45 protein-coding genes and 2 other RNA genes (2 of these 47 running past the window's edge) are annotated in these 57,671 nt (G+C 34.3%); 27 read left to right on the forward strand and 20 right to left on the reverse strand.

The features are described from left to right. Nucleotides 1–1,294: the 5' portion of an ATP-dependent RecD-like DNA helicase gene (locus AP058_RS07330; protein ID WP_066308593.1), read on the reverse strand. 131 nt of this gene lie to the left of the window's left edge; 1,294 of the gene's 1,425 nt are visible here — the first part of the coding sequence; it begins with the start codon at nucleotides 1,292–1,294; the stop codon falls past the left edge of the window. A 300-nt stretch (nucleotides 1,295–1,594) separates the two neighbouring features. Here AP058_RS07330 and AP058_RS07335 point away from each other — a divergent pair, with 300 nt between their 5' ends. From AP058_RS07335 to AP058_RS07350, 4 genes are all read left to right on the forward strand, one after another. After that, a complete protein-coding gene (locus AP058_RS07335) occupies nucleotides 1,595–2,416 on the forward strand; it encodes a DUF3822 family protein (RefSeq protein ID WP_066308595.1) in 822 nt (273 codons plus the stop codon). Further along, the gene (locus tag AP058_RS07340) at nucleotides 2,413–3,018 is read left to right on the forward strand and encodes an RsmD family RNA methyltransferase (protein WP_066308597.1); all 606 of its coding nucleotides are present in this window, start codon (nucleotides 2,413–2,415) and stop codon (nucleotides 3,016–3,018) included. Before AP058_RS07335 ends, AP058_RS07340 begins: the two co-directional genes overlap by 4 nt. Before the next feature lie 306 nt (nucleotides 3,019–3,324). Continuing rightward, nucleotides 3,325–3,840, forward strand: a complete 516-nt coding sequence (locus AP058_RS07345; RefSeq protein ID WP_066308598.1) for a thermonuclease family protein — start codon at nucleotides 3,325–3,327, stop codon at nucleotides 3,838–3,840. A 424-nt stretch (nucleotides 3,841–4,264) separates the two neighbouring features. Beyond that, complete coding sequence (locus AP058_RS07350) at nucleotides 4,265–6,511, forward strand: inorganic phosphate transporter (RefSeq protein WP_066308600.1); 2,247 nt, start codon at nucleotides 4,265–4,267, stop codon at nucleotides 6,509–6,511. A gap of 187 nt (nucleotides 6,512–6,698) precedes the next feature. Here AP058_RS07350 and AP058_RS07355 read toward each other — a convergent pair whose 3' ends face one another. Together AP058_RS07355 and AP058_RS07360 are read right to left on the reverse strand one after the other, a co-directional pair. Next, a complete protein-coding gene (locus AP058_RS07355; RefSeq protein WP_066308603.1) occupies nucleotides 6,699–7,955 on the reverse strand; it encodes a BamA/TamA family outer membrane protein in 1,257 nt (418 codons plus the stop codon). A 210-nt stretch (nucleotides 7,956–8,165) separates the two neighbouring features. Further along, complete coding sequence (locus AP058_RS07360) at nucleotides 8,166–8,714, reverse strand: hypothetical protein (protein ID WP_066308605.1); 549 nt, start codon at nucleotides 8,712–8,714, stop codon at nucleotides 8,166–8,168. Nucleotides 8,715–8,899: 185 nt separating this feature from the next. Here AP058_RS07360 and AP058_RS07365 point away from each other — a divergent pair, with 185 nt between their 5' ends. Beyond that, nucleotides 8,900–9,094: a hypothetical protein gene (locus AP058_RS07365; protein WP_066308607.1), complete on the forward strand. Its 195-nt coding sequence runs from the start codon at nucleotides 8,900–8,902 to the stop codon at nucleotides 9,092–9,094. Between the two features lie 25 nt (nucleotides 9,095–9,119). Here the strand turns inward: AP058_RS07365 and rnpB are convergent. Further along, nucleotides 9,120–9,441, reverse strand: an RNA gene (gene rnpB / locus AP058_RS07370) — RNase P RNA component class A. A 124-nt stretch (nucleotides 9,442–9,565) separates the two neighbouring features. On the opposite strand from rnpB, the gene AP058_RS07375 reads away from it, so the two are divergent. Together AP058_RS07375 and AP058_RS16985 are read left to right on the forward strand one after the other, a co-directional pair. Beyond that, entirely contained in the window at nucleotides 9,566–9,859 is a 294-nt protein-coding gene (locus AP058_RS07375) for a hypothetical protein (RefSeq protein ID WP_066308610.1), read from the forward strand. 274 nt (nucleotides 9,860–10,133) lie between these two features. Further along, nucleotides 10,134–10,310 carry a hypothetical protein gene (locus AP058_RS16985; protein WP_197413388.1) on the forward strand — a complete coding sequence of 59 codons (177 nt, stop codon included), beginning with the start codon at nucleotides 10,134–10,136 and terminating at the stop codon, nucleotides 10,308–10,310. 81 nt (nucleotides 10,311–10,391) lie between these two features. Here the strand turns inward: AP058_RS16985 and AP058_RS07380 are convergent, their stop codons facing one another. The 6 genes from AP058_RS07380 to AP058_RS07405 form a co-directional block, all read right to left on the reverse strand. Continuing rightward, a complete protein-coding gene (locus AP058_RS07380) occupies nucleotides 10,392–12,008 on the reverse strand; it encodes an ABC-F family ATP-binding cassette domain-containing protein (protein ID WP_066308613.1) in 1,617 nt (538 codons plus the stop codon). A 175-nt stretch (nucleotides 12,009–12,183) separates the two neighbouring features. Continuing rightward, on the reverse strand, nucleotides 12,184–12,603 hold the full coding sequence (locus AP058_RS07385) for a lipocalin family protein (RefSeq protein WP_066308616.1): 420 nt from the start codon (nucleotides 12,601–12,603) through the stop codon (nucleotides 12,184–12,186). A gap of 327 nt (nucleotides 12,604–12,930) precedes the next feature. Continuing rightward, a complete protein-coding gene (locus tag AP058_RS07390; RefSeq protein WP_066308619.1) occupies nucleotides 12,931–14,994 on the reverse strand; it encodes a beta-N-acetylhexosaminidase in 2,064 nt (687 codons plus the stop codon). A 134-nt stretch (nucleotides 14,995–15,128) separates the two neighbouring features. Next, nucleotides 15,129–17,066, reverse strand: coding sequence for a glucosamine-6-phosphate deaminase (gene nagB, locus AP058_RS07395; RefSeq protein WP_066308622.1), 1,938 nt, complete (start codon nucleotides 17,064–17,066; stop codon nucleotides 15,129–15,131). Between the two features lie 101 nt (nucleotides 17,067–17,167). Further along, nucleotides 17,168–18,742: a RagB/SusD family nutrient uptake outer membrane protein gene (locus AP058_RS07400; protein ID WP_066308625.1), complete on the reverse strand. Its 1,575-nt coding sequence runs from the start codon at nucleotides 18,740–18,742 to the stop codon at nucleotides 17,168–17,170. 10 nt (nucleotides 18,743–18,752) lie between these two features. Further along, on the reverse strand, nucleotides 18,753–21,785 hold the full coding sequence (locus AP058_RS07405; RefSeq protein WP_066308628.1) for a SusC/RagA family TonB-linked outer membrane protein: 3,033 nt from the start codon (nucleotides 21,783–21,785) through the stop codon (nucleotides 18,753–18,755). 749 nt (nucleotides 21,786–22,534) lie between these two features. Here AP058_RS07405 and AP058_RS07410 point away from each other — a divergent pair. The 3 genes from AP058_RS07410 (at nucleotide 22,535) to AP058_RS07420 (ending at nucleotide 25,916) form a co-directional block, all read left to right on the forward strand. Then, the gene (locus AP058_RS07410) at nucleotides 22,535–23,587 is read left to right on the forward strand and encodes a sensor histidine kinase (protein ID WP_066308631.1); all 1,053 of its coding nucleotides are present in this window, start codon (nucleotides 22,535–22,537) and stop codon (nucleotides 23,585–23,587) included. Continuing rightward, complete coding sequence (locus AP058_RS07415; RefSeq protein WP_066308632.1) at nucleotides 23,577–24,278, forward strand: LytTR family DNA-binding domain-containing protein; 702 nt, start codon at nucleotides 23,577–23,579, stop codon at nucleotides 24,276–24,278. Before AP058_RS07410 ends, AP058_RS07415 begins: the two co-directional genes overlap by 11 nt. Nucleotides 24,279–24,446: 168 nt before the next feature. Further along, nucleotides 24,447–25,916 (forward strand): MFS transporter, encoded by a 1,470-nt coding sequence (locus tag AP058_RS07420; protein ID WP_066308633.1) that lies wholly within the window; start codon nucleotides 24,447–24,449, stop codon nucleotides 25,914–25,916. Nucleotides 25,917–26,126: 210 nt separating this feature from the next. On the opposite strand, the gene fsa is transcribed toward AP058_RS07420, so the two are convergent. The 3 genes from fsa to ffs form a co-directional block, all read right to left on the reverse strand. After that, complete coding sequence (gene fsa / locus AP058_RS07425) at nucleotides 26,127–26,783, reverse strand: fructose-6-phosphate aldolase (protein WP_066308634.1); 657 nt, start codon at nucleotides 26,781–26,783, stop codon at nucleotides 26,127–26,129. A 157-nt stretch (nucleotides 26,784–26,940) separates the two neighbouring features. Next, nucleotides 26,941–27,744 (reverse strand): SDR family oxidoreductase, encoded by an 804-nt coding sequence (locus AP058_RS07430; protein ID WP_066308638.1) that lies wholly within the window; start codon nucleotides 27,742–27,744, stop codon nucleotides 26,941–26,943. A 213-nt stretch (nucleotides 27,745–27,957) separates the two neighbouring features. Next, nucleotides 27,958–28,055: signal recognition particle sRNA small type (ffs, locus tag AP058_RS07435), an RNA gene on the reverse strand. An 88-nt stretch (nucleotides 28,056–28,143) separates the two neighbouring features. Here ffs and AP058_RS07440 point away from each other — a divergent pair. Continuing rightward, on the forward strand, nucleotides 28,144–29,193 hold the full coding sequence (locus AP058_RS07440) for a glutaminyl-peptide cyclotransferase (RefSeq protein WP_066308642.1): 1,050 nt from the start codon (nucleotides 28,144–28,146) through the stop codon (nucleotides 29,191–29,193). A gap of 9 nt (nucleotides 29,194–29,202) precedes the next feature. Then, nucleotides 29,203–30,438, forward strand: coding sequence for an imidazolonepropionase (hutI, locus tag AP058_RS07445; RefSeq protein ID WP_066308645.1), 1,236 nt, complete (start codon nucleotides 29,203–29,205; stop codon nucleotides 30,436–30,438). A 312-nt stretch (nucleotides 30,439–30,750) separates the two neighbouring features. Here hutI and AP058_RS07450 read toward each other — a convergent pair whose 3' ends face one another. Further along, on the reverse strand, nucleotides 30,751–31,440 hold the full coding sequence (locus AP058_RS07450) for an SIMPL domain-containing protein (protein WP_066308648.1): 690 nt from the start codon (nucleotides 31,438–31,440) through the stop codon (nucleotides 30,751–30,753). A 50-nt stretch (nucleotides 31,441–31,490) separates the two neighbouring features. Further along, nucleotides 31,491–32,129, reverse strand: a complete 639-nt coding sequence (locus AP058_RS07455) for a rhomboid family intramembrane serine protease (RefSeq protein ID WP_066308652.1) — start codon at nucleotides 32,127–32,129, stop codon at nucleotides 31,491–31,493. A 111-nt stretch (nucleotides 32,130–32,240) separates the two neighbouring features. Between AP058_RS07455 and AP058_RS07460 the strand changes: the two genes are divergently transcribed. After that, nucleotides 32,241–33,113, forward strand: coding sequence for a lysophospholipid acyltransferase family protein (locus tag AP058_RS07460; protein ID WP_066308654.1), 873 nt, complete (start codon nucleotides 32,241–32,243; stop codon nucleotides 33,111–33,113). 167 nt (nucleotides 33,114–33,280) lie between these two features. Further along, a complete protein-coding gene (locus AP058_RS07465; RefSeq protein ID WP_066308662.1) occupies nucleotides 33,281–34,042 on the forward strand; it encodes a phosphatase PAP2 family protein in 762 nt (253 codons plus the stop codon). Here the strand turns inward: AP058_RS07465 and AP058_RS07470 are convergent, their stop codons facing one another. Beyond that, nucleotides 34,043–34,819: a LexA family transcriptional regulator gene (locus tag AP058_RS07470; RefSeq protein WP_066308665.1), complete on the reverse strand. Its 777-nt coding sequence runs from the start codon at nucleotides 34,817–34,819 to the stop codon at nucleotides 34,043–34,045. An 86-nt stretch (nucleotides 34,820–34,905) separates the two neighbouring features. Between AP058_RS07470 and dinB the strand changes: the two genes are divergently transcribed. The 9 genes from dinB to AP058_RS07515 all read left to right on the forward strand — a co-directional run bounded on the left by dinB (nucleotide 34,906) and on the right by AP058_RS07515 (nucleotide 48,656). Beyond that, nucleotides 34,906–36,087, forward strand: coding sequence for a DNA polymerase IV (dinB, locus tag AP058_RS07475; protein ID WP_066308668.1), 1,182 nt, complete (start codon nucleotides 34,906–34,908; stop codon nucleotides 36,085–36,087). 15 nt (nucleotides 36,088–36,102) lie between these two features. Then, on the forward strand, nucleotides 36,103–39,159 hold the full coding sequence (locus AP058_RS07480; RefSeq protein WP_066308674.1) for a DNA polymerase III subunit alpha: 3,057 nt from the start codon (nucleotides 36,103–36,105) through the stop codon (nucleotides 39,157–39,159). Between the two features lie 71 nt (nucleotides 39,160–39,230). Further along, complete coding sequence (locus tag AP058_RS07485) at nucleotides 39,231–39,902, forward strand: alpha-ketoglutarate-dependent dioxygenase AlkB (RefSeq protein WP_066308676.1); 672 nt, start codon at nucleotides 39,231–39,233, stop codon at nucleotides 39,900–39,902. A 283-nt stretch (nucleotides 39,903–40,185) separates the two neighbouring features. Next, nucleotides 40,186–40,653, forward strand: a complete 468-nt coding sequence (locus AP058_RS07490; protein ID WP_066308678.1) for a DUF1810 domain-containing protein — start codon at nucleotides 40,186–40,188, stop codon at nucleotides 40,651–40,653. 93 nt (nucleotides 40,654–40,746) lie between these two features. Continuing rightward, complete coding sequence (locus AP058_RS07495; protein WP_066308682.1) at nucleotides 40,747–41,577, forward strand: DUF3347 domain-containing protein; 831 nt, start codon at nucleotides 40,747–40,749, stop codon at nucleotides 41,575–41,577. Between the two features lie 135 nt (nucleotides 41,578–41,712). Continuing rightward, entirely contained in the window at nucleotides 41,713–42,273 is a 561-nt protein-coding gene (locus tag AP058_RS07500; protein ID WP_066308684.1) for an AraC family transcriptional regulator, read from the forward strand. A 196-nt stretch (nucleotides 42,274–42,469) separates the two neighbouring features. Continuing rightward, complete coding sequence (locus AP058_RS07505; RefSeq protein WP_066308688.1) at nucleotides 42,470–44,977, forward strand: heavy metal translocating P-type ATPase; 2,508 nt, start codon at nucleotides 42,470–42,472, stop codon at nucleotides 44,975–44,977. 6 nt (nucleotides 44,978–44,983) lie between these two features. Then, entirely contained in the window at nucleotides 44,984–47,404 is a 2,421-nt protein-coding gene (locus AP058_RS07510; protein WP_066308693.1) for a multicopper oxidase domain-containing protein, read from the forward strand. A gap of 274 nt (nucleotides 47,405–47,678) precedes the next feature. Beyond that, nucleotides 47,679–48,656: a DUF438 domain-containing protein gene (locus AP058_RS07515; protein ID WP_082706610.1), complete on the forward strand. Its 978-nt coding sequence runs from the start codon at nucleotides 47,679–47,681 to the stop codon at nucleotides 48,654–48,656. A 222-nt stretch (nucleotides 48,657–48,878) separates the two neighbouring features. On the opposite strand, the gene AP058_RS07520 is transcribed toward AP058_RS07515, so the two are convergent. Both AP058_RS07520 and AP058_RS07525 read right to left on the reverse strand, forming a co-directional pair. Next, nucleotides 48,879–49,934 (reverse strand): AMP-binding protein, encoded by a 1,056-nt coding sequence (locus AP058_RS07520; protein ID WP_066308695.1) that lies wholly within the window; start codon nucleotides 49,932–49,934, stop codon nucleotides 48,879–48,881. A gap of 25 nt (nucleotides 49,935–49,959) precedes the next feature. Next, nucleotides 49,960–50,877: a CPBP family intramembrane glutamic endopeptidase gene (locus AP058_RS07525; RefSeq protein WP_066308697.1), complete on the reverse strand. Its 918-nt coding sequence runs from the start codon at nucleotides 50,875–50,877 to the stop codon at nucleotides 49,960–49,962. A 358-nt stretch (nucleotides 50,878–51,235) separates the two neighbouring features. Here AP058_RS07525 and AP058_RS07530 point away from each other — a divergent pair, with 358 nt between their 5' ends. Beyond that, complete coding sequence (locus AP058_RS07530) at nucleotides 51,236–51,580, forward strand: ArsC/Spx/MgsR family protein (protein ID WP_066308700.1); 345 nt, start codon at nucleotides 51,236–51,238, stop codon at nucleotides 51,578–51,580. A gap of 94 nt (nucleotides 51,581–51,674) precedes the next feature. Beyond that, nucleotides 51,675–54,161 (forward strand): outer membrane beta-barrel family protein, encoded by a 2,487-nt coding sequence (locus tag AP058_RS07535; RefSeq protein ID WP_066308702.1) that lies wholly within the window; start codon nucleotides 51,675–51,677, stop codon nucleotides 54,159–54,161. A 70-nt stretch (nucleotides 54,162–54,231) separates the two neighbouring features. Here the strand turns inward: AP058_RS07535 and AP058_RS16860 are convergent, their stop codons facing one another. Then, nucleotides 54,232–54,405 carry a hypothetical protein gene (locus tag AP058_RS16860; RefSeq protein ID WP_157492641.1) on the reverse strand — a complete coding sequence of 58 codons (174 nt, stop codon included), beginning with the start codon at nucleotides 54,403–54,405 and terminating at the stop codon, nucleotides 54,232–54,234. Nucleotides 54,406–54,661: 256 nt separating this feature from the next. Here AP058_RS16860 and fumC point away from each other — a divergent pair, with 256 nt between their 5' ends. Continuing rightward, complete coding sequence (gene fumC / locus AP058_RS07540) at nucleotides 54,662–56,047, forward strand: class II fumarate hydratase (RefSeq protein ID WP_066308705.1); 1,386 nt, start codon at nucleotides 54,662–54,664, stop codon at nucleotides 56,045–56,047. A 403-nt stretch (nucleotides 56,048–56,450) separates the two neighbouring features. Here the strand turns inward: fumC and AP058_RS07545 are convergent, their stop codons facing one another. After that, entirely contained in the window at nucleotides 56,451–57,482 is a 1,032-nt protein-coding gene (locus tag AP058_RS07545; protein ID WP_066308708.1) for a LacI family DNA-binding transcriptional regulator, read from the reverse strand. Nucleotides 57,483–57,660: 178 nt separating this feature from the next. Between AP058_RS07545 and AP058_RS07550 the strand changes: the two genes are divergently transcribed. After that, on the forward strand, nucleotides 57,661–57,671 hold the 5' portion of the coding sequence (locus AP058_RS07550; RefSeq protein ID WP_066308711.1) for a sugar kinase. The gene runs 1,012 nt beyond the window's last position; only the first 11 of its 1,023 coding nucleotides appear in the window; it begins with the start codon at nucleotides 57,661–57,663; its stop codon lies beyond the right edge, outside the window.

Below are 57,671 nucleotides of genomic sequence, written 5' to 3' on the forward strand. Positions count from 1 at the left end.
CAGTATTCCACTGTCCACCCTGCGACTTGTGACAGGTAATGGCATAAGAGAATTTAACTTGAAGTCCGTTAAAATATTCGTTGGCTTTTACTTTCTGAAATTTCTTGTATTTCGTGGTTTCTCCCTCGTAATCTTTCATTACTTCTTCGTATAAACGATTGGATTCTTCGTACGTTAATGAAGGAGATTCGCTTTTTATCGTATCTAATAATAATACGGTTTCAAATGGTTTTTGATTGGGATAATCGACCATTCGTATTTTTACTTTGGCAAATTTGAATCCGTACAATTCTTGAATATTAAAAATTTCCAACACTTCGATAATATCACCGTTGGCAATAAATCCTGCTTCGTCGGAATCTTTGAGCCAGAAATAATTATTTTTAACCACCATCAAAAAATCCCCGGTAGAAAGTTCACTTTCTTTATCTAAGATTCGAGTACGAATTTGCTCATTGTATTGATTGGCTCTTTTGTTAGAGCGTACAATAAATGCAGTGTCTTCAATACTATAATTACTATAAGCCTGATTAATAGCATCCTGAATATCATAACCATCTGACAAACGGACAATGTCTTTAAACTTCTTGACATTAAATTTAAAATCAGTAATAAAACTATCTTTTAAAAGTTCTCGCAATTCGGTCGCATTGTACAAAATTCCCGAGTTTTCTTCCTGACGCATTACTTCGTCTAACTCTATGTACTCTACTTCTTTGTTGTAATTAACCGCCAAAGTATGTGTATCTAAAGCCGGACTAATGTCTAAATTTACTGGCGGAAGCTGTGCAGTATCTCCCAATAAAATCATCTTGCAATTGGTTCCTGAATATACGTACGAAATCAAATCATCTAATAAAGAGCCGTTTTCGTACAACTTAGAATCCGAATTGGTGTCTGAAATCATAGAAGCTTCATCCACAATAAAAACGGTGTTTTTGTGTTTGTTTTGCTGCATCGTAAAAGACACGCCACCGCCCGATGCTTTTTTAGGAAAGTATATCTTTTTATGTATGGTAAAAGCTGGCTTCTCTGAATAACTTGCTATTACTTTTGCCGCCCGACCAGTTGGTGCCAGCAAAACATATTTTTTATCAATTTCTATTAAGTTATTTACAATGGTTGAAATAACAGTGGTTTTTCCAGTTCCTGCATATCCTTTTAAAACGAAAATAGTATCATTTGAAGAATCTGTCAAAAAAATAGCAATCTTCTGAAAAAATATATCTTGCTTAAGCGTTGGGGCAAAAGGAAATTTTTTCTGTAAAAGACTGTAAAACAAAGAAGAACTCATAACTTAAAATTTAACTACAAAGTAAGGCCTTTTTTGATGAAAAATAGTTAGAAATGAAGTACAATGGTAAGAAATGAATGTAATAATAAATTTAAGATGACAGCAACTTTTTACCAAAAAAAATAGTAACAGTCAATAAAAATTTATATTTCAGTTTTGAATTATAGTGCAATCAATCTTGTTTTTTACATTTTAAATTGCTCTTCAAGTTTGTCTTTATTATTGAAATGGATTTTGTAAGTTTGTGATCGCATTTTGTGCGCACTTGCCCCAAACAAGTAACGAATTGTAAATTCAACTATGTCAGTACCCAACACTAATATTACATCCAAAAAATACAAAAAATTAGTCATTCAAGTTTCATTGAACGGACTGTCTTTTTGCTGTTTTGATACCTTAAACAATACCATAAATGCTTTAAGCGACGTCCATTTTGATCAGTTTTCTAAAGAAACTAAGATTGAGGATTTATTTGCCGACGCTTTTAGTAAGCACTCTGAGTTAAAAGAATCGTACGATGAAATTGTGGTAATTCACAATAATAACTTATCTACTTTTGTACCCACAGCACTTTTTGACGAACGCTTTTTAGGAAGTTATTTGCAGTACAATACCAAAGTTTTTAAAACTGATTTTTTTGCCTATGACCAAATTGAAAAATATCAAATGAATGCGGTTTACATTCCTTATGTCAATATCAATAATTTTTTTATTGATCAATTTGGTGCTTTTGAATACAAGCACGCCAATAGCATTTTAATCGAAAAGTTACTGGATGCATCCAAAAATAACGATCAAAAAAAGATGATCGTACATTTTAACCAGCGTCATTTTGAAATCATTGTCGTTCAAAATCAACAATTATTGTTATTCAATTCTTTTGATTATCAAACACCAGAAGATTTTATTTATTATTTACTGTTTACAGCAGAACAGTTACAAATGAATCCGGAAACTTTGAATCTCGAATTATTGGGAACAATTGCAAAAGACGACGCCTACTTTACAATCGCTTATAAATACATTCGAAATGTTTCTCTCTTTAACGTCTCTAACCTGAAAAAGAACAATCATTTTACCACTGCTCAAAATCAACAACATTTTATTTTATTTCAATCATGAGAATCATTTCAGGCAAACATAAGGGAAGACGCATTTCGCCACCAAAAAATCTTCCGGTAAGACCGACAACCGACATGAGCAAAGAAGCATTATTTAATGTTTTGAATAATCATTTTAATTTTGAAGGTTTAAAGGTTTTGGACTTATTTTCGGGAACCGGAAACATAAGTTTTGAATTCGCTTCGCGCGGAAGTTCGCCAATTACTTCGGTTGATGGTGATTTTGGTTGTGTAAAATTTATCAAGCAAACAGCAACAGAATATGATTTTAATATTGCTGCAACTAAAAGTGATGTCTTTAAATATTTAGAAAATTGCAAAACGTCTTACGATATCATTTTCGCTGATCCTCCGTACGGAATGGATCAAGCTTCTTTTGAAAAAATTGTATTAACTATTTTTGAAAGAGAACTGCTGCACGAAGACGGCATGATGATAATCGAACACTCTAAATATTCTAAATTAGAGCATTTAATTAATTTCTCTTTTCAGAAAAATTACGGCGGCTCCTTTTTTAGTTTTTTCGAATTTGATAAAGAGCACGAGCAAGATTTAAAAAACTCAGATACTAATTTGCGAATTGTTGACGAAGAAGAGGATTAATATCTTGTATAATAAAAACAGCAAAAGCCTTCGAACAATCGGGGCTTTTGCTGTTTTTACAAACTTTTGTTTTGGTTCTGTATCCAAAATGACTTTATTTAATTTTATGTACAAGTAAGGATTATTTCAACAGTTGTCGTCTTTGCGGTATCGATCTAAGGTTTTGAACAGTATAAATTTTTATATTTCCTAAGGATCACATTGCTGAAGAACAATTATTTCGCGCCTAACAATTATTTTTCTTTAAAAATTTGTTTATTCCAAATATTTAGTCGAAGTTTAATCTATATTCAAATACACCTTATTATGAAACATTTTTACATATTATTCGGTACACTTTCTCTATTTTTCACACTGTCTGTAAGCGCGCAGTCAGCGAAAGTAATTAGAGTTGAAGATGGAAATACAATAGTTGTTCAGGATAAAAACAATAGTTTAATTACATTAACATTGGCTGAGGTGCTTTGCCCAGATGCTACCAAGGCATTTGGTAAAAAAGCTAAAAAATACACCGATGCCGAAGTACTTAATAAAGTAATTGAATACAATATTATTAATGTAGATAGTCAAAAGAGAAATATTGCTATTGTCTTTTATGATAATAAATATTTGTCTGAAGAAATTATTAAAAACGGCTACGGATGGCATTTCAAAGAAGAGTCCATTTATAATTTCAAAATTTTAAATGATTTGGAAAATTACGCAAAGAATAACAAAATTGGACTTTGGAACGATTCAACTATTATCATTCCGTGGGAAATAGCAGATAAAGTAACTGGAAACCGCTCTCAGTTAAGTGAGACACGCGATCCTAGACGCTAATATTTTACTGGAAAAGAAATTTCGACTTCATTAATGGTACCTGTTCACTATTAGCGTAAATTTCCACAAAAATGAACTACTATATAATTACAAAGTGTATAGATAGTTTAAAACATAACCGCCTTAAAAACAAATTTTTAATTGAAAGCTGTGTAAACTTATCAAAAGTTTCGCAGCTTTTAATTTTTTACAACAACGCTTCCAACAACGGCTTCTTTTAATAAATTTAAAGACGATAGCCTCACAAAAAAAAAATCAATTAAAATAATTAACATCAACGCAAATCAGCTTTCAAAGTCTTGAAGCTAAATTAGGGCGCTAGAGCACTTTTTTGAAATTTAATAATTGCTGTTTTAATAACATTAAGATAACATAAACCTCGAATTGTTATAGGACTTTTGTACAAAATTAAACCCAACTAAAAATGGAGCAGATTTATGTTATAATGTTGATTGCGTTAGGAGTTTTGGCAATCATAGATTTAATGGTTGGCGTGAGTAATGACGCGGTAAATTTTTTGAATTCCGCAATTGGATCTAAAGCAATTTCCTTTAAAACTACCATGATCGTGGCGAGTGCGGGAGTATTAATTGGTGCCATGTTTTCCAGCGGTATGATGGAAATTGCCCGAAGCGGAATTTTTGTACCAAGCATGTTTAGTTTTAACGATGTGATGATTATTTTTCTGGCGGTAATGATTTCAGACATCCTCCTATTGGATGTTTTTAACTCTCTAGGTCTTCCTACATCGACTACCGTTTCTATTATTTTTGAGCTTTTAGGGGCTGCGGTTTGTCTTGCTTTATATAAAATTTACACTGCAGATGATTCTTTAGACACTTTGGGAATGTATATTAATACTGAAAAAGCGTCGGCAATTGTTTACAGCATCTTGCTCTCTGTTCTTTTATCCTTTGCGGTGGGTAGTTTGGTACAATATATTTCGAGGTTAATTTTTACATTTCACTACGAGAAAAAATTAAAATATTTTGGTGCTATTTTCGGTGGAATTGCTATTTCGGCAATTACATTTTTTATTTTAATTAAAGGATTAAAAGGAGTTTCATTTATTTCTACACAGCAATTTGCTTGGATCGATAAGCATCAGTTTTTGATTTTGGGAGTTAATTTTGCGTTTTTTACCTTACTTTCTCAAGTGCTGATAAGCTATTTTAAAATCAATATTCTGCGGGTTATCATCATCATCGGAACTTTTGCTTTGGCACTTGCTTTTGCAGGAAATGACTTGGTGAATTTTATAGGTGTGCCAATTGCGGCATTCAATTCGTACGAAATCTTTAATGCTAGCGGAGTTTCGGGCGATGCTTTGATGATGGGAGCTCTTGCAAATGATGATATTGTTGCTCCGTTTTACTTCTTGTTACTGGCAGGAATTGTAATGGTAATTACGCTTTGGACGTCTAAAAAAGCAAAGGCGGTAATAGAAACTGGGGTAAATTTATCTCGCCAAGGTGACGGCGTGGAAAAGTTTTCTCCAAATGCAGCTTCGCGAGGGATCGTGAGATTGGGTGTTTATATTGGAGAAGGAATCAACTTCTTCTTACCTAAATCATTGCAAATCAAAATTGACAATCGTTTTATAAGCGTCAAAAAATCAAGCAAAAAATCTGACGACGAACCTGCATTTGATATGGTTAGAGCATCGGTAAATTTAATGGTTGCGAGTATTCTGATTGCCATAGGAACATCGATGAAATTGCCGTTATCAACTACGTACGTAACCTTTATGGTTGCCATGGGTACTTCTTTTGCCGACCGAGCTTGGGATAGAGAAAGTGCCGTTTATAGAATAGCTGGAGTTTTTAAAGTTATCGGAGGTTGGTTTTTTACGGCATTCGTTGCTTTTGCGTTAGCACTTATCATTGCATATATTTTAAAAATTGGTGAGGTTTTTGCATTTGTAGGATTGCTTTTGATGCTTGCCATCATGCTGTACCGAAGCTCTAGAAAATACAAAGAAAAGGTTGCTGTTGAAGAAGAAATCAAGAGCTTGAACAAAGAAGATATTGGTACTGTTACCGAAATGATTGCCGAAAGTTCTGCCCAAATTTCGAAGGTTTTCCGCAAGACTTCTGCCTTGTATTCAAATGTAATTGATAATTTAAGTTTGCATGATTTAGCCAAACTGAAATTGAACAAGAAAGACCAAAAGAAACTTGAAAAAGAAATTGATGAGCTAAAAAGTAACGTATTTTATTTCATCAAAAACTTAGACGACAATTCAGTTGAAGCTAGTAAATTCTACATTTTGATCTTAGGTTACCTGCAAGATATGGTTCAGTCTATAGACTTCATTACTGCTACTAGTTATTCGCACGTGAACAATAATCATAAGCCTTTAAAGTTTAATCAGATTCGTGATCTTAAAACAATTGACCGACAGGTGCAGTATTTACTGCAGCTTCTTGAAGACAGTTTTAAATCTGAAGATTTCTATAAAATTGATTTAATTTTAAAAGACAAGCAAGTGTTATTGGATACTGTTTCTAATCTTATTTCGAAGCAAATTAACCGAATTAGAACTACCGAGACGAGTCCGAAGAACAGCAAATTATACTTCGCTTTGTTATTAGAAACTAATGATTTGGTAAAATCAATTATGAATTTATTAGAGTTGTTTAAAGAGTTCAATACACATCAAAAGAGATAATTATTAGTACAAAAACATGATCAAAAAATAGATCGTGGTTCATAGCCCTGATCGAAACGGCATCCTTTGTGTGCGCCGCAGCGCGCACAAAGATAAAGTGCAGAGCAGGAAGTTTGTTGCTATAAAATGCCAAACATGATGCTCCAAAATTAAATCTTAAAATCAATTATCCGATGGCCGTTAAATACTAAAAGCTTTCGCCTGTGTTGACATAAAAGCTTTTGGAATGGTTTCCTACTGCGTACGAAGCCACCACATTTGTCTTGGTTTTCTTGTCTATTAAAAGTCGAAGTCCAACGCCAAAGGCCGGTTGTATGTACTCTAAAACCTGAATGTTTCTGTCTCGGTCGCTGGCTGAGGTAAAATTACCAAATACGGTTCCACTCAACAATTGGTTGCACAAAATAGGAAAACGATATTCAGTTTCAAAATAAACCAAATCTTGTCCGCGCAACAGTCCTTGTGTGTACCCTCGCCCGCCTCTACTTTGCTGGTCAAATCCTACGGCTGGTAAATTTAAATAAGGTAAATTTCCTTTGGTTAAAAACTGACCGTAACTCCAGAAAGCTAACACGTGCTGATCGTTTGTTTTGCTCAACGGAATATAATATTTGAGCTCGGTAAACAGAACCATGCTAGCTGCTCCATTTTTTTCGACGGGCAAATTGGTTCTGTAATTTACGTTAGCAAATAGGCCGTGATTAGGATTGACTAAGTTGTCGCGCGAATCATAAACTAAATTGGCACTGATTCCTTTTACAGCATATTTGTCGGTACGAAAACCATGCAAGGTGTTGTAGTCATTGTGATAAGTTGTTTCATTATTGGCCAGATCCAAAGGTTCGTCCACAATGTTCATGTAAACATCATAGTGAACGCCGCCGCCCATGTATAAATTATCTGCTACGAGAGCGGATGCAGTTTGATGAAATTTAATAAAATCATATTTCATGGGTTGCGCAATGGACTCGATTTCGAAATCGGTTTTGGGTGGCGGAATAATATCTGCTCCTAGTCCGTAATTATCTTGTGAAAATTTATAATAACGCCAATCACCACCCAAATACAATTTGTTGTGATTGAGTAGCAAGTTACTTTTTACATCAATCAATATTTGTTTTTTGGTAGTATAGGTTGCCATTAAGTAGGCAGTCGAATATTTATCTTCGGGCAATTTACCTTTAAAAGTATATTGTGTTATAGCTCCATAAATCAAACCATTGGCTGGCTGAACGAAAACTACCGGCAAGATGAGTAAGAAATTGTCTTTTGTGGGTTTAATTACCGCTAAAGAATCTTTCTTTTTAAACAGCTCTGGCAAATCTTTAACTGGACACTCTCTTGAATCGTTATCGTCGTTCTGCGCAAATGAGAATTGAGAAAAAAGCAATAGAATGGGTAGTGCCACAACGGTTACCCATTTACTTTTAGTGTTTTTAGACATGTAGAATTAGTTTTATGTATAAAGGAACAACATTTACTAAAAGAAAAATTCTTTTTAATCAATTATTTTATACCGACAAAAGTATAAATGTCCACGTTAAAAGAAATGCAGGCAACATCAATTGCATTTGAAATTATTAAAAGTACAAACTGTTTAGAGCTCACTTTCAGTACAAATTCTAATACGATAAAATCACTAATAGATAATTAATTATTTCCCGATAACCCAACCCAAACTAAAATTTGCAACAATTGATAAATCTGTATTATACCGATCAAAATTTACTCCAGCTCCAAAGTTTAAATTTAGATTGAATTTTCGTCTATAAGTCCGTTGCAAACCCCACACTGGCGCAATGGTCAATGATGGTACATATTCTCCAAAGTTTTTGTTAGTAGAGATCGATTGAAAGTTATAAATAGCAGTTACTGCCATGAAATTTCCAGAATTAAAAGCCGTTTTTTTGCCTTTAGCTGCTCTTTTCTCTAAGTTATAATAATGTCGAAACTGTTCTTGAATAAAGGGCATAAAGTAAAAGGTTGACTCATTGTTAAAATCACTAGATCTATAACCAAATCCTGAAGTAAGTTCAGAGTAAAGCGTGTTTTTATCAGAGAAAGCATGTTCATAAACAAAACCCGGTAATAATACATTAATTTTAAATTGACTTTTAGCAACAGTCACTACTGCTTCCTCTTGCGCTTGAACTCCCGTAAATAGTAATAATGATGCAATTAAAAGAAAGTATTTTTTTGACATTTTGATTTATTTTTTTTTAAAACAAAACAAAAGTAGTACTTAATAAGATAATCAAAGTAAAAACTTACATCTTTATTATTCGATTAGTAGTTGCAACCTTCAATATTATAACTAACATAAAAAATTATATAATAATAATTGCAGCGCTCGGTCCTAAATTTGGGTATAATTATAAAACAAACATCATGAATTTAAAAAGATTTTTCGGAGCATTACTTACCATTTTAGGAATCGGTGGATTGATTTATACTGCTGTCATATTTGCAGGTACAGGTGGAGAGACTAGAGATATTAAGACGCTGGTAATTTATGGAATACTTGGAATCGTGTTCTTTTCTGCTGGTATTAGTCTGGTTAGAACTACTAAGGACGAATCTTAATTTCTAAAGGTGAAGGAGAAAATTAAAAAAATGCAGACCTGTAAGCCGGATTCTGTTCTTGTTACAAGTAACAATACCTTATCATTTATCTAGATCACGTATTACTACGGGACTCGAGCTACCTACCCTTCAACAACGAACGAGACGCTCTTAAATGCTGATATACTTGGTATTTCACCGCATAGAGTTTACCTGTTTTCACTACAGCATTACCTGTACATACTTTCTGTTGCACTTGTCCTGATTCTGATTGCTCAGAACCGACGGGTGTTACCCGCTATGCTTCTCTGTGGTGTCCGGACTTTCCTCCCCCCGCCAAGGCGGGAGGCGATAAGGCGGTCTGCGGGTGCAAATTTAGTTTTTTATTATAGTCATATCCTAATTAATCTCATTTTACTTTACCAGTAGTTTTCTGAAACCTTTTACGCATAAATTGTCTATATTTAAAGTTCAACTTTTAAATCTTGAATCATGGTAAAAATGTACCACTACAGCACGGTCGCTAAAGCCCTAGATCAATTACATGAAAAGGGATTTACGTTTGACTACAATGTAAACGAGGCCATTATTGTAAAAAATCCGGAGAAATTCGAAATTGTTCACATTTATCGTTACGAAGGAAATTCAGATCCTGGTGATGAAGCCGTAGTTTACGGAATTAAATCATCATCCGGTAAAAAAGGAGTTTTTGTGGCTGGTTTTTCGGCAAATAGTCAAACTGAAGCGTGCAAAGTCTTAATTGATTTGAGCATCAAAGGCAGATAAGATAATTTGATACAAAGTGCATTTACTCTATTATTAATTTTGTTACTTACCTTATGTAAAATACCTACGAGTTTTTGTAAATGACAATTGATCTAAATTGAAATGATGCAAAAACTTCTGTTAATTCTATAAATTGAAAACGAAGTAATCTCTTAATTTTGAAAAAAATAAACGTAATCAAAACTTGCAAAATACAGTATGTAAATTGATCTTTTACTCAAATTATCTTCTGTATTTAGCATAATACCATTAAAAAATAATAAATATTTAAATTATGAAAAACATAATAAACAGAATTTTAGTATTAAGCATAATACTTTTTTCATTTACGAGTTGTGAAGTTATTGGTGGAATTTTTAAAGCCGGAATGGGTGTAGGTATATTTATAGTGATTGCAATTATAGCTGTTATCATTTTTGCATTCAGCAAACTTTTTGGAGGTAAAAAATAAAATACGTACTTTTTAATTCCAAAAAAAACTCCCGTACTATAAACAGTATGGGAGTTTTTTAATTTTATAACGCTATTAAAATTAAGAATACATCTTCTTTCTTAATTCTTGTACTTTTTCGTCATCTAGATAGTCATCAAACGTCATATAACGATCAATCACTCCATTTGGTGTTAGCTCTACTACTCTATTACCAACAGTTTGTGCAAACTCGTGGTCATGAGTGGTAAATATTATCGAACCTTTAAAGTTTTTAAGCGAGTTGTTAAAGGCTGTAATCGACTCTAAGTCCAAGTGATTGGTTGGTTCGTCTAACATTAAAATATTAGCGCGCTCCATCATCATACGAGACAACATACAACGTACTTTTTCGCCTCCCGACAAAACTCTACTTGTTTTTAATGCTTCTTCTCCCGAGAAAATCATTTTTCCTAGAAATCCACGAATGTGCACTTCATCACGTTCTTCTTCTGTTTTTGTCCATTGACGCAACCAGTCTACCAAACTTAAATCATTTTCAAAATATTCGTGATTTTCAGCAGGTAAATACGCTTGATTAGTTGTTATCCCCCAGTCGTAGGTTCCTCCATCTGCTTGTTGCTTTCCGTTTAAAATTTCATAAAAAGCAGTTGTAGCGCGTGAATCTTTAGAGAAAAGTACAATTTTATCACCTTTCGCCATATTCAAATCAATTCCTTTAAACAAAACATCTCCTTCCACAGAAGCGCTTAGTTGTTGGATATTTAAAATTTGATCTCCCGCCTCACGCTCTTGATCAAAAATAATTGCAGGATAGCGGCGGCTCGAAGGCTTGATTTCAGAAATATTCAACTTCGAAATCATTTTTTTACGTGAAGTTGCTTGTTTAGACTTGGCAACGTTGGCACTAAAACGACGAATAAATTCTTCTAACTCCTGCTTTTTTTCTTCTGCTTTCTTATTTTGTTGTGCACGTTGCTTTGCCGCTAATTGGCTAGACTCATACCAGAAGGTGTAATTTCCTGAATAATGATTAATTTTAGAAAAATCAATATCTGAAATGTGTGTACAAACTGCATCAAGAAAGTGACGGTCGTGCGATACTACAATAACAGTGTTTTCATAATTTGCTAAGAAGTTCTCTAACCAAGCGATGGTTTCAAAATCCAAGTCGTTAGTAGGCTCATCCATAATAAGCAAATCTGGATTTCCAAAAAGAGCTTGTGCCAAAAGTACACGTACTTTAATTTTTCCTTCTAGATCACCCATTAAAGTGTAATGGTGTTCTTCGCTTATTCCTAAATTAGATAGCATTGATGCTGCATCAGAATCAGCATTCCAACCGTTCATTTCTTCAAACTGCACCTGCAGCTCTCCTATTCGGTCTGCATTTTTATCATTATAGTCTAAATAAAGTTCATCCATTTCTTTTTTAACGGCATACAAAACTTTGTTCCCCATTAAAACGGTTTCCAAAACAGTATGTTCATCAAACATATTGTGGTTTTGATTTAAAACCGACATACGTTTACCTGGTTCCAAATGAACGTGCCCAGCAGTAGGGTCCATTTCGCCTGAAATAATTTTTAAGAAAGTAGATTTTCCAGCTCCATTGGCTCCAATAACTCCATAAATATTACCGTGTGTGAAAGTGGTATTTACTTCGTCAAACAAGATTCGTTTGCCAAATTGAACTGATAAATTATTGACTGTTAACATGAATTTCTATTTAATTAATTTTGTGCAAAAGTACAAAAATTAACCATATAAGCGCTAATTACTACCAAGACGATTAATCAAACGCTACTTTATAATTTATAAATTTTATAAAAAACAAAAAGAGCTTCATTTTTCAATGAAACTCTTTTATTAACGTACTGATTTAAGCTACTACTTATCTCTTATATACCGTAATAATACCTAAGGCATCTTTTACTTTAAGCTCATTAACAGTTAAGTTAACTATATCACGCTTAATAGAAATTCCGTCAACTGTGGTGGTTAAATCATTATGAGATCTGCTATAAGTACCTTCGCTGGTAGATTCAACACATTCTCCTCCTACTTTGTTAAACTTACCAAAAACTACCTTACTACTTACTCTTAAATCCATAAAGTTTCTGTCACAACCTTCCACATTTTCTAAAGCATCGATAAGTTCCTCTTTACCGTTAATTACCAAACCAGTTTGCGAAACCAACCATTTTCCTTGAATAGGTGCAAGCGTTTCTCCTTCATTGTCATCGCTACTGCATGAGATTGCAAAAATTCCGATAAATGCGATAAGTGCTAATACTAAACTTCTCTTTTTCATTGTATTTGTTTTTTTTGTGATTATTAACAGCAAAAGTATCGAGAAGCAGCACTATTATTATTACAGAATTTCGGTAATAATTTACATTACTAAAGCTTAAATTTATACGAATACGCAAGATTTTCATATAAGATATAAAACAAAAAACCCGATCAAAAGATCGGGTTCTTACCATTAGCTTCTTTAAACAAACCAAATAACAAATTAAAAAGAAACTAATGTACATTCAAAATATAAAAATCAGATTAAAACATAAATAACCAAACTCAATTTTAACCACTCTAATTTTTAATCTTTTGAACTAACTATAACACTTACTAATACAAACTAAATTAATTTTTTAAGACTTGAATAAACTGCCAACTCTACATCAGCATGTTCTTTTGTGTTGCATTTTTCAACTAATTCTAATAGCGATTTTCCATCTACCTTCTTACCATCCAACAGTAAGACAATTTGCTTTGAGGCATCACTTAAATTCTGCACTAGTGGCAAAAGAGGCTGAACTAGTGGCGCATTAGCAGCCAAATTGTTCAGTTGATTATTTAGGACAATCCATTTATTTAAAAATCCAATAACTATCGCCTTATTATCCTTATCTTTTTTAAGTAAGTACGCATCAACTACTTTTGCAAAAGCCATAGCATCTGGAGCATCTGGAACACATAGATCAGCAAAAAGAGTTAGTGGAGAATACATTTGATATTCTGTTCCACCTTTATTTCGAGTATATCCTTTTAAAGGTTCGCAAACATTCGAAAACGCTCTTAAAGCTTCGACGTTTTGATTGTTGCTTATATTTCTAAGCAAAACTTCCTTATTTTTCAAATGCGTAATTCCTAATTCTTCTAATTGTACAGATACTTTCGCTAATCGCTTGTGCATGCTTTCTAAATCTGTAATGTCTTCAGCAGACCATAAACGTTCTGCAATTGCAATAGTTCTTGGCCATATTCTCGAATCAATAGTTGCAGGTGAGGCTAATTCTGTCCACATAGTGGCTTCTCCTCCTAATATTCTAGCTTTTTCAACATCTGAAAAATTAGCGTTTTTAGGCATTGGATCATTTAAATAATGCGTATCAACGCTAAGCAATAAATCAATATAAAATCCATTCGACAACACAGTTTTGTAACCGTTTTTTGCTGCCTTAACTAAGGATTCGCCTGGTTGCATGCCTTCATGTGCACCTCTCCAAGAATGAATAATAGCATCTTTAGACATGTCTTTGGTCATGATTTCTTCCCAACCCATTAATTGCTTGCCATGTTTTTTAAGCATCGGAACCAATTTCATTGTAAAATAAGTTTGCAAATCATGGTTGGTTTCTAACTTATTTTTCTTTTTAAATGCTTGAATTTTAGCATTTGCATCCCAATCTTTACCTTCATTTTCATCGCCACCAATATGAAAATAGTCACCTGGAAACAAAGGACAAACTTCATCAAAAATTTCACTCAATAATTGATACGTTTTTGGATTTGTCGGATCTAAAGTTGGCGAAAAAATACCTGCATTACGCTCTAAAGTATACGTTTGAAAACCACTTGCTTGTGCGTTCTTTTCAACAGTTCCTCCAGCAATAGAAATTACTTTACTTCCAACTTCTGGATATGCTGTTAAAATCGCAGTACCGTGTCCTGGCACATCAATTTCGGGTACTACTAAAATACCGCGCTCATCTGCATATTTTACAATTCCTTTAATTTCTTCTTGTGTATAAAACAATCCATCAGAAGCTACTTCGGTTAATTTTGGATGTTTTTTCATTTCAATTCTCCATCCTTGATCATCTACTAAATGCCAGTGAAAAACATTCATCTTAACCGCTGCCATAGCATCAATATTTCTTTTTACAACATCAATTGGTTGAAAGTGTCTTGAAACATCTAGCATTAAACCTCTCCAAGCAAACCTCGGAAAATCCGAAATTGTACTATTAGGAAAATAAAAACTAGTCGCATTATTTTGCATCAATTGCAATAAAGTCTCCAAAGCATGAATGGCTCCCAAATCACTCGTAGCATTAATTGTAATTTTATCAGATTCAATGTCTAAATGATAACTTTCATCTTCATACAAACCAATTTTACCACTTTTAGTACAATTAATTTGCAATTGCGCTGTTGGTTCTTGGTTTAATTTTGTAATAAAACCTTGTGTAAAAAACAAGCCTGTTCTACCATCTAATCTACGCAAAAATCTGGTCGCTGCGCCATAAACTCTACTGTTAGGAGCACCAGTAATATTTATTTTAAAATCTTTATTTAAAGAAAAATTACCTTCGTTTAAAGAGATGTTCTGAGGCCAAGGCATTACGTTTAACTCCTCTTTTTTAACTTGAGCAGTAACCATTACACCAACGAAAAGTAGAGCAAAAATATATTTCATTTTAATTGGAATTGAAAACTATCAGCACTGATAGTTACAGTAAATATTTTTAAAAAATTCGGAGTGATTCTATTTGAACCTCACTTTCGCAAAATCCATCTGAATTTATTAATCTGACATTATGAGATTATTATTTAATAATCAAAGCGTTTAAAAGCTTCTATAGCTTCGTATTCGGCCAAACCTAGATCATCATAAAGAATAGCAGTATTTTTGTTTCTGTCCTCTGCTCTAACCCAAAATTCTCTAGAGTCATTTCCTTGAAACATTACCCTATCTTTTTGTGATTGATGGTATAAAATAGCGTGACGCTTAAGTAGAACTTCTGATGGACTTAATGGAACAGCCATATCGATTTCATGGATATCCCATTCATGCCATGCTCCTCGGTACAACCACAACCAACAATCATTCATAAATAATTGCGATTTTAAAGCGCCCATTGCGGCAAAAATAGCATTCAAACAAACTTCATGAGTTCCATGTGGATCTGCTAAATCTCCAGCAGCAAAAACCTGATGCGGTTTAATTTTAGTAATGATGTCTTTAACAATTTCAACGTCAACTTGTCCTAATGGATTCTTTTTAACTTGACCCGTTTCATAAAATGGCAAATCTAAAAAGTGTACGTTTTCATCTTTTAAGCCAATGTATCGTACTGCTGCGTAAGATTCTCTTCTTCGTATTAATCCTTTTAATTTTCTAACTTCAAGGGAATCAATTTGATTTTCAGACTTATTGTTTAAAAATGCAATTACTTCTTTGAAATTAATATCAGTACCGTCAGTACCGATAAAATCACTACAAACTTCAGCGAACTTAAGTGCTTCGTCATCTGTAACGGCTATATTTCCAGAGGTTTGATATACCACATGTATATCGTGACCTTGTTTTATCAATTTTGAAAAAGTCCCTCCCATAGAGATCACATCATCATCAGGATGTGGACTAAAAAGAATAATTCTTTTTATGGCTGGATTGGCTCTTTCTGGTCGAAATGAGTCATCCGTATTTGGTTTACCACCTGGCCATCCAGTTATAGTATGCTGTAAAACATTGAACATGTTAATATTCATGTCGTAAGCAGAACCTTCTTGCGCTAGTAAATCAGACATTCCGTTATTGTTGTAATCACGGTCTGTTAATTTTAAAATAGATTGTTTTGTTTTTTGACACAACCAAACAATCGCTTTACTTTTTAATTCTTGAGTCCATATGCACTCTCCAACTAACCAAGGCGTTTTAAAACGCGTTAATTCAGATGCAGCCGATTGATCTAAAACAAAAGTAGCATTGCAATGATTCTGTAAAAATGTTGCTGGTATGATAGAACTAATTTCTCCTTGAATTGTTCTCTTTATAATATCAGCTTTGTTTTGTCCCCAAGCCATCAGTACAATTCTTTTTGAACGTAGAATTGTAGATACTCCCATTGTAATCGCTCTTTTAGGAACGTTATCGATACCATTAAAATCTGATGAAGCATCAATTCTAGTGATATGATCTAAGGTAATAATGCGTGTTCCAGAATTAATATGTGAACCTGGCTCATTGAAACCAACGTGACCGGTGCGTCCAATTCCTAATAATTGAAAATCTAATCCACCTGCATTTTTAATATTCATTTCGTAATCGATGCAATATTGGTTTATTTCATCAATGGTTACGGTTCCATCAGGAATATTGATATTTTCAGGTTTAATATCAATGTGATTGAACAAATGTTCATGCATAAAATGAAAGTAACTTTTATTGCTTTCCCTTGACATTGGATAATATTCATCCAAATTAAAAGTGATAACATTGCTAAAGCTTAGACCTTCTTCTCTGTGCATTCTAACTAATTCTTCGTACACCTTCACAGGAGAAGAACCAGTTGCTAAACCAAGTACACAAGATTGATTGTTTTCTTGTTTGGATCTAATTAATTGAGCAATTTCTTGCGCAACTACCTTTGAAGCTTCTACTGAATTTTTGAATATTTCGTTATGAATTTTCTCAAAACGAGTTTCTTCAAATTTACCAGCACTTTTATAGCTAATGTCAGATTTGATTTCTAAAGCACTTTTCATTGTATGTTTTTTATGTATAACTATAAAGATCTTTCTGTTTTAATAAATGGTGCAAGTAACATGCGTTACTCACACCATATATTTCTTAGTGTAATTAAACGCTAGAAGTTTGCTTTATCAGCATCCCACCACAATCTAGTTGCTCCATTATCAGGACCACCTAACGCAGCTTTACCAGATTCTACTCCTTTAGGGTTATTAGCAATCTCAGATGCAGCAAATGGCAAACGTCTAACTCCAAACTCAGTACTAATTACACCATCACTTTGATTATTTGTGATTCTAAACAATTTAGGATAGCCTGTTCTTCTATATTCAGACCAAGCTTCTTGACCATCAGGATAAGTAGCAATCCATTTTTGCGTAATAATTTTTTGTAATTTAACTTCGTTAGAAGCTGCTTCATTCCATGCTACAGTTATATTATTTACTGCAGGAGCATTGAATTCTGAATTTACTAAATCTACATAGTCTTTAGCAATTTTTACGTTATCTGAGATGTATCCATCTGCACCAGCTAAACCATTTTGCTCAAAAGAAGCTCTAATACCAGACTCGTACAAATCTTTTGCAGTACCACCCATGTTCCAACCACGCAAAGCACCTTCAGCTCTTAAGAAGTAAACTTCTGCAGTCGTCATCCAAGTAACTTCACCAGTTTTAGTACGAGCACCTGTTTGTGAAAACTTGCTATAAGTTTGCGGAGTAGGATAAACTATACCTGTTCTTACACCTTTATATTTACCAGGTGCAATAGCTGATGTATTCCAGTAATAAGCCATACGAGGGTCATCGTATCCACCTAAAATAGACTCCATATCTGCACCCATAAATAATCCACCCCAAGCGTGACTCATCACGTCAATAACATTTAAATCAACCGGTGATTTAATTTTTAGGACATCACCATTAGTAGTGAAAACGCCAATAGCATTATTAACTGACTTCTCCGCTTCTGACTTTGCCATTGCTGGATCAACCTTAGAAATACGTACGGCCATTCTTAAACGCAATGAATTAGCATACTTAACCCATAATGCGTAGCTTCCTTTGTATGATGACAAATCTGTATCTGCGAAAGTTGATGCTTCATCTGCTGCAATTCTAGATTGCAAATCATTAACGGCGAAATCTAAATCTTTAAATATCTGCGTATAAATGTCTTTTTGTGAATCATATAAGGCATCACCTTCTGTTCCAAATGAAGACATTACTGCTGGTCCGTACATATCGGTCATACGTTGCAAAGTTGCACCCTTAATAATAAGAGACCACGCATAGAAATTATCGTATTTACCTTTTGAAAGTTGCTCAACCTTATACATATTTGCAATAATTGCAGTATATGCATCATCCCAAGCATAACCATTCCATCCTGGATTTAATAAGTAGTTGTGGTTACTTATTCCTCCAAAAGCATTAGGTGTAGTCATGTAACCAGACCATCCATCTGCTTGCAAACTTTGTTGAATCTGATACATCCAAGTAACATCGCTTATGAACAATCTATTGAAAGCAGGCTTAAATGGAGCTTTAATAGTATTATAATCCTGAGCTAGTTGATCATCTGATGCTCCAACTTTATTTGTATTAACCTCATTAAAATTGTCAGTACAACTAACTGCCGCAAGTAAAGAGAAACAAAACGCTGTTCTTTTTATTTTATTTATTATCATAATTTGTAAATTAGAAAGTTAAGTTTAAATTAAGACCGACACTTCTTGTCGATGGCATTCCAAAAATTTCAACACCTTGTAAACCTTCTCCAGTACTCAATGCTACGTTCGGATCGAATGGAGCGTCTTTGTAAATAAAGAATAAATTTCTTGCGATTAACGAAACACTTAAAGAGTTTACAAACGGTAAAGTCTGCTTGTTAAATGTGTACCCTATCGAAACTTCTCTTACACTGATATTAGTTGCGTCGTAAACATATTCAGCAGTTGCACCTTGTCTACCACCAACTGAATCATAATAATCATAAGCAGTAATTGAAGTTATTGCTGTTCCATCAACAGAACTAACACCATTAATTGCCATATCGCCATTATTTCTAGCATCACCAGTAACCTTAGAAACACCTTTTTTATCCATAATAGCTTGAGTCAAACTAAGAACCTCTCCTCCAAAACGACCATCTAAAAGTACGTTAGCAGAGAAACTCCCTATTCTAAAAGTGTTTGACCAACCCAACATAAAGTCAGGATTCGCATTTCCAACTTCCACAAAATCTACTTCTTTTGTGATTTTTCCTTTATCGTCAATAATAATCCTTCCTTGATCATCTCTATTCATTCTTTTTCCTTCAATCACTCCAAAAGGTCTTCCTTCAGTAAGTGAATAACGATAATTAGTTGATCCCTCTGGAGTAAGAATAATTTTTCCTCCAAGATTCTCAGCAGGAATACTGTTTACCATACTTTTGTTGCTAGAGTAGTTTACCTTAGTTTCCCAATTAAACTTTTCAGACTTAATTATATCTGCGAATAAAACTAACTCTATACCTTTGTTAGAAATACTACCAGCATTAATAGCATAATTAGTATATCCAAATTTATTTGTTGATGGTGCCGGAACTTGTAAATACTGATTCTTTGTTTCTGAATCATAATAAGATAATTCAAAACCTAATCTATTATTGAACATTCTCCATTCTGTACCAACTTCAAACTCTGATTTCAACTCTGGCTTCAAAGTAGTTCCAGGCTTTGGACCTACTGGTGGATTAACGATAGAACCAGCAACAATTGTAGATGTTGGAGATGTAATAAAACCAGCAATATCATTACCAACTTGAGCATAAGTACCACGAATTTTACCAAAATTAATAAAATCAGGCATTTTAACCATATCACTTAATACAGCTGTCAAACCTACTGAAGGATAAAAGAAGCTTGAATTTTCAGTGTTAACCAAAGTAGAAGACCAGTCATTTCTAGCAGCGACGTCTAAAAATAAATAGTTGTTTAATCCAAAAGTTGTTGTTCCAAAAACAGACTGAACCTCTCTTTCTCCACCTGTTTCAAAATTTCCATTGTTAGATTGGAAGTTACCTACAGTAAAGACATTTGCATAAAACAAACCTCCACCAATTCCTGAATCCAAATTAACACCCAATTGCTGAGAATTATTGATACTTGTTCCAAACGCACCTGTAAATGAAATTTTATCAGATAAATCAGCATCAATTAAACCAATTAAATCGGCGTAATTTTGTATTCCAGTTAATGATGAATTAATATATCTACCATTTGCTTGTGCAAGTGAAGTAGTTGTAGTAGCGTGCATTCTTTTTTGATAGTTGTCTTCACTTCTATTATAACTGTAACGAGAAGTTAAGTTAAACCAACTATTCAATTTATAATCTAAAGCAATCGATCCATTAAAGAAATTATTAGTATCAACAGACTTTTGTCTATTAATTATCCAATATGGATTTTCATCACTATCACCAATTTTTAGTCCCTTGTAATCCTGAACCATCATATTTCTATCAGCATCAAACTGCTCATAATTTTTCAATTCATTCAAACTCACTCCTCTTGGATGTAAATAAACATTATTTACAGGATTGAAATAAAAACCATTAATTGGTCTGTTGTCTATATTCTGAGTTGTATAATTCCCAGAAACGGCAACATTTAATTTATCTTCAAAGAATTTTGCAGTTTGGCGTACACCAAAATTGTTTTTCTTTAAATGATTACCAGGTATAATACCAGAAGCATCAGTATTTGCATATGTCAAACTCGTTGAAGCACCTTCTGTTGCTTTTGAAAAAGACATAGATGTAATCTGAGTAACACCTGTGTTAAAAAAATCTTTAACGTTATCCTCAACTTTTTGTTTTGCGCCCCAAGTAAACAAATCGTCAGGAGCTGAAGTATAATCTGTTTGAAATTCTGGCAAATATGCAGCAGATTCAAAATTTGTAACCGAGTTTACATTAAATGTTTCAGTTCCAGCTTTAGCTTTTTTAGAACTTAACAATATAACCCCGTTAGCACCTTGACTACCGTATAATACAGAAGCTGCAGCACCTTTAAGAATTGTCATTCCATCATAATCGTCAGGATTGATTAAAGACACAACATCTCCACCGTCGCGATTACCACCATCTTTACTTCCAAAACTTTCATTTGGCTGAGCTGCTCCACCATTATACAAAGGAATACCATCAATTACATATAACGGTTGGTTATTTGTAAACGAAGAGTTACCACGTATAACAACTTTTGTAGATCCACCCGTACCAGATGAACTTTTTGTAATAGCTACACCAGCAATTTTACCAGCAACTGTATTTACAATATTCGCATCTTTTACACGAGTTAACTCTTCTCCCTTTAATTCTTGAGTAGAATATGTTAAAGCTTTCTTTTGTTTTTTAATACCTAAAGAAGTTACAACAACTTCGTTTAGTGCATTAGAAGCTCCTTGTTGCAATTGTACATTTACTGTATTAGCATCTGCAATAACAACTGTCTTTGTTTCCAAACCTACGTAAGAAAAAATTAAAGACTGTCCTTTTGATACTTCAATAGTAAAAGTACCATCAAAATCGGTAGAAGTACCATTACCTCCCCCTTGTACAGCAATAGACGCCCCTGGCAACGGCATTCCATCAGAATCTGTAACCACACCTTTGATACTCTTTACCTGCGCAAAAGAAACTTGCGCCGTAAAAACAATCATAAAGATTAAGAAAATTTTTTTCATGTTTAATTATTTTGTTAGTTATGGTGTAAATTTATTGTTAACGTATTCTTAAAAAAAATAAATTATACAAACTACCATACTTTTTCAACGAACGACATCAATCATTCAATAATGCGCTTTACGAAAACGTTTTCAAGTCTAAATTTACAGCAGTATTTATGAGTTTTTTTATGGAAAGAGGAAATAATAGTTATTAATTAATCGAAAAGCATAAAAAATAATTAACTCCATATTTTCAAAATAAAATTGAAAGCAGTAGTTGCACATGCTCAACCTACAGGAAATTACAAGTTTTTGATATCCTTTAACTATTTATGTCAAATGTTGCTAGATCTGTACTATTCATACAATACAATTACTACAAAATAGTCACTAAAAGGGTGGTGCATTCTAAAAGCCTAATATAAATCATGTCTTAGGAAAGTTCAGCTTTCAATTGTAATATGATTTATTACTGAAGAACCTTTTATTATAAAATAATGAAAATTAGCACAAATACCCAAATAAAAATAACCCACTATTGGGTATTCTATCAATCAGATGATTCAACTTAAGAGCCTTAGTAACGAAACAAACGACATAAAAACAACTACCAACATCATTATTCGACCTGTAAGCGTAGGAAAATATAGATAAAAAAATTCAAACTAATTTTAAATGCATTAAATTAAAAAAAACGTTTATAAAATGATTCAAATTCATTATTGTTGCAGTTGCAAAAGCAATATTAATTTTTTTAAAAGAGTAGATTGAGAAAAATAAAAGAAATGAAATTTGATATTAAGGTTCAGAATCACCTGTGGTTTTGGGGCGTTTATTTTTTACTTAATTTTTTGCGTTGGGGAGCTTACTTTAATGATTATCACTATTCTTTCAAGTCAAATTTGATAGAATTTTCACTACACGTTCCGCTTGTTTATTTTAATCTATTAATTCTTGTCCCAAAATATGTATTAAAATCAAAATACGCACAATATACAGTATGGTTGCTAGTTAGCTTGTTCGCTGTTTACTTACTAAAAACTGCACTTACTTACTATTTAATATCAGAAGACATTTGGCCAGAAGCTAACATCGAATACCATCCGTTTGAAATCAATCACATTGTGGCAGTTTGCATTGGAGAATTGTATGTTTTAGCGATGGCTTCTTCCGTATACCTCACCTTGACTTGGTTAAGGGAACGAGAACGCAATAGAGAATTGAGAGAAAATCAACTGAAAATAAAATTAAAATACCTTAAAAATCAGATACAGCCACATTTCTTTTTTAACACGCTTAATAACTTATACGCCTTATCATTAGAATCTTCTAAAAAAGTTCCAGATGTAATTTTAAAACTTTCGAAACTAATGGAATACGTTCTATATGATATAGAAAACACCAAATTTGTTCCACTTATCAAAGAAATTGACTATATTCAGAATTATATCGAAATAGAAAAATTACGTTTTAATAATGTAGATGTTTATTTCAATGTAGAATCTGATATAGATGAAGTTATGGTGCCGCCGCTAGTGTATATTTCTCTAATAGAGAATGCTTTTAAACATGGTGGTATAAAAAATGAAAATTTGATTATTAAAATAAATTGCAAAATTACAGCAGACAATTTACTTGATTTTGAAATCATTAATAATTTTGTAATTTCACATACTGAAAAGGAAAAAAAAGGAATTGGCTTAAAAAATACTAAGAAAAGATTACGCCTTTTATTTAGAGACAATTACACTTTAGAACATCAAATAAAGTTTAATTTTTTTATAATACGCGTGCAAATACCTATCTATAATGAAAATTAAGTGCGTCCTGGTAGACGATGAACCATTAGCTATCAAGGTTTTACAGACCTACTTTAATAATTTTGCTGACTTCGAAGTTATCGGCACTTTTAACAACGCCCTAGAAGCTCTCGATTTTATCAATTCAAATGCAGTTGATGCCGTATTCTTGGACATCAACATGCCTATGATGACTGGTTTTGAACTTATTAGCTTATTAGAAAATAAAACAAAAGTCATTATTACAACAGCTTTTAGAGAATTTGCGGCAGAAAGTTACGATTTGGAAGTCTTAGACTACTTAGTAAAACCTATTCCATTACCTCGTTTTATAAAATGTATTAATAAAATTACAGTAGAGTATAATTTAAAAAACAACATAAAAGTTGAGAATCGCCGCGCTGAACCTCACATTTTTATCAAAGTGGATAAAAAAATGATCAAGGTGAATATCGACGAAATTTTATTTGTAGAAGGAATGAAAGAATACATAAAGGTCATTACCAAAGACAAAACTTACATTACACATAAGTCTTTAACAGCACTCTCAGACGAATTGCCTGTCGATCGTTTCATGCGCATTCACAAATCTTATCTTATAGCTACGGACAAAGTGAAATCTATAGAAGGAAACCGCATTCAAATTCTCACTTATACCCTGCCAATTGGCCGAAATTACAGTAAAGAGGTTAAAAGTAAAATTTTGGACTAAGATTTATTTTTTCTAATATCTTAAAAAATAACACATTGTTGAAAAAATCGTGTCGTTGGTTTAAATTTAACATTATTTATGCCTTTTAATTTTTTTTTGAGACCGTTAACAAATATATTTACGGCCTACAAAAAACTATTTAAAATTACAATTTAACCTAATTACACTATGAATTCAGAAAATGTTCAGACCAAATGGGGGCAATTTATTTCTTTAATAATTGTCTTTTTCTTTTGGGGTTTTGTTGGTTCTGCCAATGACATCCTGATTCCAGTCTTCAAAAAAGTTTTTACACTGTCACAAGTTCAGTCACAATTAGTAGCTTGGGCTTTTTATGCGGCTTATTTTGTGGGTTCAATCATTTTCTTTTTAGTTTCAGTTAAAGTAGACGTTCTACAAAAATTTGGTTACAAAAAGACACTTTCTGCAGGATTACTTGTGTCTGCATTTGGTTCATTTTTATTCGTTCCCGCTGCTACAATGGAAAGTTTTGGTTTCTTTTTAACTGCTCTTTTTATCGTTGGATTAGGATTTTCAATACAACAAATTGTAGCCAATCCATTAGCCATTAAGATGGGTAGCCCTTCAACAGGAGCACACAGATTGACTTTAGCAGGAGGTATAAACTCCTTTGGAACAACAGTTGGAGCGATTTTATTAGGAATTGCATTGTTTGGAATGGGAGATAATAAAACTACAACACTTTCTTTAGAAGACATCAAATTGCCTTTCATTATTTTAGGAATTGCTTTTATCGTTGTGGCTATTTTTATGAACTTTTCTAAAATCGAAAACCCACCTAAAATTGAAGTTTCTAAAATTGAAGTAACACACGAAAAATTCAGTGTTTTCGATTATCCACAGTTATATTTAGGAATGTTAGCCATCTTCATTTATGTCGGTACAGAGGTGACAATCATTAGTAATTTACCCGCTTTATTACATACAAATGAATTCGGAAATATATTAGAAGACTCTATTTCTCCGTTTATTGCCCTGTATTGGGGAAGTTTAATGATCGGTCGTTGGAATGGTGGAGTAAATGTTTTCAATACTTCCAATTTAATTAATACAGCTCTTAAATTTATTGTACCAGCTTTGGCATTCGGTGTAATTATCGGAGCTAATATTTTTGCCGGTCATGATGTTTCTGCTTTTTATATTTACCCACTTTGGATTTTATTATTTATTGGTGTGAGTTTCGTAGGTGGTAAAAACGCAGGTAAAACCCTAATGCTTTTTGGAATATCAGGTTTAACTATGATGTTTGCAGGTTTAGTTTGTCCAGATCCATCAATTGCGAAATTTTTCTTTATATCAGGTGGTTTATTCTGTTCAATCATGTGGCCAGCTATTTTCGATTTAGCTATTGCTGGATTAGGAAAAAATACGGGAAAAGCATCTTCTTTCCTAATTATGATGATTCTTGGAGGTGGAGTTATTCCATTGGTACAAGGAGTTATTTGTGATTTAGATTTAACAAATCCAGAAGGAATATTAGGTATTACATATACACACTTCTCTTATATTGTACCTCTTCTTGGTTTTGCTTACTTAGCTTTTTATGGCTTCTATTGCCCTAAAATATTAAAAAGTCAAGGTGTAAGTCACGTTGAAGCTGAAACCGTAGGACACTAATACAGTCAAAAAAATTATAAAAAGTCCCGTTTATCTAAAAACGGGACTTTTTTTTTGCTTTCTCCACATCGCTGAGAATCGCGTATAAAATTTTTAATCGACCTAAGATTCAAATATCGCAAAAAAACGCCCTTATAGAATTTGACTTTAAAACATAAAAAAACCTCAATCTTACTTGAGGTTTTTTAAATTTAGATAAAATCTAAAATCTTATTTATTTCCTTTTTCAAAATCAGCAATAAATTGTGCCAATCCGATATCTGTTAATGGATGTTTTAACAAACCATAAATTGCAGAAAGAGGACCAGTCATAACATCAGCACCAATTTTTGCGCAATTTACAATGTGCATCGTATGACGTACAGAAGCAGCCAAAATCTGAGTTTCGTAACCGTAGTTATCGTATACTTCTCTAATTTCTTGAATCAAGTTCAAACCATCTGTAGAAACATCATCTAAACGACCAATAAATGGAGAAACATAAGTTGCACCCGCTTTAGCAGCCAATAATGCTTGCCCAACAGAAAATACCAAAGTTACATTTGTTCTCACTCCTTTGTCTGAGAAATATTTGGCAGCCATAATACCTTCTTTAGTCATTGGCAATTTTACGACAATTTGTTCGTGCAAATCAGCCAATTCCTCTCCTTCTTTCACCATTCCATCAAAATCCAAAGCATTTACTTCAGCACTCACATCACCTTCGACCAAATTACAGATATCCACATAATGCTTCAAAATGTTATTTTTTCCAGTAATTCCCTCTTTAGCCATCAACGACGGATTTGTAGTTACACCATCCAAAACACCCAAAGCTTGTGCTTCTTTAATCTGCGCTAAATTAGCCGTGTCAATAAAAAATTTCATATCTATATATTTAATTGTGTTCTTAATTGGGGCGTGACCCCATTTACAAAAGGCGTAATGTAGCAAATGTATATGGCGCGCCTTTTCTAAATACGGTCGGGCTATCCGTACTACTTCGGTAGTTTCCTGCTATCCCTCACGCAAAATCGCTGCAAAATTACAATTTATAATGATTCATCAACATTTTCTCATACATTTTATCCGGTAATGCTCTTTTTAAAACAATAGAAAACTTTTGCATAAAAGCCCCAATTTTATAATGTACGTTCGGTTTTTTAGTATTGATAATTTTATAAATACCTTCAGCCATTTCATTTGGATTACTGCCCGAATCCACATGTGTATTCATTTCTGCCAATGTTTCACCGTACACTTTTTCATAAGGAGAACCTTTTATAACTGGCGCATGAAAGCGACCTGCAGCAATATTAGTTGCAAAATCACCTGGTGCTACATTCGTCACTTCAATTCCAAAGGGTTTTACTTCCATTCGCAAAGCTTCAGTAACGAGTTCCAAAGCACCTTTAGACGCCGAATAAATACTGCGATATGGCAATCCCATATAAGCAGCAATCGAGGTAATGTTAATTATTAAACCTGATTTTTGAGTACGCATTTGTGGTAAAACGGCTTTAATTACTTCAATCGGACCATAAAAATTAGTCTCAAAATGATTCCGAATCTCTTCGGTTGGAATTTCTTCCAAAGGACCTGTAATTCCAACTCCTGCATTATTAATTACAATATCTAATCTACCTGAATTTTCGATTACTTGTGCAACGGCAGCAACAATCGAATTGCGATCGCGCACATCTAAAGCAACCAACGGAAAAATGGAGTTTAATACTTTCTCAGGGTTTCTGCTGGTTCCATAAACTACAAAACCTTTATGATGCAAAAACTCACCAATTGATTTACCAATTCCCGAAGAAGCTCCCGTAATTAATACTACTTTATTCATTTGGTATACTTATTAATTATTAGATTTTCAAAAGACAATCGCAATGACAAAAATAAAAGTGAACTATTATCTATCAGCTTAGTTCATGTTTCGTCCCAATAACTTCTGAATTTTTTAAAAACGAAACGTCCAAAAATAAAAAAATCTCCCCGAAGGAAGACTACAATTCTCATATTAAAAAAAATCTGATTCGAATGACTAACAGATAAAAAAAAATGGCAAGCGACCTACATCGCACCGCTCAACCACGTACCCTTGCTATGTTCCCATCCTGGGGGAGTCTGCAGGAGCTGGTCGTGTAGGACTTGCCGCTGCAAATATACAATCTTTTTATATTTGTGCAAGAGCTTTGCCCCGATAAAAATATCGTTGTATATTGGTATCTTTAAATTTATAACTATGAAAAATTATAACTTCCTAACTACCATCTTATTAGGAATCACAATGATTGGTTGCGGCGACACAAAAAAAGGTGAAAATTCTCTTTTCAACATCGATAATTCTGCTTTTCCAGCTCATTTTTCGACCTCTCAATCGGTTTCTCTAGGAGTTTTAAATCCGAAAGACAAGAAAATTGACAGTATTGTATATTATATCAATGATACTAAAGTAGGAACTGTAAGTAGTGCTACTCCGTTTAAATTTGAATTAAAAGACCAGAAGTTAGGATACCAAAACTTAAAAGCGATGGTTTTCTTTGGCGGTGAAAATTCTGATGCTACTGCTAGAATTGAAGTAATCTCAGATATTACTCCAAAATTAATGAAATACAAAATTGTAAATACATATCCACACGATAAAACTGCTTTTACAGAAGGTTTGGAGTTTTACAAAGACACTTTATATGAAAGTACTGGACAAAAAGGTACATCGTACTTTAGAAAATACGATTACAAAACTGGAAAAGTGTACCAAGAAGTAACAATGGATTCTAAGTATTTTGGAGAAGGAATTACAATCATCAACGACAAAATTTTTCAGTTGACTTGGCAAGAAAAAACAGGTTTTATCTACGATGCTAAAACATTAAAATTAGAAAAAACCTTTACGTACGACAAAGACATTGAAGGCTGGGGAATGACCAACGACGGAACATACATCTACTGTGGTGATGGGACAGAGAAAATCTGGAAAATGGATCCTAAAACACAAAAAATGGTCGATTATATCAATGTATATTCGGGACAATCGAAGATTAAACAAGTTAATGAACTGGAATTAATTGATGGTAAATTTTATGCTAACGTATGGCAAAAAGATGCTATCGCCGTTATCAATTCAACCTCTGGTGCTGTAGAAGGAATTCTTGACCTATCTGGTTTGCGAAAACTAGTTGATGTTACCGAAGAGGATGTATTGAACGGAATTGCATATAATCCTAAATCCAAAACTATTTTTGTAACAGGTAAAAATTGGGATAAAATGTTTGAAATTTCTGTTTCAGAATAAAAAAGCACCATGACAACACTACTGCTAAACATACAAGAATTACTGCAAGTACGCGAAACGTCGATAGCTAAAGTTTCTGGTGCTGAAATGGCTATTTTACCTACTTTGAAAAATGCGTATTTGGTACTTGAAAATGACATTATTTCTGATTTTGGTTTGATGGAAAATCTTCCTAAAATTAATGCAGACCTCACTATCGATGCTACTGGAAAAATCGTTTTACCTACTTGGTGTGACAGTCATACGCACATTGTCTATGCGGGCAATCGCGAAGGTGAATTTGTAGACCGTATCAACGGACTTTCATATGAAGAGATTGCCAATCGTGGTGGCGGAATTTTAAACTCGGCTCAAAAACTCAATGAAACTTTAGAAGAAGAGATTTATGAACAATCTAAAGTTCGTTTGGAAGAAGTGATGCATTTAGGGACTGGAGCTGTAGAAATAAAATCGGGTTATGGATTAACAGTCGAAGGCGAGTTAAAAATGCTTCGTGTCATTAAAAAATTAGCCCAAAATTACCCAATAACGATCAAATCGACTTTTTTAGGAGCACATGCCTACCCTACTCTTTTTAAAGACAACAAAAGAGGCTATATTGATTGTATGATCAATGAAATGTTGCCTCAAATAGTCAAAGAAAAGCTAGCACATTATGTGGATGTTTTTTGCGAAACGGGCTATTTTACGGTTGCAGAAACTGAAGAGATTATGATTGCTGGAATTCAACACGGATTAGAACCTAAAATTCACGTAAATCAATTCAATTCAATTGGTGGTATTCAAGTGGGAATAAAGTACAAAGCACTTTCGGTAGATCATCTCGAAGTAATGACGGATGACGATATAGAAGCACTTAAAAATAGCCACACAATGCCAGTAGCTTTACCATCTTGCTCTTATTTTTTAAGTATTCCGTATACGCCAGCGCGTAAAATGATTGCAGCAGGTTTACCCTTAGCTTTGGCTACCGATTTTAATCCGGGTTCTACACCGTCGGGAAACATGAATTTTGTGGTAGCTACAGCTTGTATCAAAATGAAAATGACGCCCCAAGAAGCCATCAATGCAGCTACAATTAACGGTGCTTATGCTATGGGAGTTTCAGAAACGCACGGAAGTATTACCAAGGGAAAAAAAGCGAACTTGATTTTAACCAAAGCAATTACTTCCTATTACCAATTGCCGTATGCTTTTGGAAGTAACTTAATTGAAGCGGTTTTTCTGGACGGAAAAATCATTTAATTCTCTTCTAAGGTTGATCCTCTTTCATTTTAATCACCATTTAAAAAAGAGAGTTACTAAAATATTTATAGTGCTATTTAATACATAGATTTTGTAAGCTTACAATAAACACTACTTTTTTTCTAAAATATACATACTATTGTATGCGATGAAATGTGTTTCTATATGGTAATTACTATATTAAGAACTGCATTCTATAGTTCATATTTAAAGAAACTTTTCAATTACAATAAAAAAAAATAGTTCCTTATAAAACATAAAAAAATCCCACCACTTTACAAATGATGGGATTTTTTTAGTGATACAAATAACTTAATCTAAAATAAAACTAACTGTTAAGTTTGATGTGATTTCGATTTCACCAAGTGCCAAAGTTTCTCTTGGTGCCACGTCGCTCATCTCTCTTTTTGCCATTGCAGCCATAAATATTGGTTGTGGTCTGTATACTTGTGAATTGTCTGAAATCAACAAGGCTTTACCTATTTTTTGACCCAAAACAGATACATAATCTTCTGCTTTTAATTTAGCATCTTTCATCGCTAATTTACGAGCTTGCGATTCGTGTTTGGCTAATTCTGAAGATTCAAAAGTTACATTGTCAATTCTATTGATTCCTTCATTCACTAATCCTTCCATCAATTCATCGTATTTATTCAAATCTTTCAATGAAATTTCAATAGTCTGAGTAGCATTATAGCTGTGTTTCTTTTTTTCGTAATCATATTGTGGATTCAAAGCAACTCGCTGCGTTTTAAAATCAGTCGCAGGAATATTCATCTTTTTAATGAATTTTAAAACGGCTTCAATTTTTTTATCGTTTTCTTTCTTAATTGTTTTAGCGTCATTTCCTTTGGTTTCAACTGTTGCTACAATAGTTGCTTCATCTGGAATAACTTTTACTTTTCCTTCTCCACTCACGCTAATTTGCGGAACTTGTTTGGTTTCTTGAGCGTAAGTCATTGTAGCAAATAATATCAATAATGCAGGTAGTACTTTTTTCATGTTAATTTAATTTTTAATGTTGTAGTTGTTTTAAACCAAAAGTTATGCCATTATAGCTTTCCTGCTTTTGCCATTGCAAACAAAATTACGATGGGTATGGCTAACAAAACCACCATAAGAGTGTTTGTGCTTAACATAGATGGTTCTTTTAGCAAAGTGATAAGATAACCCCCAATTGCTCCACCAAAGTGAGCGGTATGCCCAATATTATCATTTTTAGCTCTCATTCCGTAAATAGAATATAATAAATATCCTATTCCGAATAAATACGCTGGCATCGGAATAATAAAGAAGATTCCCAACATCATATCGGGTTGCAACAAAATAGCCGAATACAAAATTCCGGTTACTGCTCCAGATGCACCAACTGCTCGATAATTGTAGTCGTTTTTATGAAACATCATCGTCAATAAACTTCCAAAAATCAAACTTGCAATGTAAATCAATCCAAAAGAAAAATTACCTAAATAATTAATAACTACGGGTGCAAAAAACCAAAGCGTTAGCATATTAAAAAAAAGATGCATCATGTCTACGTGTAAAAAACCAGACGAAAACATTCGGATTTGTTCACCTGCTCGTATGCTACCTACATGGAACTCATATTTTCTAAAAAAAGCAAGATCATTAAAACCTTTGTAACTAATTAATACGTTGGCTACAATTATTCCGATCAAAATAGTATTCATATTTTTAATAAATTTTAAGGGTAAAGATAATCATTCCAATAAACAATGCGGAACATTATAAAAGAGAGTCTGCTTTGCTTTTTTAAATTATATTTGTAAAAAAAACGCTTTATGCAATTTCTAGTTTACCTTATTGCCTATCCTTTTTTATGGCTTATTTCGATACTTCCATTTCCTATATTTTATTTATTTTCTGACTTTGTTTACTTTCTCATTTATTATGTTGTAGGATATAGAAAAAAAGTAGTCCGTGAAAATTTGGTATTAGCATTACCGCATCTTTCAGATAAAGAACTTTTGGTTATCGAGAAAAAATTCTACCAACACATGTGTGATATGTTTTTAGAAATGATTAAAACGATGACTATTTCTCACGAGGAAATGAGCAAACGCTTTAAATTGATGAATATCGAAGTGGTAAAAGAATATGAAAATCGAGGTAAAAGTATTATTTTATTTGCCTCTCATTATGCTAGTTTTGAATGGCTGTTGACTTTAAACTCACAAACTAAATTTAAAGGAGTTGGTGTTTATAAAAAAATAGCCAATCCTTATTTTGATAAATTAGTTCGAAAAATTCGTTCAGAATATGGTACTGATTTAGCCGAAACCCGACATGCCATTCCGATGATGGCTAAAAATGCCAAACAAACCGAAATCATGTACGCATACGGTTTAGTAAGTGACCAATCGCCAAAACTAGATAAAGCAGTGTACTGGAATAAATTTTTAGGTATCGAAGTTCCTATTCATACTGGAGCCGAAATGTTAGCCAAAAGATATGATTTGGACTCTATATTTATAAAAGTAAAAAAAGTTAAACGAGGTTATTACGAAGCTACTTTTGTTCCTGTTTGCGATAATCCAAGAGAAGCAGCAGAGCATGAAATTACAGACACCTACACAAAAATGGTGGAGCAACAAATTATAGAAGCACCCGAATATTACTTATGGACACACAAGCGTTTTAAACACCGACGTTAATTTCAATTGACATAAATAGAAAAACGAATACTGCTCAAATCGAGAAGTATTCGTTTTTTCATTTAAATTATACAAAACACTAAAATTAAGATTTGCTTAAGTTGATTATGCTAACAAAATAGGTCTTATTTTAGTACGTTATAAACAGATAACCTAAAAGCAGTACTATGCTTCAAAAAATTGTAATTTCGATCTGTATTCTTTTTATTTCTATAAAGACAATCGCACAAAGTGCGGTGGTTGATACTTTAAAAGTAGATACCATTAGTTCTTTAAAATTCAATTATAAACAACTTATTGTTCCGAGTATTTTAATTGGGTACGGTGTTATTGGTATAGAAAGCGATCAAATTAAAGATTTTAATGACCAAATTAAGACAGAAGTAAATGAACATATTGATACTAAAATAAGTGTTGATGACTTTTCTCAATATGCACCTGCTGCTTCTGTATATGTCCTGAATGCATTTGGTGTAAAAGGTAAAAATGATTTGCGTGATCGAAGTGTGATTTTTGCCACTTCCTATCTAATTATGGCTTCTACAATTTTAGGTTTAAAATCAGTTACTCATGTAACAAGACCTGACGGAAGCTCCAACAACTCTTTTCCATCGGGACATACAGCCACTGCTTTTGCAGGTGCCGAATTTTTGTACCAAGAATACAAAGACCAATCAATTTGGTACGGAATTGCAGGATATGCCGTTGCCACTGGGACGGGTTTATTCCGAATTTATAACGATCGCCATTGGCTAACTGATGTTGCCGCTGGTGCTGGAATTGGAATCATAAGTACCAAAATTGCTTATTGGGTTAATCCGTATTTGACTCGAAAACTATTCAAATCTACAGATGCCAATTCAACTTCGATAATTAGTCCTTTTTATAACGGTCAACAGTATGGCTTGAGTTTTGTCAAAACTTTTTAATTATGAAATTCCTCGAACGGTATTTTTAATCTCCATAACATCTCTTTTTACTTCCATCAACAATTCTTTCACACTTTGCGTTTCGTTTAATTCTTGACGTTTGTCGCTGCGACCAATATTGCAATGGTATTCCCATATCTCAATAATATCAGAAGCTCTAACTTCATAATTTGGATAAAAACGATTGTCCGATTCTAAAACCAAAGCATTTTTTTTATTTTTATTGAGTCGTTTGTAAACCATTCCTTCATTTTTAGTAATCAAAATATAGGTTTTACCATCCATTACCTCTCCTAAACTTTCAATGTAACGACCAATAATAATACTCCCTTCTGCATGCGGCGGCATCGAATCGCCTTCTACCGGAAACCCTCTGTATTTACCCGCTCCTAAAAACGGTAACGAAATCTGCTGTAAATTTTCAATATATTCAGGATCGGCATAGCCATTTAAATAACCCGCTTTTACTTTTTGGGTAACGACTTCTATACAATTTTCTCCTTCTTGATCTACCTGTATGGGCAAAACAAGTCGGTTGTTTTCGAGTTTCAACAAATCTTGCATGTCAATTTTACGCACATCAACCGATAATAATAAGTCGATACTAATGTGGTAATAAAAGGCGATTTTCTTTAAAATATCATATGGCGCTTCCGAAGTTCCATCTTCATATTTTACATACCTACCCCGAGTAATCAAGAGGCTTTCGGCTAGCTTTTCCTGTGATACTTTATCCTTTAAACGCAGTGCTCTGATATTGTCTGAAAATAATGACATAACTATTTTGTTACAATTTATAACAGCAAATGTAATCAATTTTGTTATAATCTGTACTAGTTTTGTCGTTTACAAAAACAACTAAAATGGCACGTGCAATTGTACACATGGATTTGGATACTTTTTTTGTATCCTGCGAAAGACGCACCAACTCGCAACTAGACGGCATTCCTTTAATTATAGGAGGTGGCGATCGTGGCGTGGTGGCTTCTTGCTCCTATGAAGCACGCCGTTTTGGAGTCCGCTCGGCAATGCCCATACAAATGGCGATGAAATTGTGTCCACAAGCTAAAATTATCAAAGGCGATATGGAATTGTACTCCAAATTGTCCCATGATGTTACTCAGGTTATTCAAGAAAAAGCACCGATTATGGAAAAAGCGAGTATCGACGAATTCTATCTGGACATTACAGGAATGGATCGTTTTCACGGAAGTTACAAATGGACCAATGAACTCGCAGAAGCGGTAATTAAAGAAACAGGATTGCCAATTAGTTTTGCTTTATCAGTCAATAAAACAGTTTCTAAAATTGCTACGGGAGAAGGAAAACCCAGAGGAAATCTGGAAATTCTAGAACCCAATGTACAAGCTTTTTTGAATCCGTTGTCCATCCAAAAAATACCTATGGTGGGAACTGTTACTTTTCAATTGTTGTCTAGAATTGGCATTCGAAACATACAAACTTTGTCTGAAATGCCAGCCGAAGTGCTCCAAAGAATGATTGGGAAAAATGGCCTAGAATTGTGGAAAAAAGCCAACGGAATTGACCTGAATCCAGTACAACCTTATACCGAAAGAAAATCTATTTCTACTGAACATACATTTTCTCAAGACACGATAGACATTGCCAAACTGAAATCAATATTAGTAGGAATGGTCGAAAAACTAGCCTTTCAACTTCGCTCAGAAGAATGGTTGACCTCGACTGTTGTGGTAAAAATACGATACGCCAACTTTGACACCGAGACCAAACAAACTAAAATTGCCTATACCTCTGCCGATCATTTATTGACCAAAAATGTAATTGATCTTTTTGACAAACTCTACCAGCGTCGCATGCGGTTGCGATTAATTGGTATTCGCTTTAGCGGATTGGTGCGCGGGACTTATCAAATTGACCTTTTTGAAGACACGCAAGAAATGCTATCGCTCTATGCCGCAATGGATAAAATGAAAAGTCGGTATGGTTTTGACGCCGTAATGCGTTGCGCTGGCGCATCCTTTAAGCCCAATACTAAAAATGAAATTTTAAAACGCAAATTCTAAAATAATTCCAATATCATGTACCTCAATTGTCATTCTTTTCATTCGTTGCGCTACGGCACTATTCCGCTTCAAGACCTCATCAGTCAAGCGGTAAATTGTGGCGTAAAAACAATGGCGTTGACTGATATTAATACCGTAACCGGAATATATGATTTTATAAAAGGTTGCGAACTAGTGGGAATAAAACCTCTGGTAGGAATAGAATTTCGTTCTGAACAGCAATTGCGTTACATTGGTTTGGCTAAAAATGCCAGCGGATTAGCCGAAATGAATCGCTTCTTGACCAAACACAATTTTAGCGGAGCACCTTTGCCAATAATTGCTCCCGAATTCAAGTCCGTTTTTATTATTTATCCTTTAGAAAAAGCACCTGAAACATTACGGGAAAATGAATTTATAGGAATGACACCCGAAGATTTACCCAAACTTTTTCATCTGAAATACCAAAGTAGAAAAGCACAAATGGTGGTTCTAAAACCAGTGACTTTTAGAACTAAAAAAGAGTACAATTTGCATAAAATATTAAGAGCAATTGACACCAACTCTCTTTTGTCTAAACTTACTGAAAGTGATTATTGCAAACTTTCTGAAGTGATGGTTCCGCTCGACTCAGTTTTAGAAACCTACGAAAATTATCCAGAACTGATTGCCAATACCGAACGAATTAGTGCGGAATGCAATTTTAACTACGATTTTAAAACACCCAAAAACAAAAAATTCTATACCGCCAATCGCAAAACTGACTTGGCATTGTTAACTACTTTGGCGCATCAAGGATTGATTTGGCGTTATGGTGCCAATAATATTCCTGCTCAAGAAAGAGTTGAAAAAGAGTTAAAAGTAATTGATGAATTGCAGTTTAGCGGTTATTTTTTAATCACTTGGGATATTATTCGCTACAGCAACAGCCGCGGATTCATGCACATTGGACGTGGCAGCGGCGCCAATAGCATCATCGCTTATTGTTTGGGCATTACTGATATTTGCCCGCTAGAACTCGACTTGTATTTTGAACGATTCTTGAATATCAATCGCAAAAGTCCGCCCGATTTTGATATTGATTGGAGTTGGAAAGAGCGTGATACTATTTTAGAATATATTTTTAACCGTTACGGCTATGAAAATGTGGCTTTTTGCGGCACCAATGTCGAATTTAAATACCGTTCGATCTTTAGAGAAGTAGGCAAAGTATTCGGACTTCCGAAAGAGGAACTCGACAAATTGGCCAAAAATCCCATGAATTTACACGAAAGTAATTCGGTTGTAAAATACGTACAAGAATACGGGATGTTATTAGAGAAATATCCCAACCAACGGAGCATGCACTCCTGTGGTATTATCATTTCTGAAGAACCAATCACCAACTACACGCCTTTAGAAATGCCGCCGAAAGGGTTTCCTATTGTGCTTTTTGACATGCACGTCGCTGAAGATATTGGTTTTGAAAAGTTCGATATTTTAAGCCAACGCGGTATTGGACATATTGATGACACCGTAAAACTAATCGAGAAAAACAGGGGAATTCGCGTCAATATTAGAGATACTTCGCTTTCTAAAAATGAAGCTTTGTGCAATATTTTTTTAGCACAAGGCAAAACGATTGGTTGTTTTTATATCGAAAGTCCTGCGATGCGTGGTTTGTTGCGCCGTTTGAGTTGCGACAATTACAAAGTTTTGGTTGCCGCTTCTTCGATCATTCGTCCTGGAGTGGCGCAATCGGGTATGATGAAAGAATACATTTTCAGACACAACCATCCCACAAAATTTGAATATTTTCATAAAGTATTCGAAGAACAACTGGGCGAAACTTACGGCATTATGGTTTATCAGGAAGATGTGATCAAAATTGCCTTGCATTATGGTGGACTTCCCGCTGCCGATGGTGATATTCTGCGTCGGGCGATGAGTGGCAAGGGCCGTTCTTTGCAAGCTTTACAAAATGTAAAAGATAACTTTTTTGCGAGTTGTGCCCAAAAAGGGCATCCTGTAAAACTTAGTGAAGAAATTTACCGTCAGATTGAATCTTTTGCGGGCTATTCTTTTTGCAAAGCGCATTCGGCTTCTTATGCGGTAGAAAGTTACCAAAGTTTGTATCTAAAAGTCCATTATCCTGTAGAGTTTATGGTCGCTGTGATCAACAATCAAGGTGGTTTTTACAGAACCGAAGTCTATGTACACGAAGCACGCATGGCGGGAGGAAAAATTGAAAATCCATGTGTGAATAATAGTGATTTAGAAACCACAGTTAGTGGAACTCTTATTTATTTAGGGTTTATGCAATTGATGGGTTTAGATTCTAAAATGACCTCGTTTATCGTTTCGGATCGTGCTAAAAACGGACTTTTTATTTCTTTAGAAGATTTCATCAATCGGATACCGATGGGAATTGAAGGAATCAAAGTTTTAATTTTTATCGGCGCTTTTCGTTTTACAACCAAAACCAAAAACCAACTTTTAGTAATCGCTAGTTTACTGTTGAACAATTTTAAACCTGAGAATCGCAGTTTATTATTGATGCAAGAACCCGTAAAAGACTATAAACTCCCTACCCTAGAACGTTCTTTTTTTGAAGATGCTTTTGATGAAATAGAACTTTTGAGTTTTCCTGTTTCTTGTAGTCCTTTTGATCTATTACAAACCACACATCGCGGCGATATTATGGCAAAAGATTTGATTTTACACCATAAAAAACAAGTGCGCATGCTGGCTTATCTTATTTCTAGAAAACACGTTCCTACCAAAAGGGGTGCGATGTATTTTGGCACTTGGATCGATCATGAAGGTTCATATTTTGACACTGTCCATTTTCCAGATAATTTAGTGCATTATCCATTTCAAGGAGGTGGCTGTTATTTGCTTCTGGGAACAGTCGAAGTTGATTATCATTTTCCAACGGTTACTATAAATAAAATGGCGAAAATGCCTTTTATTGCCGATCCGAGGTACAGTAATTCTGAAGACCATCAATTTAAAACCCAACAAAAACTAAAAGAAGATGTAAGTAATACACAAAGAGCGCCGTATCCGCAAGAGCATGAAATTGGATTGCCAAGATATAAAATGAAAGTATAGATGTACTTCTAGCTAAATTATTTTATACAGAAATCGTAAGTGTTTAAAATTAATCTTTAAAGAAAAAAGTAATGCAATTATTTAACGATACAGCACTTTTTACTTCAGGTACAAAAGGTACAGTAACATTTGATTTGCCAGATGCTGAGTTACTATTGATCGATAATTTTTTTAGTAAAGACGAAGCGGATTATTATTACGAACAAATGCTACATCAAACCAAATGGAAAGCATACGAAATGACGCTATTCGAAAAAAACGTAACAGCTCCCAGAATGATTGCGTGGTACGAAGACAAGAATAATATAGATTGCAATACCGAAGTTTCCGATTGGACTCCCGAATTGCTCACTATTAGAAAACGGGTCGAAGACCAAACGGCAGTTGCGTTCAATAGTGTACTGCTAAATTTGTACAGAGATGGTAACGATGGCGTGGCTTGGCACAGCGACAAAGAACACAATTCGGGCAAAAACCCCACAATTGCATCGGTGACTTTTGGAGAAACACGGCTGTTTCGTTTGCGGCATAAATTTAACAAAGACCAAAAACAAGTTGAAATTCCGTTGCATCACGGTTCTTTTCTTTTAATGTCGGGAACAACAAACAGTTTTTGGCAGCATCAAGTTCCCAAAACAGCGCGAGAAGTCTTACCAAGAATTAATTTAACATTTAGACAAACCAATAGAAATTTACAGCAATCAAAAATGCAACATTTAGATCAAACCATGAAGTTATACTAAAATTTAGTCCATTATAAATTTTAATAAAGTAAGTTTAATTTTGCGAATCAAAGCTTTATATCGCTAAAACTAGGTTATAAATAAAATTAGAACTAGGAGTTAAAGTAACAAATACTTCCTTCTAAAACTTTAAAAAAACATTAAAATAAACTTTTTAAACACAAAAATGACTTGATAAATAACCCTTAACGGAGAAAAGGAATTGTTGTTGATTCTTTTCCGTAGGCAGCAGCTTTCTTTTTCACTACTTTTGAAAACTTTTTCACACCAATTTATTACTACAATGGCATACTCAAATACAGATTTAACGCGATTTTTAGAGGCTCAAAACAAAATGTATCTTAATGCTTTGGCAGAACTTACCAAAGGAAAAAAAGAAACGCATTGGATGTGGTTTATCTTTCCTCAAATCAAAGGACTGGGATCGAGCGATACTTCTGTTCTTTACGCTATTGCAAACGTAAAAGAAGCAGAAGCATTTTTAGCACACCCTATTTTAGGCAAGCATTTTATAGAGATTTCAGAATTACTATTGACTTTAAAAAGAAAATCAGCAGAAGGTATTTTTGGAGATTTAAATGCTCGAAAGTTACGTTCTTCTATGACACTTTTTAGTGTTTTAGAAAATACGCATCCTATTTTTCAGGAAATCTTAGATGCATTTTTCTCTGGTAATTTAGACTCTAAAACTTTGTCAATAATCGAAAGTGAACAAACCGAAGCTATTCCGACCGAAACTGCCGAATTTTAAAACATAGATTCTGTCTTAAACATAAAACGATCGTTAAAAGTCACTATCTTTATTTTTATAAAAAAATATTAATTAGTTTAAAATATCACTCTTATGAAATCATTTTTCCAAACATGCATGGCAATTACTTTATTTTTTACTCTTGCCGCTTGCGATGCAAAAATAAATAATGCCAAAACAGAAACTGCCAAAATTTATGGCAACTGCGAGAAGTGCGAAAAAACAATTGAAAAGGCAGGAAATTTAGATCAAATTGCCAAAGTAGATTGGAATTCGGATACCAAAATGGCAAGCATTACTTTCGATTCAACTTTAACCAATAAAGAAGATGTTTTAAAACGCATTGCAATGTCTGGTTACGATAGCGAAGATCATTTGGCAACTGCCGAAGCATACAACAAATTGGCTGATTGTTGTCATTATGACCGTAATCCAAAAGCAGTGACAGAAACAGAAACTGCTGCAATAATGCCTATTGACGTGCTTGCAAAAGATAATCCGTTGGCTAGCGTTTATAGTTCGTATTTTGAGGTAAAAGATGCCCTGGTACAAACAGACGCTGCAACTTCTTCGGCGAAAGCTAAAAATTTAGTAACAGCAATCGACGGTGTAAAAATAGATGCACTTTCAAAAGACGTACACGCCGTTTGGATGAAAGTAATGAAAGCTTTAAAATCGGATGCTGAGAAAATTGCAGCTACCAAAGATGTCGAGAAACAACGTGTTGCCTTTACTACTTTGTCTCCAAACATGTACAACTTGATGAAAGTGACTAAAAACACTACACCGGTTTATTACCAATATTGTCCAATGGCAAATAATAATAAAGGTGGCAATTGGTTGAGCACCGAAAAAGCGATCAAAAATCCATACTACGGCTCTAAAATGATGAGTTGTGGTGGTGTAAATGAGGTTATTCAGTAAATTTTTATTAATAAAGTAGTAGCTTTTAGTTGCTGTTATTACAATTTTAATAGCGGCAATTAAAAGCTATTTTTTTTAAGTGTCTTCTTACTACACATTTTCTAATTTTTAAATTATAAATAAAATCTCCAGTACATGAAACTATTTATTAAAAATATGGTGTGCGACCGCTGCAAAACGGCGGTACAATCGGAGTTAGAAAAACTCGGATTGCATCCTATTTTGGTTGAATTGGGAGAAATAGAATTAAAAGAAGACACCATTGATACTGTAAAATCAGAATTAATACATACTTTAAGTACGCTGGGTTTTGAATTATTGGATGATAAAAAAAGTAAAACCATTGATAAAATAAAAACGTTGATAATAGATTTGGTTCACCATAAAAAAGACCAACTATCAACTAACTTATCTCAATTTTTAGCTGACGAAATTCAGCAAGACTACAGCACCTTAACTGCCCTTTTTTCGGAAGTTGAAGGAACAACAATAGAAAAGTTTTTGATAGCTCAAAAAATAGAAAAAGTAAAAGAACTACTGGTATACGACGAGCTTACCTTAAGTCAAATTGCTTTTCAATTGCATTACAGCAATGTTTCTCATTTAAGCAATCAATTCAAAAAAGTAACTGGTTTTTCTCCAACATACTTTAAGAATCTCAAAAAGAAAAATAGGCTTCAAATAGATACGTTGTAAATCTTACAAATGGTATCTAAAATTCTACAATAGTTTAACTGCATTTATTAGTTAAATTTGTAACACTAATGTGAATCAAAGGTAAAAATCGACCTTACTTATCAGAAAACAAACCTGTTACGTTTTGAAATAACAAATAATTTATTTGAAATTTGAAACGTTTTATTCGCGTTACTAATCTTAAAAAAGAAAAGTAATGATACATCACTATCAAATAAGCGGCATGTCGTGCAACGGCTGCCGATCTAAAGTAGAGAAAACATTGAACACGATTGAAGGAGTTCAAGCAACGGTGACGCTAGACCCGCCTGCAGCCACAATCACTATGGACAAACACATTCCCATTGACGAGTTTCAAGAAGCGCTCTCGGCAGTTGGAGATTATACGATTACTTCAGAACACGAAAAACCTAAAAAATCATGTTGTTCGTCTACGCATGATCACGCTCCCGCAAAAACTACAAAACACAAAGTAGCAGAAGGCAAATATTACTGCCCTATGTTTTGTGAAGGGGACAAAGTATATGACAAAGCTGGAGATTGTCCAGTTTGCGGAATGGATTTAGTGCAACAACCCGTTCTGAATCAAACGCAACAGTACACTTGTCCGATGCATCCTGAAATTATAACTGATGCTCCCGGAAGTTGCCCGATTTGCGGAATGGATTTGGTTCCCATGCAACCGTCAGCAAGCGAAGACAATAAAACATACAAAGATTTACTGAAGAAGTTTAAAATTGCCGTTTTATTTACGCTCCCAATTTTTATTATCGCGATGAGCGAAATGATTCCGAACAATCCTCTGGAAAAATTACTATCTATTCCGAACTGGAATTGGGTACAATTTGTATTATCTATTCCCGTTGTTTTTTATGCGGGTTGGATGTTTTTTAGACGCGCATGGAAATCGATTGTGACGCTCAATTTAAATATGTTCACCCTTATCGGAATTGGAACAAGTGTGGCTTTTATTTTTAGCGTAATCGGAATGTTCTTTCCAGAACTTTTTCCAGACGAATTTAAAACCCATCACGGTACGATCCACTTATATTTTGAAGCAGCAACCGTTATTTTGACGCTTGTTTTATTAGGACAATTGATGGAAGCGAAAGCGCACAGTCAAACCAGTGGCGCCATAAAAGCACTTTTGAAATTAGCGCCAACAGATGCCACTTTAGTACAAGATGGAAAAGACCAAACGATCTCTATTCACGATATCAAAAAAGACGATTTATTGCGTGTAAAACCAGGTGAAAAAATTCCGGTTGATGGAAAAATAAAAACTGGAAGCAGTCACGTTGATGAATCAATGATTACGGGAGAACCAATTCCTGTAGATAAAGCGGAAGGAGACTCAGTAAGTGCGGGAACGATAAATGGCAATAAATCATTTGTGATGGTTGCAGAAAAAGTAGGTTCAGATACGTTGCTTGCCCAAATTGTACAAATGGTTACTGATGCAAGTCGTTCACGTGCACCGATTCAAAAATTAGCCGATACCATTGCTAAATATTTTGTACCCATTGTCATTTTAATTTCAATACTTACCTTTTTTATATGGTACTTATTCGGACCTGCTCCAAGTATGGTTTATGGTTTTATAAATGCAGTTGCGGTATTAATTATTGCTTGTCCTTGTGCATTAGGTCTTGCCACACCTATGTCGGTTATGGTTGGTGTTGGTAAGGGCGCACAATCTGGTGTGCTGATCAAAAATGCAGAGGCCTTAGAAAACATGAATAAAGTAGATGTTTTGATCACGGATAAAACGGGAACTATCACCGAAGGAAAGCCTTCTGTAGAAAAGGTAGTTGCCTTTCAGGAAGGTCCAACTGATGACTTGCTTCATAAAATTGCATCGCTCAATCAATCAAGCGAGCATCCTTTGGCGGAAGCCGTGGTTAATTTTGCCAAAGACAAAAAAATGGAGTTAACCGATGTTCAGAATTTTGAAAATTTTTCTGGCAAAGGTGTTGTCGGTACAATTGCCAATGATAAAATTGCTCTTGGAAATGATAAATTGATGGAACAGTTGCAAATTTCACTTACAGCTGAGCAAAAAGAACAAGTTGCCGCCGAGCAAAAACAAGGTAAAACGGTTTCATATATAGGTATTAATGCTACTGCAGTTGGTTTTGTAACCATTACTGATGCTATTAAAAAGACCAGCGTAGCTGCGATAAAAACATTACAAGATCAAGGTGTCGAAGTTATTATGCTAACGGGTGATAATGAAAATACGGCCAAAGCCGTGGCAGATCAATTGCATTTGACCGACTTTAAAGCAGGGTTTCTACCACAAGACAAACTGGAGTTTATTAAAAAATTACAAGCCCAAGGAAAAGTGGTCGCGATGGCTGGTGACGGAATAAACGATGCTCCTGCCCTTGCGCAAGCCGATATAGGAATAGCAATGGGAACAGGAACAGACGTTGCCATAGAAAGTGCCAAAATAACTTTGGTCAAAGGTGACTTGCAAGGAATTGTGAAAGCCAAAAACCTAAGTCATGCAGTGATGAAAAACATTAAGCAAAACTTATTTTTTGCCTTTATATACAATATTTTGGGCGTACCTATTGCAGCGGGAATTTTATATCCGTTTTTCGGAATTTTATTATCTCCAATGATTGCTGCCGTTGCCATGAGTTTCAGTTCAGTTTCGGTAATTGTTAATGCTTTGCGTTTGCGTTCAGCTAAAATTTAAAAAAAAATGAAAAAAAACCTCCTATTAACGATGACTTTTGCACTAGTAGCTTTTCAAATGGCTGTGGCTCAAAATGTCGTTCGATACGATTTATATGTCCGCGATACTGTGGTTAATTTTTCGGGAAAACAGAAAAAAGCAATAGCTGTAAATGGCCAAATTCCAATGCCAACCTTAACTTTTACTGAAGGTGATATTGCCGAAATTCATGTGCACAATGAATTAAAGGTGGGAACATCTTTGCACTGGCACGGTTTGCACTTGCCCAATAAAGAAGATGGCGTTCCGTATATGACACAAATGCCTATAGCGCCAAAGACGTCGCATATTTATCGTTTTCCTATTACTCAACATGGAACCCATTGGTACCACAGCCACAGTGGTTTGCAAGAGCAAATTGGAATGTACGGGATGATGATTTTGAAAAAGAAAAAAGACGATGTCACCTTTAGAAAAGGAATTGATGATTTGCTTCAAATTCCAGTGATTTTAAGTGAATGGACGGATTACAACCCAATGAATGTAACCAGAATGTTGCACAATGCATCCGATTGGTTTGCGATCAAGAAAGGAAGTACACAAAGTTACTCAGAAGCCATCAAAGCGGGTCATTTTAAAACGAAATTCAACAACGAATGGAAACGAATGTTGGCAATGGATGTGAGTGATATTTATTATAACAAGTTTTTAATTAATGGTAAAAGTGAACCTCAAGTTGTTACTCCATTAGAAAATTTAGACAAAAGCACCTTTAAAGCTGGCGATAAAATTAGGCTTAGAATTGCTAATGGAGGTGCCTCCTCTTATTTCTGGCTTACTTACGCCGCAGGCAAAATAACAGTTGTTGCCAACGATGGAAATGACGTTGTTCCTGTAGAAGTGGATCGCTTAATTATTGGTACATCAGAAACTTACGACGTTGTGGTAACAATTCCCGAAGATGGAAAAGCGTTTGAATTTTTAGCTACGCCAGAAGATCGATCGGGTTCTGCCTCGTTATTTCTGGGTCACGGAACAAAACAGTTGGCCGAAAAATTGCCAAGTTTAAAGTATTTTGAAGGCATGAAAATGATGAATGGCATGATGGACATGAATGGAAACATGAACGACATGGGGATGCAGATGAGCTTGCAAAAAATGGACATGAATGCGGTTATGTATCCTGAACTTTCTAAAAAGGCAGCGATGAAGATGGAAGGAATGAAAATGGATGACCATAAGATGCCCGAAATGAAAATGGATCACAAAAACATGAACCACAAAGACATGGACGACATGCCGATGAATGATACGAAAATGGACACCATGAAAATGGATGGAATGAAGATGGCGGAAAAGGACATGAATAAAAAAATGGACATGAGTTCGGACAGTCACAAATCTCACGGTGATCAATCAACGTCAAAAAAAGGCATGGTAACGCTGAATTACGGAATGTTGCAGTCGCCAACAGTTACTACTTTACCTGAAGGTGCTCCTTTGCGAGAAATTCGTTTTGAATTGACCGGAAATATGAATCGCTATGTTTGGTCCATGGACAACAAAGTGTTGTCTGAATCAGATAAAATACTAATAAAAAAAGGAGAAAACGTTCGAATCACTTTGTACAACAACTCGATGATGCGTCACCCCATGCACCTTCACGGTCATGACTTTAGAGTTTTGAACGGAAAAGGAGCATATGCACCATTAAAAAATGTCATCGATATTATGCCAATGGAAACCGATACGATTGAGTTTCATGGCAATGCAGATGGAGACTGGTTTTTTCACTGTCACATTTTATACCACATGATGTCCGGAATGAATCGCGTATTTAGCTATGAGAATTCACAACCAAATGAACTTGTACCAGACAAAGAATGGGCATACAAAAAGCTACAAAAAGAAAGTAACATGCTTTATTTGAGCGCTGAAAATGATTTTGCAACCAACGGAAATGATGGTAAAATAGCACTTGAAAATGCAAGATGGAGCTTAGGAACCGAATGGCGTTTGGGTTACAATAATAAAGATGGATACGAAACAGAAACACATTTGGGACGCTACATTGGAAAAAATCAATGGTTTATGCCTTTTATTGGTTTTGATTGGAGACACCGAAAATTAGACGTTGGCGAGACAGAAACAAATGTTTTTGGACAATCAAGCAACAAAGACAGTAGAGCGGTTTTTAGTGTTGGTGCCAACTATACTTTGCCATGGTTAGTAACAGCTCAGGCCGAAGTGTATCAGGATGGGAAATTTAGAATGCAACTTTTTAGAGAAGACATTGCCATTACACCGCGCGTGAGAATGGCCTTTATGGTCAATACCGATAAAGAATATATGGGCGGACTAAAATATATCTTAACCAAAAACAGTGCTTTATCTACCCATTACGATAGTGATATGGGTTGGGGATTGGGAATCAATCTGAATTATTAAATCATACCAATGCCATTTAGAACGAGTTGTTTTAAATGGCATTTTTTTTTTGCGCACTAGTCACTGTATTTTTAAATAGCATTACTTTTTTGAAATCGTAATAAAAAAACATTTTCTGTGTTACTTCCATTATCAATTTTCCCGTTACAATTACATTCTTGTCATCTATTTAAATTCAAAAATTAATGCTAAAATAGTTTGTCATTTTGAAAAACAAAGTATATTTGCGTAATAAAAGATAAACTTGTCTTTTATTGTTTTTAAAAATTACTTTATGAAATCATTTATGCCAACCGTTAGTATACTACCACAAGGACATCCGGTAAAAGTGTACTATGAAGAAGCCGAATTATTAGATTCTATTCTACAAGAACTACATGATGCTAATCCAGAAGAGGATTTTCAGCGGTATTACAATATATTTAATCAATTAGCGACAATCGAAAAAAGATTTATACGTAAGGAAAACCAGCTGTTTCCGTACTTAGAAAAACGAGGTTGGGATGGTCCTACCAAAGGAATGTGGTCGTTTCATGATACGTTACGCGATCAAATTAGATTATTGAATACGTATAATGATAAAAAAGAATTTTCAAAAATAAACGAAAATAAAAAATATTTAATTGATGGTATTCGTCGTTTAATGAACGTCGAAGACGTCCGATTATTTCCAACAGCTATGGAGATTTTAACCGATGAAGATTGGAAAGAATTTTACGAAGGTGATGAAGAAGTGGGTTGGATGCTAGCACACAAACCTACTCCGTATCCTGCGCGTATAACAGAAGAATACATTCATCAGAGTCAAGATACTGCAAATAGAGATTTGTCTTTTTCATTAGAAAATACCTTTCACTACGACGAAGGTTACATGACACCAGAACAGGTCAATTTATTACTGCGCTTTCTTCCGTTAGACATTACCTATGTGGATGAAAACGATAAAGTTATTTTTTATAATCGAGGAGAAGATCGCGTGTTCCCTAGAAGCAAAGGAGTTATTGGTAGAGAAGTAAAATTTTGTCATCCTCCCAAAAGCGTCGATACCGTCATAAAAATTATAGATGAGTTCAAGGCTGGGCATAAAGATATGGCTGACTTTTGGTTCGATTTTAAAGGACGTATTATTTACATTAGGTACTTTGCCATTCGAGACCATAACAAAATATACAAAGGAGTACTGGAAATGTCTCAAGATATTACTGAAATTAAAAAAATTGAAGGTCAAAAAAGATTGTTAGACTGGGATTAAAATGATGAGCCATGTCAGGAGCTTCAAAAACAGTCCGCTTTTTAATTACAAGCAAGCGAATATATACTATTAAATGGCTGTCACAACTTCACATTAATGCTTTTAAACAGTGTGCGAACGTATAAAATACAAAAAAGGCTGTTTCACTTGTCGTGAAATAGCCTCTTTTAAAATAGTAGTTAAATTTTTATAATATTGCAAACCCAAAATTTACGTTCAATTTTAAGTTGCCGCTAAAACGGTCTCACTGCGTTTGAGTTTGCCGCTTTCTGTTTCAATAAATTTACAAACAAATCGAATTTCCTTTGGCTTATAATACTTATCTAAACCATCAAAAATAGTAGGATCAATGATCTGTTTGTTTCCCTCGATTATTAAAATTAATTTTTCTCCTAAAGTTACATCAGAAACACCTGCTACAAAGAATCGCGCATCTATTTTTCCAGATAACTTCGCTTCAATTACTTCAGGAATAAGTTTTACACCACCGCTATTAATAATATTATCAATACGGCCTAAAAATACAAATTGATTTCCATTGGTAATTTCAACTAGATCATTAGTTACAATGACTTCATCGCTGATCGAAGGTGCAGAAATCACCATACAACCACGCTCGTCTGCCTTAATAGTAGCATGCTGTAAAACCGTAAAATAAGTTTCAGATAGGGCACGAGCAGCAATGTGAGTAATCGTCTCGGTCATACCGTACGTTTCGAATATTTTAATCTTCAGTCCTTTTGTTTTTTCAATTAACTCGGGACTCATTGCTGCACCACCAATAATTAATTTTTTAACATTTTTAAGCTCGTCGAGTGAGTTTTCAACTTGCAAAGGAACCATTGCTACAAAATCATAAACCGTTGTATTGTTATGTAAAGGCTTTGAACTAGGAAGTACAATATCCAATTCCAATCCTAAAATCAGACTGCGAACAAGCATCATTTTACCTGCAATAAAATCGCTGGACAGACAAAGTAAAGCTTTATTGCCCGGTTCTAACTCAAAAAAATTGCCCGTCGCTAAAGCGGACGCAATCATTGCTTTTTTGGACAATCTTATTTCTTTTGGCGCTCCTGTCGTTCCAGAAGTCATAATGCTTACGTACGGCTTATTGTCTAGCCAATCCAACAAAAACTCACCTATTGATTGCTCAAAATCATCACCTTCTTTCACGTAACTGTAGCCCACACGAGACAAATCGCTTGCGGTAAAATGATCGCCATTTAACTTAAACTTATTGTGCACATTTTTATTGGTTATTTCTAAATCATTCATGTGTTTTATTTTAAGCATTTGATTACTAAGTAATTATTTTACCTGTTAATTTTTCTTTCCAGTTTGTCCACTCGTATTTGACACTAAAAATGTACAACAAAATTGGATAAATAACAAAAATAGGAATCAAAATATCGCTAATCGGATTTGGATCTGAAGTGTCCTTCAAAATCGAATGCGTTTGAAAAGCCGACCAATCTGAAGTGATTAGCAACGCGCTAATTAAATTATTGGCTGCATGAAATCCTAAAGCCAATTCCATACCTTCATCCATTAAAGTAACGATCCCTAAAAATAGTCCAGTTCCTATATAAAAAACCATTACGATATTTCCCATTTTAGCTACCTCTGGATTAAAAAAGTGTAATCCTCCAAAAATTAAAGAAGTCATCAGTAACGGAAACCATCTATTTCGAGCTAAATTGGCAAAACCTTGCATCAAATATCCCCTAAAAACATATTCTTCAGTACTAGTTTGAATCGGAATTAAAATAGCACCAACTACAACCAAAATCGCAAAAGGAATCGGTTTAAAATTAATAATAAAAGAATTCGGATTTAAATAGTAAAAAACCAAAATAGAGACAATGGTAAATGCTGCCCAAATAGTGAATGAAAAAAAGATGCGATTCCAATCTATTTTTGTTCTGGTCGTTGTAACTGATAAAACAGTTTGGCCGTGCAGATTTTTTACCACTTCAAAAAGACAGAATAAAGCAAACACAAACGACAATAAAGCTAAAACTAACGTGAAATTAGAATCAAACATATTCATAATATCGACTTGGGTAACAGGTTCTGGCTTACCGTTTACTTTTGTTTCGTACAAAATTGCGATATACAACGGAATCTGTCCAAAAGTGGTGGCCGCAATAATTATTACCGAGCCTATAATGTATTTCCAAAATTTATTTTTAGGTTTTACACCTTGTTCTAAAAACATAAATAATTGTATTTAAAAGACGAACCAAGTGGTACCTCTTTAGGGTTGATTTTTATTTTTTAAATAGTATTGCCAACTTTTTTTTCATCCATAATTCTATTTTACTTTATCTAAACTATAAGAGAATGATGTCTTTAAATTCCTTTTTAATTCCTTCTAAAAATTTTTTCATCAATTTTTAAAAACGAATATCAGAATAATAAAAATTATATTTTCTTTATAAAAGAGTAGATAAATGCTATTTTTAGAATCGTTATTTTTGAATTAAATTGCAAAAAAAGAAACTTATTATGGTCTATTTAATGCCTAAATTAGTTCTTTTTTAAAGAAATCTCTAACTAAATTTTTAAATAAAAATATGATACAAATTTATCACAATCCAAGATGCGGAAAATCAAGAAGCTGCGTAACTTTCCTACAAGAAGAAAATAAGGAGTTTGAAGTTATTCCGTATTTATCAAATGTACCTTCTGCAGAAGAACTGCAACAACTACTTCTAAAATTAAATTTGAGTCCGCTTGAATTAGTCCGAACTAAAGAAAAAATTTGGATCGAAAAGTACAAAGATCAGACTTTAAATGACGAGCAAATCATTCAAGCACTGGCAGATAATCCCATATTAATCGAAAGACCAATTGTTGTTAAAGATGGAATAGCGATAATTGGCCGCGACTTAGAAAAAGTAGCAAACTTTTTAGAATAAATATAAAACGAAGCATTAACATTTTTTTGTGACAAACGGCATTAAACCCAAAGCTACATTTGCAGTCTAACAGTCAAACATAAAAGACCATCAAATGAGAAAATCCAAATTAGCTTTAACCTTTCTTGCGTTTTTTGCTTTATTCTTATCCTTCGCGCAACAGCGACCAGGCGGACAAGGAGCAGGAAACCAACAAGCTAAAGTAAAAGTTACCGGTGTTGTTGTCGAAAAATCTTCGAAGCAACCTTTAGGTTATGCCACAATAACATTAACAGACACTAAAAATCCGAAAGTAATTACAGGCGGAATAACCGATGAAAATGGTAAATTTTCTGTAGATGCTACTCCTGGAATCTACGATATAAAAGTCGAGTTTATTTCGTTTAAAGCCACCGAAATCAAACAAAAGCAAATTAAAGAAAATACTAATTTAGGAAACATCGGTTTATCTGAAGATGCAAATGAACTGAATGAAGTTGTTATTCGTGCCGAAAAATCGACAGTAGAAATTAAATTAGACAAAAAAGTATACAACGTAGGTCAAGACATGTTGGTAAAAGGCGGAACGGTAAGTGATGTTCTAGAAAACGTTCCTTCTGTTTCTGTAGATGTTGAAGGAAATGTGAGCTTACGCGGAAACGAAAACGTACGTATTTTTATTGATGGTCGTCCGTCAAACGCTTTAAATATGGCGGAAGCTTTACGTCAAATTCCAGCAGACGCGATTGATAAAGTAGAAGTTATTACTAATCCATCGGCACGTTATGATGCAGAAGGTGGTGCAGGAATTTTAAATATTATCTTGAAAAAAGGAAAAAATTTAGGTTTAAACGGAAGTTTCATTGCTTCTACAGGAATACCTGAAACCTATGGTTTGAGTGCCAATGTAAACTACAAAACCGAAAAGTTTAACTTTTTTACCACCACAGGATACAATTACCGCACGAGTGAAGGCGGTGGCGCAACAAATTCTAAATATTTTAATGCAGACGGCTCTATAAAAAAATACATTAACGAAGAAAGGGATACCGAAAGACTTCGTAAAGGCCTTTCTACAAAAACTGGTTTCGAATGGACAGTTGCTCCCAATACGTATTGGACGAACTCGATTAGTTTTCGTGACAATCGTGGTTCAGGTAACGATTTGGTTACCTACAATAATTTTGATGCAAACAATGTTTTTGCTAACACCCAATACCGTTTAAGCGACGGTGCTGATAGCGGTCAGGATTTTGAATACAACTCTAATTTCTTGAAAAATTTTGACGATCAAGGTCATAAATTAACTATTGATGCATCGGTATCAGGAAATGACAGCAATCAAAATTCTATTATTACAGACGAAATTTTAAATAGCGGTGTTGCTGCAACATTCGATAATACTTTCAATAAAGAAAATCAAAAGCAAGTACAAGTTCAAGCAGACTATGTATTACCAATTGGTAAAGGAAGTCAGTTTGAGGCGGGTTACAAAGGAAGTTACTCTAATCTTGACAATCAGTACAGCATAACAACCGATCAAAGCGGAAACGCAATCGACGGCTATTTATCAAACACGCTCGAATATATTGAACGTGTTCATGCGGTTTATGCTCAGTATGGTTTTAAAGTGAATAAATTCTCGTATTTGTTTGGTTTGCGTTACGAAGACACCAACATCGATGTAAATTTATTGGACACAAAAGATTACAACAGCAAAAAATACAACAACTTTTTTCCTAGTGCTTTTGTAAATTATGAGATAACGGATAAAAGTAATTTATCATTAAGTTACAGTAAACGTCTGTCAAGACCAAGAGGACATTTTTTAAATCCAGCTACTAATTACTCGAGTAACATTAACTTTTTTAGAGGTAATCCAGACTTAGATCCTTCTTTTAGCGATAAATTTGACTTAGGCTATTTAATGCGTTGGGAAAAATTGACGCTAAGCAGTTCTATTTACTATGAGTACACCAAAGATGTATTCTCATTTGTACGTTTAGAAACGGGAGAATTTGTAAATGGTACACCAGTAATTATGAGTACGCCAATAAACTTGGCAGAACAAGATCAAATTGGTTTTGAATTTAACGCCAACTACAATCCATTTAAAGTATGGAAAATCAACGGAAGCTTTAATTTATCACAATCTAAAACAACCGGAGAGAACACGTATACAGATGCGCAAGGTATGGTTATCACGCAAAACTTAAACAACGAAACTTTTTCTTGGTACACTCGTGTAAGCTCTCGCGTAACACTTCCGTACAAAATTGACTGGCAAACGACTGCTATGTATTTTGGGCCACGCAACACTGCACAAGGTAAAAGTTTAGGTCAATACATGGTCAACACTGCGCTAAGTAAAGACATTCTAAAAGACAATGCTACAATTGCTTTTAACGTAAGTGATATTTTTAATTCGCGAAAAATGAAAAACGAAACGTATTTACCAAGTGTAGAGTCGTACAGCGAATTTCAGTGGCGCAAAAGACAATTTAACTTATCGTTTACGTACCGATTGAACAAAAAGAAAACGGACAGAGATAAAAATGCTCCGAAAGAAAATAATGAAGATAGTGGTGGTTTCCCAGGATAATTAATCACCATAAGGCACAAAAAAAAGGACTCGTAAAACGGGTCCTTTTTTTGTACAAATAAAAATCAAATTAAATTGATTCTCTTTCTGCTTGCTTTTTTGCTCTTTTCTCTTTGTACATTTCCCAAGTAGCTCCTCCTACCCAATACGATACGAAACCTACTAAGAAAAACATCAACCAAAATCCCATTGTTAGGATGGTTAAGAAAAGTAAAAAGCCTAAATACTGTGAAAATTCAAACATGTTTTCCGGAATTTTTGAATGTAGCTACAAATGTAGCTGTTAATTTTTTTCTTAGCAATTAAAATGTTAATCAATTTTCATAAAAATCTATTTATTCGTACATTTAAGTACATTTTTATTTTTAGAAGCTATTCCTGCTGTCCACTGTATCTTTTGTGCCTTAAAGAAAGACACAAAAGGATGCCGCTCCCATGAGGGCTAGGGCACCAATTTTCATAGGAACTATTTTTCTAAAAATCATTTAATAAAAACCATCATGAACTACAGAATAGAAAAAGATACCATGGGCGACGTACAAGTCCCAGCCGATAAATATTGGGGCGCGCAAACCGAACGCTCTCGAAACAATTTTAAAATAGGACCATCGGCATCCATGCCCAAAAAAATCATAGCAGGTTTTGCCATTCTCAAAAAAGCAGCAGCCTACACCAATTGTGATTTGGATGTTTTATCAGCCGAAAAACGAGATGCAATAGCCGAAGTTTGCGACGAAATTCTAGCAGGACAACTCGACGATCAATTTCCTTTGGTCATTTGGCAAACCGGTTCGGGAACGCAAAGCAATATGAATGTCAACGAAGTAGTTGCCAATCGTGCACAAGTCTTAAAAGGATTCAAAATTGGCGAAGGCGAACCCTTTATCAAAGCCAATGACGATGTGAACAAATCACAATCGTCCAACGATACTTTTCCGACAGCCATGCACATTGCAGCCTATCAATCACTTGTCGAACATACGATTCCTGCCGCCGAACAATTACGAGATACGTTGCATTCAAAAGCAATAGCGTACAAAGACATTGTCAAAATTGGCCGCACGCATTTAATGGATGCAACGCCAATAACTTTAGGACAAGAACTTTCTGGATACGCGGCACAACTGACTCACGGCATAAAAGCCATAAAAAATACTTTACCCCATTTATCCGAAATTGCTTTGGGCGGAACCGCCGTTGGTACTGGTTTAAATACACCCAAAGGCTATGCAGTAAAAGTAGCCGAGTACATTGCTACATTTACCAATCATCCTTTTATAACTGCCGAAAATAAATTTGAAGCATTAGCCGCCCACGATGCAATTGTAGAATCGCACGGTGCCTTAAAACAATTGGCGGTCTCGCTTAACAAAATTGCCAATGATATTCGAATGTTAGCGTCTGGACCAAGATCTGGAATTGGAGAGCTTCACATTCCCGAAAATGAACCTGGATCTTCCATCATGCCCGGCAAAGTAAATCCCACGCAATGTGAAGCTTTAACTATGGTTTGTGCGCAGGTAATAGGCAACGATATGGCAATAACGGTTGGCGGAATGCAAGGACAATACGAACTCAATGTTTTTAAGCCCGTTATGGCAGCCAATTTTTTACAGTCGGCAGAATTGTTAGCCGATGCCTGCAACTCTTTCAACGAGCATTGCGCCAGCGGCATCGAACCGAATGAAAAACGAATTAAAGAATTGGTATCCAATTCTTTAATGTTAGTTACCGCCTTAAACACAAAAATTGGCTATTACAAATCGGCCGAAATAGCACAAACCGCTCACAAAAATGGAACCACGCTAAAAGAAGAAGCCGTTCGCTTGGGTTATGTAACAACAGAACAATTTGACGAATGGGTAAAACCCGAAGATATGGTTTAGAAACACCTTCTCTAAAAATGAACTACAACAATCCTGCAAGGTTTTTTTAAACCTTGCAGGTATTACATTTATAGATAAAATAAAAAATCTTTAATTTTTAATCCACGAGAACTAATTTATAACGTAGATTAAGCCGACTAAAAGATTGAATAAATAAGTTTTCTAACAACAGTGCAAGCATTTTTAGACTTGTTCGTATTTCAGTTTTAGAGATAAGCTAAACTAGTTTTAAGTATGCTAAGATAATTCTGTGAAATTTGCTAGAACTGCGTAACATTATTTTTCTCAATCTATATTTTATACGCACAAGATTAAAAAAAACCTAGCAAGAAATAGAAAAGTTTACTGCTCTAAACTTTGAAGCTTTATCCCTCTGAAACTTTAAAGCTTTAAGCCAATACTCTTAAAAAACTTTCCGTAGCGAAGAATTACGAATTAAAAACTCCGCTTCCAGAATAATTTTATTCAGCGTTACTTTTTTCTCTGGAAAATTAATTCGATCCAAAAAAGCCAAAGCAGCTTGTTTCCCTATTTCGGCGCTGAACTGATTAATAGTCGAAATAGAAGGCCTCATAATCGAACTGAAAGGCTCGTTGCCAAAACCAACCAATGCTATTTCTTCTGGCACTTTTATTCCATTCTCTAACAAAACTTGCAAGGCGCCTAAAGCCGCATTATCGCTGGCAGCATAAACAGCATCTGGCCTATTGTCTCTCTTCAATAAATCGGTCATTATGCGTCTACCATCTTCAATTTGTAAATTACTTTCAATAATTAAATCGGGTTCAAAAGACAAATTAAATTTTTGCAGTGCGTCCTTAAAACCTCTAATTCTATTGTTATAAATTCGGGTGTGACTGGGGCCAGTTATATGCGAAATTTGCTTGTATCCTTGTTTTACTAAATGTTCGATGATCATATAACTGCAGTGATAATCATCAATACCAACATAATCTACCTCCAAATCATTTTCTCCACGATCAAAAAGTACTAATGGGACACCATTTTCTTTTATCTTTTCATAATAACTAAAATCTACAGTTTCATTAGCTATTGAAGCTATGATACCGTCAACTTGAATATTGAGCAGCGCATCAATACTTTTACATTCTTTATCATACGATTCATTGGTTTGCGCCATAATTACATTATAACCACTCAAATTTAAAACGGCTTCGATGTTCTCGATAACCGATGCATAAAAATGAGTATTAACGCGAGGTACAATTAAACCAACCAAGTTGCTTTTCCCTTTTCGTAACGCACTAGACAAATAATTGGGTTGATAATTAAGAGATACCACCGCTTCTTGAACTGCTAATTTTGTTTTATCGCTTATTCTTGGATGGTTGCTTAAGGCTTTAGAAACTGCAGAAGGAGTTATTCCTAACAAGTTTGCAATATCTTTTATAGTTGTTTTCTTCTTTTTTTCCAATTATTTTTTACATTTGTTCAATCGATGGAACAAATGTAATTTCTTTTTTTTAAAAATTTAAGCAATTCAAAATAAAGTGATTACAGCATTGCAATTTAATTGAAGAGAATTAATAAATTCTTGCTTTTTTGAGACGATGTATCGACAAAGCCAAGTACAAATTTGAAATTGAAATAAAATGAAAAAAAT

This window comes from Flavobacterium sp. TAB 87, assembly GCF_001529295.1.
GTDB lineage: Bacteria > Bacteroidota > Bacteroidia > Flavobacteriales > Flavobacteriaceae > Flavobacterium.

Excerpts from the sequence above, each read along its gene's own strand:
- hutI (WP_066308645.1), top strand. The coding sequence starts at position 29,203 with ATGACAACACTACTGCTAAACATACAAGAATTACTGCAAGTACGCGAA.
- AP058_RS07510 (WP_066308693.1), top strand. The coding sequence starts at position 44,984 with ATGAAAAAAAACCTCCTATTAACGATGACTTTTGCACTAGTAGCTTTT.
- nagB (WP_066308622.1), bottom strand. The coding sequence starts at position 17,066 with ATGAAAAGTGCTTTAGAAATCAAATCTGACATTAGCTATAAAAGTGCT.
- AP058_RS07530 (WP_066308700.1), top strand. The coding sequence starts at position 51,236 with ATGATACAAATTTATCACAATCCAAGATGCGGAAAATCAAGAAGCTGC.
- dinB (WP_066308668.1), top strand. The coding sequence starts at position 34,906 with ATGGCACGTGCAATTGTACACATGGATTTGGATACTTTTTTTGTATCC.
- AP058_RS07360 (WP_066308605.1), bottom strand. The coding sequence starts at position 8,714 with ATGTCAAAAAAATACTTTCTTTTAATTGCATCATTATTACTATTTACG.
- AP058_RS07400 (WP_066308625.1), bottom strand. The coding sequence starts at position 18,742 with ATGATAATAAATAAAATAAAAAGAACAGCGTTTTGTTTCTCTTTACTT.
- AP058_RS07465 (WP_066308662.1), top strand. The coding sequence starts at position 33,281 with ATGCTTCAAAAAATTGTAATTTCGATCTGTATTCTTTTTATTTCTATA.
- AP058_RS07385 (WP_066308616.1), bottom strand. The coding sequence starts at position 12,603 with ATGAAAAAGAGAAGTTTAGTATTAGCACTTATCGCATTTATCGGAATT.
- AP058_RS07345 (WP_066308598.1), top strand. The coding sequence starts at position 3,325 with ATGAAACATTTTTACATATTATTCGGTACACTTTCTCTATTTTTCACA.
- AP058_RS07485 (WP_066308676.1), top strand. The coding sequence starts at position 39,231 with ATGCAATTATTTAACGATACAGCACTTTTTACTTCAGGTACAAAAGGT.
- AP058_RS07430 (WP_066308638.1), bottom strand. The coding sequence starts at position 27,744 with ATGAATAAAGTAGTATTAATTACGGGAGCTTCTTCGGGAATTGGTAAA.
- AP058_RS07525 (WP_066308697.1), bottom strand. The coding sequence starts at position 50,877 with ATGTTTTTAGAACAAGGTGTAAAACCTAAAAATAAATTTTGGAAATAC.
- AP058_RS07390 (WP_066308619.1), bottom strand. The coding sequence starts at position 14,994 with ATGAAATATATTTTTGCTCTACTTTTCGTTGGTGTAATGGTTACTGCT.
- AP058_RS07335 (WP_066308595.1), top strand. The coding sequence starts at position 1,595 with ATGTCAGTACCCAACACTAATATTACATCCAAAAAATACAAAAAATTA.
- AP058_RS07505 (WP_066308688.1), top strand. The coding sequence starts at position 42,470 with ATGATACATCACTATCAAATAAGCGGCATGTCGTGCAACGGCTGCCGA.
- AP058_RS07500 (WP_066308684.1), top strand. The coding sequence starts at position 41,713 with ATGAAACTATTTATTAAAAATATGGTGTGCGACCGCTGCAAAACGGCG.
- AP058_RS07420 (WP_066308633.1), top strand. The coding sequence starts at position 24,447 with ATGAATTCAGAAAATGTTCAGACCAAATGGGGGCAATTTATTTCTTTA.
- AP058_RS07440 (WP_066308642.1), top strand. The coding sequence starts at position 28,144 with ATGAAAAATTATAACTTCCTAACTACCATCTTATTAGGAATCACAATG.
- AP058_RS07380 (WP_066308613.1), bottom strand. The coding sequence starts at position 12,008 with ATGTTAACAGTCAATAATTTATCAGTTCAATTTGGCAAACGAATCTTG.
- AP058_RS07470 (WP_066308665.1), bottom strand. The coding sequence starts at position 34,819 with ATGTCATTATTTTCAGACAATATCAGAGCACTGCGTTTAAAGGATAAA.
- AP058_RS07520 (WP_066308695.1), bottom strand. The coding sequence starts at position 49,934 with ATGAATGATTTAGAAATAACCAATAAAAATGTGCACAATAAGTTTAAG.
- AP058_RS07355 (WP_066308603.1), bottom strand. The coding sequence starts at position 7,955 with ATGTCTAAAAACACTAAAAGTAAATGGGTAACCGTTGTGGCACTACCC.
- fsa (WP_066308634.1), bottom strand. The coding sequence starts at position 26,783 with ATGAAATTTTTTATTGACACGGCTAATTTAGCGCAGATTAAAGAAGCA.
- AP058_RS07340 (WP_066308597.1), top strand. The coding sequence starts at position 2,413 with ATGAGAATCATTTCAGGCAAACATAAGGGAAGACGCATTTCGCCACCA.
- AP058_RS07415 (WP_066308632.1), top strand. The coding sequence starts at position 23,577 with ATGAAAATTAAGTGCGTCCTGGTAGACGATGAACCATTAGCTATCAAG.
- fumC (WP_066308705.1), top strand. The coding sequence starts at position 54,662 with ATGAACTACAGAATAGAAAAAGATACCATGGGCGACGTACAAGTCCCA.
- AP058_RS07405 (WP_066308628.1), bottom strand. The coding sequence starts at position 21,785 with ATGAAAAAAATTTTCTTAATCTTTATGATTGTTTTTACGGCGCAAGTT.
- AP058_RS07490 (WP_066308678.1), top strand. The coding sequence starts at position 40,186 with ATGGCATACTCAAATACAGATTTAACGCGATTTTTAGAGGCTCAAAAC.
- AP058_RS07450 (WP_066308648.1), bottom strand. The coding sequence starts at position 31,440 with ATGAAAAAAGTACTACCTGCATTATTGATATTATTTGCTACAATGACT.
- AP058_RS07460 (WP_066308654.1), top strand. The coding sequence starts at position 32,241 with ATGCAATTTCTAGTTTACCTTATTGCCTATCCTTTTTTATGGCTTATT.
- AP058_RS07375 (WP_066308610.1), top strand. The coding sequence starts at position 9,566 with ATGGTAAAAATGTACCACTACAGCACGGTCGCTAAAGCCCTAGATCAA.
- AP058_RS07455 (WP_066308652.1), bottom strand. The coding sequence starts at position 32,129 with ATGAATACTATTTTGATCGGAATAATTGTAGCCAACGTATTAATTAGT.
- AP058_RS16985 (WP_197413388.1), top strand. The coding sequence starts at position 10,134 with ATGAAAAACATAATAAACAGAATTTTAGTATTAAGCATAATACTTTTT.
- AP058_RS07350 (WP_066308600.1), top strand. The coding sequence starts at position 4,265 with ATGGAGCAGATTTATGTTATAATGTTGATTGCGTTAGGAGTTTTGGCA.
- AP058_RS07480 (WP_066308674.1), top strand. The coding sequence starts at position 36,103 with ATGTACCTCAATTGTCATTCTTTTCATTCGTTGCGCTACGGCACTATT.
- AP058_RS07365 (WP_066308607.1), top strand. The coding sequence starts at position 8,900 with ATGAATTTAAAAAGATTTTTCGGAGCATTACTTACCATTTTAGGAATC.
- AP058_RS07515 (WP_082706610.1), top strand. The coding sequence starts at position 47,679 with ATGAAATCATTTATGCCAACCGTTAGTATACTACCACAAGGACATCCG.
- AP058_RS16860 (WP_157492641.1), bottom strand. The coding sequence starts at position 54,405 with ATGTTTGAATTTTCACAGTATTTAGGCTTTTTACTTTTCTTAACCATC.
- AP058_RS07495 (WP_066308682.1), top strand. The coding sequence starts at position 40,747 with ATGAAATCATTTTTCCAAACATGCATGGCAATTACTTTATTTTTTACT.
- AP058_RS07535 (WP_066308702.1), top strand. The coding sequence starts at position 51,675 with ATGAGAAAATCCAAATTAGCTTTAACCTTTCTTGCGTTTTTTGCTTTA.